At 40.4% G+C, this 57,671-nt stretch carries 50 protein-coding genes (1 of these 50 running past the window's edge); 41 read left to right on the forward strand and 9 right to left on the reverse strand.

Translation table 11 applies throughout. From position 1 onward, the window contains the following. Nucleotides 1–341: ISL3 family transposase (locus HMPREF0848_RS07385; protein ID WP_008535682.1), on the reverse strand; the 341-nt coding region annotated here is incomplete at its 3' end. A 461-nt stretch (nucleotides 342–802) separates the two neighbouring features. On the opposite strand from HMPREF0848_RS07385, the gene HMPREF0848_RS07390 reads away from it, so the two are divergent. Further along, nucleotides 803–1,300, forward strand: a complete 498-nt coding sequence (locus HMPREF0848_RS07390) for a sigma factor (RefSeq protein ID WP_008535683.1) — start codon at nucleotides 803–805, stop codon at nucleotides 1,298–1,300. A gap of 245 nt (nucleotides 1,301–1,545) precedes the next feature. Here HMPREF0848_RS07390 and HMPREF0848_RS07395 read toward each other — a convergent pair whose 3' ends face one another. Further along, nucleotides 1,546–2,388 (reverse strand): mechanosensitive ion channel family protein, encoded by an 843-nt coding sequence (locus tag HMPREF0848_RS07395; RefSeq protein WP_008535684.1) that lies wholly within the window; start codon nucleotides 2,386–2,388, stop codon nucleotides 1,546–1,548. A gap of 140 nt (nucleotides 2,389–2,528) precedes the next feature. On the opposite strand from HMPREF0848_RS07395, the gene tig reads away from it, so the two are divergent. The 8 genes from tig to HMPREF0848_RS07435 all read left to right on the forward strand — a co-directional run bounded on the left by tig (nucleotide 2,529) and on the right by HMPREF0848_RS07435 (nucleotide 11,831). Then, entirely contained in the window at nucleotides 2,529–3,812 is a 1,284-nt protein-coding gene (tig, locus tag HMPREF0848_RS07400; RefSeq protein WP_008535685.1) for a trigger factor, read from the forward strand. 158 nt (nucleotides 3,813–3,970) lie between these two features. Further along, the gene (rpoE, locus tag HMPREF0848_RS07405; RefSeq protein ID WP_008535687.1) at nucleotides 3,971–4,546 is read left to right on the forward strand and encodes a DNA-directed RNA polymerase subunit delta; all 576 of its coding nucleotides are present in this window, start codon (nucleotides 3,971–3,973) and stop codon (nucleotides 4,544–4,546) included. A 249-nt stretch (nucleotides 4,547–4,795) separates the two neighbouring features. After that, complete coding sequence (locus HMPREF0848_RS07410) at nucleotides 4,796–6,400, forward strand: CTP synthase (RefSeq protein WP_008535689.1); 1,605 nt, start codon at nucleotides 4,796–4,798, stop codon at nucleotides 6,398–6,400. 94 nt (nucleotides 6,401–6,494) lie between these two features. Then, nucleotides 6,495–6,965, forward strand: a complete 471-nt coding sequence (locus tag HMPREF0848_RS07415) for a DUF3013 family protein (RefSeq protein ID WP_008535690.1) — start codon at nucleotides 6,495–6,497, stop codon at nucleotides 6,963–6,965. A gap of 15 nt (nucleotides 6,966–6,980) precedes the next feature. Beyond that, nucleotides 6,981–7,448: an NUDIX domain-containing protein gene (locus HMPREF0848_RS07420; RefSeq protein WP_008535691.1), complete on the forward strand. Its 468-nt coding sequence runs from the start codon at nucleotides 6,981–6,983 to the stop codon at nucleotides 7,446–7,448. After that, nucleotides 7,427–8,380, forward strand: coding sequence for a 50S ribosomal protein L11 methyltransferase (prmA, locus tag HMPREF0848_RS07425; protein ID WP_008535692.1), 954 nt, complete (start codon nucleotides 7,427–7,429; stop codon nucleotides 8,378–8,380). The genes HMPREF0848_RS07420 and prmA overlap by 22 nt, the downstream gene beginning before the upstream one ends. Next, a complete protein-coding gene (locus tag HMPREF0848_RS07430; RefSeq protein WP_008535693.1) occupies nucleotides 8,381–9,124 on the forward strand; it encodes a 16S rRNA (uracil(1498)-N(3))-methyltransferase in 744 nt (247 codons plus the stop codon). 166 nt (nucleotides 9,125–9,290) lie between these two features. Beyond that, the gene (locus tag HMPREF0848_RS07435) at nucleotides 9,291–11,831 is read left to right on the forward strand and encodes a bifunctional 2',3'-cyclic-nucleotide 2'-phosphodiesterase/3'-nucleotidase (protein WP_008535694.1); all 2,541 of its coding nucleotides are present in this window, start codon (nucleotides 9,291–9,293) and stop codon (nucleotides 11,829–11,831) included. 35 nt (nucleotides 11,832–11,866) lie between these two features. Here the strand turns inward: HMPREF0848_RS07435 and nrdI are convergent, their stop codons facing one another. Continuing rightward, a complete protein-coding gene (nrdI, locus tag HMPREF0848_RS07440; RefSeq protein WP_037609373.1) occupies nucleotides 11,867–12,331 on the reverse strand; it encodes a class Ib ribonucleoside-diphosphate reductase assembly flavoprotein NrdI in 465 nt (154 codons plus the stop codon). 169 nt (nucleotides 12,332–12,500) lie between these two features. On the opposite strand from nrdI, the gene HMPREF0848_RS07445 reads away from it, so the two are divergent. The 8 genes from HMPREF0848_RS07445 to HMPREF0848_RS07480 all read left to right on the forward strand — a co-directional run bounded on the left by HMPREF0848_RS07445 (nucleotide 12,501) and on the right by HMPREF0848_RS07480 (nucleotide 25,622). Continuing rightward, nucleotides 12,501–14,720: a RelA/SpoT family protein gene (locus HMPREF0848_RS07445; protein ID WP_008535695.1), complete on the forward strand. Its 2,220-nt coding sequence runs from the start codon at nucleotides 12,501–12,503 to the stop codon at nucleotides 14,718–14,720. 12 nt (nucleotides 14,721–14,732) lie between these two features. Further along, nucleotides 14,733–15,176, forward strand: a complete 444-nt coding sequence (dtd, locus tag HMPREF0848_RS07450; protein WP_008535696.1) for a D-aminoacyl-tRNA deacylase — start codon at nucleotides 14,733–14,735, stop codon at nucleotides 15,174–15,176. Between the two features lie 392 nt (nucleotides 15,177–15,568). Beyond that, the gene (locus tag HMPREF0848_RS07455) at nucleotides 15,569–19,129 is read left to right on the forward strand and encodes a glycoside hydrolase family 66 protein (RefSeq protein ID WP_037609328.1); all 3,561 of its coding nucleotides are present in this window, start codon (nucleotides 15,569–15,571) and stop codon (nucleotides 19,127–19,129) included. 109 nt (nucleotides 19,130–19,238) lie between these two features. Beyond that, nucleotides 19,239–20,489: a threonine ammonia-lyase IlvA gene (gene ilvA, locus HMPREF0848_RS07460; RefSeq protein WP_008535698.1), complete on the forward strand. Its 1,251-nt coding sequence runs from the start codon at nucleotides 19,239–19,241 to the stop codon at nucleotides 20,487–20,489. 385 nt (nucleotides 20,490–20,874) lie between these two features. After that, on the forward strand, nucleotides 20,875–23,433 hold the full coding sequence (locus tag HMPREF0848_RS07465; RefSeq protein WP_037609330.1) for an SEC10/PgrA surface exclusion domain-containing protein: 2,559 nt from the start codon (nucleotides 20,875–20,877) through the stop codon (nucleotides 23,431–23,433). A gap of 59 nt (nucleotides 23,434–23,492) precedes the next feature. Beyond that, entirely contained in the window at nucleotides 23,493–23,804 is a 312-nt protein-coding gene (locus HMPREF0848_RS07470) for a hypothetical protein (RefSeq protein WP_008535702.1), read from the forward strand. Between the two features lie 52 nt (nucleotides 23,805–23,856). Beyond that, the gene (locus tag HMPREF0848_RS07475) at nucleotides 23,857–25,011 is read left to right on the forward strand and encodes a DUF6287 domain-containing protein (RefSeq protein WP_037609333.1); all 1,155 of its coding nucleotides are present in this window, start codon (nucleotides 23,857–23,859) and stop codon (nucleotides 25,009–25,011) included. Between the two features lie 29 nt (nucleotides 25,012–25,040). Further along, nucleotides 25,041–25,622, forward strand: a complete 582-nt coding sequence (locus HMPREF0848_RS07480) for a hypothetical protein (RefSeq protein WP_008535706.1) — start codon at nucleotides 25,041–25,043, stop codon at nucleotides 25,620–25,622. Nucleotides 25,623–25,820: 198 nt separating this feature from the next. Here HMPREF0848_RS07480 and def read toward each other — a convergent pair whose 3' ends face one another. Continuing rightward, on the reverse strand, nucleotides 25,821–26,435 hold the full coding sequence (gene def / locus HMPREF0848_RS07485) for a peptide deformylase (protein ID WP_008535708.1): 615 nt from the start codon (nucleotides 26,433–26,435) through the stop codon (nucleotides 25,821–25,823). A gap of 93 nt (nucleotides 26,436–26,528) precedes the next feature. Beyond that, nucleotides 26,529–27,167 (reverse strand): Crp/Fnr family transcriptional regulator, encoded by a 639-nt coding sequence (locus HMPREF0848_RS07490; RefSeq protein ID WP_008535710.1) that lies wholly within the window; start codon nucleotides 27,165–27,167, stop codon nucleotides 26,529–26,531. Between the two features lie 106 nt (nucleotides 27,168–27,273). Here HMPREF0848_RS07490 and HMPREF0848_RS07495 point away from each other — a divergent pair, with 106 nt between their 5' ends. Next, a complete protein-coding gene (locus HMPREF0848_RS07495) occupies nucleotides 27,274–28,431 on the forward strand; it encodes an MFS transporter (RefSeq protein WP_008535713.1) in 1,158 nt (385 codons plus the stop codon). Between the two features lie 149 nt (nucleotides 28,432–28,580). Next, a complete protein-coding gene (gene rpsO, locus HMPREF0848_RS07500; protein ID WP_008535715.1) occupies nucleotides 28,581–28,850 on the forward strand; it encodes a 30S ribosomal protein S15 in 270 nt (89 codons plus the stop codon). A 632-nt stretch (nucleotides 28,851–29,482) separates the two neighbouring features. Here rpsO and HMPREF0848_RS07505 read toward each other — a convergent pair. Further along, on the reverse strand, nucleotides 29,483–30,073 hold the full coding sequence (locus tag HMPREF0848_RS07505) for a VanZ family protein (protein WP_008535717.1): 591 nt from the start codon (nucleotides 30,071–30,073) through the stop codon (nucleotides 29,483–29,485). Between the two features lie 298 nt (nucleotides 30,074–30,371). Here HMPREF0848_RS07505 and HMPREF0848_RS07510 point away from each other — a divergent pair, with 298 nt between their 5' ends. Further along, the gene (locus tag HMPREF0848_RS07510; protein ID WP_008535719.1) at nucleotides 30,372–32,939 is read left to right on the forward strand and encodes an SEC10/PgrA surface exclusion domain-containing protein; all 2,568 of its coding nucleotides are present in this window, start codon (nucleotides 30,372–30,374) and stop codon (nucleotides 32,937–32,939) included. Between the two features lie 87 nt (nucleotides 32,940–33,026). On the opposite strand, the gene HMPREF0848_RS07515 is transcribed toward HMPREF0848_RS07510, so the two are convergent. Beyond that, nucleotides 33,027–33,767: an amino acid ABC transporter ATP-binding protein gene (locus HMPREF0848_RS07515; protein ID WP_008535720.1), complete on the reverse strand. Its 741-nt coding sequence runs from the start codon at nucleotides 33,765–33,767 to the stop codon at nucleotides 33,027–33,029. Next, nucleotides 33,767–35,317, reverse strand: coding sequence for an ABC transporter substrate-binding protein/permease (locus HMPREF0848_RS07520; RefSeq protein WP_008535721.1), 1,551 nt, complete (start codon nucleotides 35,315–35,317; stop codon nucleotides 33,767–33,769). Before HMPREF0848_RS07520 ends, HMPREF0848_RS07515 begins: the two co-directional genes overlap by 1 nt. A gap of 203 nt (nucleotides 35,318–35,520) precedes the next feature. Between HMPREF0848_RS07520 and HMPREF0848_RS07525 the strand changes: the two genes are divergently transcribed. After that, nucleotides 35,521–36,375, forward strand: coding sequence for an undecaprenyl-diphosphate phosphatase (locus HMPREF0848_RS07525; protein ID WP_008535722.1), 855 nt, complete (start codon nucleotides 35,521–35,523; stop codon nucleotides 36,373–36,375). 59 nt (nucleotides 36,376–36,434) lie between these two features. Here HMPREF0848_RS07525 and HMPREF0848_RS07530 read toward each other — a convergent pair whose 3' ends face one another. Next, nucleotides 36,435–36,806: a DUF3021 family protein gene (locus HMPREF0848_RS07530; RefSeq protein ID WP_037609335.1), complete on the reverse strand. Its 372-nt coding sequence runs from the start codon at nucleotides 36,804–36,806 to the stop codon at nucleotides 36,435–36,437. Between the two features lie 206 nt (nucleotides 36,807–37,012). Here HMPREF0848_RS07530 and mecA point away from each other — a divergent pair, with 206 nt between their 5' ends. The 20 genes from mecA to HMPREF0848_RS07630 form a co-directional block, all read left to right on the forward strand. Then, on the forward strand, nucleotides 37,013–37,762 hold the full coding sequence (mecA, locus tag HMPREF0848_RS07535) for an adaptor protein MecA (RefSeq protein WP_008535724.1): 750 nt from the start codon (nucleotides 37,013–37,015) through the stop codon (nucleotides 37,760–37,762). 3 nt (nucleotides 37,763–37,765) lie between these two features. Next, on the forward strand, nucleotides 37,766–38,923 hold the full coding sequence (locus HMPREF0848_RS07540; RefSeq protein WP_008535725.1) for a glycosyltransferase family 4 protein: 1,158 nt from the start codon (nucleotides 37,766–37,768) through the stop codon (nucleotides 38,921–38,923). A 159-nt stretch (nucleotides 38,924–39,082) separates the two neighbouring features. Continuing rightward, nucleotides 39,083–39,853, forward strand: a complete 771-nt coding sequence (gene sufC, locus HMPREF0848_RS07545; protein WP_021144922.1) for a Fe-S cluster assembly ATPase SufC — start codon at nucleotides 39,083–39,085, stop codon at nucleotides 39,851–39,853. A 36-nt stretch (nucleotides 39,854–39,889) separates the two neighbouring features. Next, nucleotides 39,890–41,152, forward strand: coding sequence for a Fe-S cluster assembly protein SufD (gene sufD, locus HMPREF0848_RS07550; RefSeq protein WP_008535727.1), 1,263 nt, complete (start codon nucleotides 39,890–39,892; stop codon nucleotides 41,150–41,152). A gap of 53 nt (nucleotides 41,153–41,205) precedes the next feature. Then, nucleotides 41,206–42,438, forward strand: coding sequence for a cysteine desulfurase (locus HMPREF0848_RS07555; RefSeq protein WP_008535728.1), 1,233 nt, complete (start codon nucleotides 41,206–41,208; stop codon nucleotides 42,436–42,438). Continuing rightward, nucleotides 42,425–42,859 (forward strand): Fe-S cluster assembly sulfur transfer protein SufU, encoded by a 435-nt coding sequence (sufU, locus tag HMPREF0848_RS07560; RefSeq protein ID WP_008535729.1) that lies wholly within the window; start codon nucleotides 42,425–42,427, stop codon nucleotides 42,857–42,859. Before HMPREF0848_RS07555 ends, sufU begins: the two co-directional genes overlap by 14 nt. Nucleotides 42,860–42,899: 40 nt before the next feature. After that, nucleotides 42,900–44,318 (forward strand): Fe-S cluster assembly protein SufB, encoded by a 1,419-nt coding sequence (gene sufB, locus HMPREF0848_RS07565; RefSeq protein WP_004183836.1) that lies wholly within the window; start codon nucleotides 42,900–42,902, stop codon nucleotides 44,316–44,318. A 285-nt stretch (nucleotides 44,319–44,603) separates the two neighbouring features. After that, entirely contained in the window at nucleotides 44,604–46,250 is a 1,647-nt protein-coding gene (locus HMPREF0848_RS07570; RefSeq protein WP_004183835.1) for a peptide ABC transporter substrate-binding protein, read from the forward strand. Nucleotides 46,251–46,380: 130 nt separating this feature from the next. Then, nucleotides 46,381–47,295: an ABC transporter permease gene (locus HMPREF0848_RS07575; protein WP_008535730.1), complete on the forward strand. Its 915-nt coding sequence runs from the start codon at nucleotides 46,381–46,383 to the stop codon at nucleotides 47,293–47,295. A gap of 10 nt (nucleotides 47,296–47,305) precedes the next feature. Then, complete coding sequence (locus tag HMPREF0848_RS07580; RefSeq protein ID WP_004183833.1) at nucleotides 47,306–48,337, forward strand: ABC transporter permease; 1,032 nt, start codon at nucleotides 47,306–47,308, stop codon at nucleotides 48,335–48,337. Between the two features lie 13 nt (nucleotides 48,338–48,350). Continuing rightward, entirely contained in the window at nucleotides 48,351–49,391 is a 1,041-nt protein-coding gene (locus HMPREF0848_RS07585; RefSeq protein WP_008535733.1) for an ABC transporter ATP-binding protein, read from the forward strand. Between the two features lies 1 nt (nucleotide 49,392). Then, entirely contained in the window at nucleotides 49,393–50,331 is a 939-nt protein-coding gene (locus HMPREF0848_RS07590) for an ABC transporter ATP-binding protein (RefSeq protein WP_008535734.1), read from the forward strand. 122 nt (nucleotides 50,332–50,453) lie between these two features. Then, on the forward strand, nucleotides 50,454–50,813 hold the full coding sequence (locus HMPREF0848_RS07595; RefSeq protein ID WP_037609340.1) for a hypothetical protein: 360 nt from the start codon (nucleotides 50,454–50,456) through the stop codon (nucleotides 50,811–50,813). Nucleotides 50,814–50,893: 80 nt separating this feature from the next. After that, the gene (hslO, locus tag HMPREF0848_RS07600) at nucleotides 50,894–51,760 is read left to right on the forward strand and encodes an Hsp33 family molecular chaperone HslO (RefSeq protein WP_008535736.1); all 867 of its coding nucleotides are present in this window, start codon (nucleotides 50,894–50,896) and stop codon (nucleotides 51,758–51,760) included. Next, complete coding sequence (gene dusB, locus HMPREF0848_RS07605) at nucleotides 51,753–52,730, forward strand: tRNA dihydrouridine synthase DusB (protein WP_002883588.1); 978 nt, start codon at nucleotides 51,753–51,755, stop codon at nucleotides 52,728–52,730. Before hslO ends, dusB begins: the two co-directional genes overlap by 8 nt. Before the next feature lie 163 nt (nucleotides 52,731–52,893). After that, nucleotides 52,894–53,337, forward strand: coding sequence for a zinc-dependent MarR family transcriptional regulator (locus HMPREF0848_RS07610; RefSeq protein WP_021144930.1), 444 nt, complete (start codon nucleotides 52,894–52,896; stop codon nucleotides 53,335–53,337). A 1-nt stretch (nucleotide 53,338) separates the two neighbouring features. Continuing rightward, nucleotides 53,339–54,046, forward strand: coding sequence for a metal ABC transporter ATP-binding protein (locus tag HMPREF0848_RS07615; RefSeq protein WP_004183815.1), 708 nt, complete (start codon nucleotides 53,339–53,341; stop codon nucleotides 54,044–54,046). Continuing rightward, nucleotides 54,039–54,851, forward strand: coding sequence for a metal ABC transporter permease (locus tag HMPREF0848_RS07620; protein WP_008535738.1), 813 nt, complete (start codon nucleotides 54,039–54,041; stop codon nucleotides 54,849–54,851). The genes HMPREF0848_RS07615 and HMPREF0848_RS07620 overlap by 8 nt, the downstream gene beginning before the upstream one ends. 159 nt (nucleotides 54,852–55,010) lie before the next feature. After that, entirely contained in the window at nucleotides 55,011–55,949 is a 939-nt protein-coding gene (locus HMPREF0848_RS07625) for an AEC family transporter (RefSeq protein ID WP_008535739.1), read from the forward strand. A 151-nt stretch (nucleotides 55,950–56,100) separates the two neighbouring features. Beyond that, a protein-coding gene (locus HMPREF0848_RS07630; protein WP_008535740.1) for a PTS transporter subunit IIBC crosses the window boundary here: on the forward strand, nucleotides 56,101–57,671 show its 5' portion. Its footprint extends 613 nt past the window's final position; only the first 1,571 of its 2,184 coding nucleotides appear in the window; its start codon is at nucleotides 56,101–56,103; the stop codon falls past the right edge of the window.

Genomic DNA, 57,671 nt, shown 5'->3' on the forward strand with positions numbered 1-57,671 from the left:
AGGAGCTGTGCAACTTTTTGCCGGACTAGATTGGAGATTTGGCAGTTTTTCTCAACGATTGATGTCTTAGCTACCGTGACTCTCCTACAACTTTTACACTGGAAACGACGCTTTTTAAGACGTAATAGTGTAGGTGTTCCAGCTTGTTCAAGGAGAGGAATTTTAGAAGGTTTTTGAAAGTCATATTTGATCATCTTTCCTTGGCAGTGAGGACATGGTGGTGCAGGATAATCAAGTGTTGCTTGAACCTCAATGTAGGTATCTTTTTCAAAAACAAGAGAAATAATGATGTTTGGGTCTTTAATTCCGATTAATTCTGTGGTATTCTTAATAAGTCTCATAAGTTCTTCCTAATGATGGTTTGGTTGCTTTTCATTATAGTTCTTATGGGACTTTTTGTCTGCATTCAAAAAGCTCTATAATCTCTATGGTGGTTTTACCCACTACAGAAATTATAGAGTCACAGGATATTAATATCTTAGCGCATACTTTTTAGTAGTTCACTTCAATTTTATTGAGTAGTAAGATTTTTTACGGATGAAATATGAAAATTAGCTCTGCTATATCGGTTGACTTGAATAGGAAAAGGTTTTCAGCTTGGAGCCCAAGTCACTTTTTTACTTGAAAGTAGTTTTTTTAATGTTATCTAAGCTTTGGAAGTTTGAAGTTTTTTTTGATTTTCTTTCGTGTTTTCTCTCAATTTTATAGTGACATTTATGTCGCTATTTTATTTTGCTGACTTCATTTATACTGGATTTGTAATTTAATTAGATTACATTATTTTATTTTTATTGGAGGTTTTATGCAGCAAGAAGTTTTTGTTCACGCATATGAGGTTGTACGACCGATTGTCCTTAAAGCTTTTCGCCAATACTTTATTCAACTTTGGGACCAAGCAGATATGGAGCAAGAAGCTATGATGACTCTTTATCAACTTTTAAACAAATTTCCCGAATTAGAAGGTGATGATGATAAGCTACGTCGTTATTTTAAAACGAAGTTTAGAAATAGACTGAATGACGAAGTTAGACGACAGGAGTCAGTTAAGCGTCAAATCAATAGGCAGTGTTATGTAGAAATTTCAGATATCGCTTTTTGTCTTCCAGATAAGGGATTAGATACAGTAGACCGAATCGTTTATGATCAGCAAATTAAGGCTTTTCGTAATCAACTTTCTGCTGAAGATTCTGCTAAGTTAGATCGATTGTTGGCTGGTGAATGTTTTAGGGGAAGAAAGAAGATGATTAGAGAGTTAAGATTTTGGATGGTTGATTTCGATCCTTACAATGAGGAGGATTAATTTTCGATTTTATTACGTTTTTTATCTTGTTCTATGGTATCTATTCACTTTTAGTAATGATCAAAGTTTGAGATGATTGCTTTTAACCACTAGCTTATAACGATAAATACTATCTTAATAAGCTGATTTCATAACTAAACACCCCCTATGTTAGATAGAATAAAATCTAACATAGGGAGTGCAGTGCATTCATTTTTGGGTGTTTTTTCAGTTGATGATTATTGTGATGAGTAATTGAATCTTAATTATTTTACAGCTATGGAATTTCCGGAAAATTTTGGAAGTTCAATCTTTTCTTTTATCAAAGCTTCTTGGTAAAGTTTTAGGAAGTCTGAGTAGATATGGGTCTGTTGTCCATTTTGTGTAAAAATGTCAACTCGAAAAACTAATTGGCTTGACGGTGTTGTGATTAATCCAATAACATTTGGTGTTCCACAGATTTCGGGATATTTTTCAATGTTATCTTGATTAACTTGTTTTATGATACTCATAACTTTATTGATATCAGTCGATATATAAACTGGGATGTCAATTTGTGCTCTCATGTCTCCTCGAGATTTGTTGGATACGATTGTAATATTTCGATTGGGTATGAAATGGAGCGTTCCATCAAATCCTCGAATTTGTGTTGTTCGGATACCAACAGTTGAAATCCGACCCGTAACAGTTCCTACTTCTACTGAATCTCCCACTTCAAATTGATTTTCCAATAATATGAAAAATCCGTTAACAACATCTGATAAAAAGCCTTGTGCGCCTAAACCAAGTGCAACTCCAGCAAGTCCTGCTCCTGCAAGGAGGCTAGATACAGGGACACCAAGGATACTGAGGAGCCAGTAAACAAGGAAAAAGTAAAGCACGTAGTTCATACTATTGTGTAGCAGGCGCTCAATTGTTTTTTGTCGGGCAGGGGTTTGAATAGTCCAGGATAGAGATCGTCCCACAGTATGTTTAAAAAGAAAGTCAATGATTTTTTTACTGAGAAGGAATATAGTGAGGAGAATAAGGAGTTTGATTCCTTTGGTAATAAGTACCATTAAGATTTCTTCGAAATTAAATTGTTGGATATACTTTTGTAAAATATTCATAGCACTAGTTTATCAAAATTTGAGAAAAGAAGCAGTTTGTAACGATGTTCTTGTGATTAAATTGGAGAAAAAAACTTTTAAAAGGCTTTGAAATATGGTAAACTAAACTGTATCTATAAAATTTTAAGGAGAATGACTACATGTCTGTATCATTTGAAAACACAGCCACTAACCGTGGTGTGGTGACATTTACTATCGGTCAAGATAAAATTCAACCAGCTTTGGATCAAGCGTTTAACAAGGTTAAAAAGAATTTGAACGCACCAGGTTTCCGTAAAGGACACATGCCTCGTGCCGTATTTAACCAAAAATTTGGTGAAGAAGCACTTTACGATGATGCTTTGAATGCGATTCTTCCAGCGGCTTATGAAGCAGCGATTACTGAACTTGGTCTTGATGTTGTTGCACAACCAAAAATTGATGTCAAATCAATTGAAAAAGGTCAAGATTGGACACTTACTGCAGAAGTTGTTACAAAACCAGAAGTAAAACTTGGTGCATATAAAGATCTTGAAGTTTCAGTTGAAGTTTCTAAAGAAGTTACTGATGAAGATGTTGATGCTAAGCTTGAAAACGAACGTAAAAACTTGGCTGAATTGGTCGTTAAAGAAGGTGCAGCTGAAAATGGCGACACTGTTGTTATCGACTTTGTTGGTTCAGTAGATGGCGTTGAATTTGATGGTGGTAAAGGTGAAAATCACTCTCTTGAACTTGGTTCAGGTCAATTTATCCCAGGTTTCGAAGACCAATTGGTTGGTTCAAAAGCTGGTGATGAAGTAGAAGTTAAAGTAACTTTCCCAGAAGACTATCAAGCTACTGATCTTGCAGGTAAAGATGCTGTATTTGTTACTAAAGTTAACGAAGTTAAAGCTAAAGAAGTTCCTGCTCTTGATGATGAGTTGGCTAAAGACCTTGATGACGAAGTTGAAACTCTTGATGAGTTGAAAGCTAAATATCGTAAAGAACTTGAAGCAGCTAAAGAAATCGCATTTGACGATGCTGTTGAAGGTGCTGCACTTGATTTGGCTGTTGAAAATGCTGAAATCGTCGAATTGCCAGCTGAAATGGTTGAAGACGAAGTTCACCGTGCTATGAACGAATTCATGGGTAACATGCAACGTCAAGGTATTTCTCCTGAAATGTACTTCCAAATCACTGGTACAACTCAAGAAGATCTTCACAAGCAATATGAAGCTGATGCTGACAAACGTGTGAAAACTAACCTTGTTATTGAAGCTGTTGCTGCTGCTGAAGGATTCGACGCTACAGAAGAAGAAATCCAAAAAGAAATTAACGATCTTGCAGCTGAATACAACATGGAAGTATCACAAGTTTCTTCACTTCTTTCACCTGAGATGCTTAAACATGATATTACGATGAAAAAAGCTGTTGAACTTATCACAAGCTCAGCAAAAGTTAAATAATAGAACTAAAATCAAGTTTCTGTTGAGACTTGATTTTTTCTTCTATAAATGCTTTGACTATTGACTCTTTTTAGCGTAAAATAGAGGGTAGCGAAAAATTGATTGCCGAGCTATTTTTGTTTCGACATTAGCTTGAGTAAGAATGAAGGAGAACCACTTTGGAACTAGACGTATTTGCTGGACAAGAAAAAAGTGAATTATCAATGATTGAAGTGGCCCGTGCTATCTTAGAAACACGTGGTCGTGATAATGAAATGTATTTCAATGATTTGGTCAATGAAATTCAAAATTACTTAGAAAAATCGGATGCTGATATCCGTAAAGCTTTGCCATTCTTTTATTCAGATTTGAATACGGATGGGAGCTTCATTCCTCTAGGAGATAACAAATGGGGCTTACGTTCATGGTACGCTATTGATGAAATTGATGAAGAAGTCATCACATTGGAAGATACTGATGAAAATGCGCCAAAACGTAAGAATAAAAAAGTTAATGCCTTCATGGATGGTGATGAAGATGCCATTGACTACAATGACGATGACCCAGAAGATGAAAACTTTACACCTAATTCTGATAGTCTTGAATACGATGATGATAACGATGATGATGAGAAAGCCGAAGTGGAATCTTATGACTCTGAGTTGAATGAAATTATTCCAGATGATGATTTAGATGATGTTGAGCTGTCTGAAGAAGATGACGATGATGACTATGAAGATGAGTCAAATGATTAATTTTTCATTGACAAATAGTCTTGGATAGTTTAGACTATGTATCGGGCACCTCTTTTGAAGAGGTCATGATCAAGACTCCCAGAGTAAAACTCTTGGGGGTCATTTTTGTTTTATGTCATTTACTGGTTTTGTTGATATTGAGTTACTAAATAGTACTCATGTTGGACACTGGTAAAGGACTATCTCGATTATCGAATACGGTAATCATCTGCTATTTTTATGGTTTTACATTATATTAAAGGAGTTAACATGACAAAATATATTTTCGTCACTGGTGGTGTAGTATCTTCAATTGGTAAAGGGATTGTAGCTGCGAGTCTTGGACGTTTGCTTAAGAATCGTGGACTTAAGGTTACCATTCAAAAATTTGACCCTTATATCAATATTGACCCAGGAACGATGAGTCCTTACCAACATGGTGAAGTTTATGTCACTGATGATGGTGCTGAAACTGACCTTGACCTTGGTCACTACGAACGTTTTATCGACATTAACCTTAATAAATACTCTAATGTGACTACTGGTAAGATTTATAGTGAAGTTTTACGTAAAGAACGTAAAGGAGAGTATCTTGGTGCGACTGTTCAGGTGATTCCGCATATTACAGATGCTTTGAAAGACAAGATTAAGCGTGCGGCGACAACGACTGATTCTGATGTTATTATCACTGAAGTTGGTGGTACGGTTGGTGATATTGAAAGTCTTCCATTCCTTGAAGCTCTTCGTCAAATGAAGGCTGATGTGGGTTCTGATAATGTTATGTATATCCACACAACACTTCTTCCTTATTTGAAAGCTGCTGGTGAAATGAAGACAAAACCAACGCAACACTCTGTTAAGGAATTGCGTGGTTTGGGTATTCAACCAAATATGTTGGTTATCCGTACAGAACAACCCGTTGGTCAAGGAATCAAAAATAAGTTGGCTCAGTTCTGTGATGTTGCACCTGAGGCTGTTATTGAATCGTTAGATGTGGAACATATTTATCAAGTACCACTTAATATGCAAGCTCAAGGTATGGATCAAATTGTTTGTGATCATTTGAAACTGGATGCTCCAGCTGCAGATATGACAGAATGGTCTGCTATGGTTGATAAGGTGCTTAATCTTAAGAAGACAACGAAAATTGCTCTTGTTGGTAAGTATGTAGAGCTTCACGATGCTTACTTGTCAGTGGTTGAGGCACTTAAACACTCAGGCTTGGCAAATGATACTGCTATTGATATTGACTGGGTTAATGCGAATGACTTGACTGCGGAAAATGTTGCTTCTCGTTTGGCTGATGCTGATGGTATCATCGTTCCTGGTGGTTTTGGCCAACGTGGTACTGAGGGCAAAATTCAAGCTATTCGTTATGCTCGTGAGAACGATGTACCGATGTTGGGCATCTGTCTCGGTATGCAATTGACATGTATTGAGTTTGCTCGTCACGTTCTTCACTTGGATGGGGCTAACTCGGCTGAACTTGACCCAGAAACTAAATACCCAATTATTGATATTATGCGTGATCAAATTGATATTGAAGATATGGGTGGAACTCTTCGTCTTGGTCTTTACCCATGTAAGTTGAAACCAGGTTCTAAGGCAGCTACTGCTTACGGAAACCAAGAGGTAGTGCAACGTCGTCACCGTCACCGTTATGAATTTAATACTAAGTTCCGTGAACAGTTTGAGGCTGAAGGCTTTGTCTTCTCAGGTGTGTCACCAGATAATCGTTTGATGGAAGTGGTAGAGCTCCCAGACAAGAAATTCTTTGTGGCAGCACAATACCACCCAGAATACCATAGCCGTCCAAACCATGCTGAAGAGCTTTACAGTGCCTTTGTAACAGCAGCGGTTGAAAATGCGAAATAACGAACTAGAACAGAGTGGGACAGCCTACTCTGTTTTTTATTGGCTCCTTTTATGCTAAAATAAGGAGGATACTAAGAAAGAACGAGGAAAACAAATGGCTAAGTTTGGCTTTTTGTCAGTATTAGAAGAAGAATTAGATAAGCATTTGGATTATGATTTTGCGATAGACTGGGATAAAAAGAATCACGCTGTAGAAGTAACCTTCATCCTAGAAGCGCAAAACAGTGGTAATGTGGAGACTATTGATGACAAGGGTGAAGTGTCTGATGAGGATGTTATTTTTGAAGACTACGTGCTCTTTTACAATCCAGCAAAATCACGTTTTGATGAAGAGGACTACCTAGTGACAATTCCATATGAGCCTAAGAAAGGTCTATCTCGTGAGTTTTTAGCTTATTTTGCAGAAACCTTGAATGAGGTGGCAACAGAAGGGTTGAGTGACTTGATGGATTTCCTATCTGATGATGGACCTGAGGAATTCGGTTTGGTTTGGGACAAAGATGCTTTCGAAAAAGGAAAAGCCCAACTTAATGAGAAGGAGTTTTTTGCTTATCCAAGGTATTAAAGGGAGCGAAAAGGGATGGATGCTTATTTAAAAGATCAGTTCGATTTTACAGGTGTTAAGGCTGCCTTACTCGTAGAACAAAGTATTTTGGTTATTCTCAGAGATAATAAACCAGCTATTCCTTGGCCCAATATGTGGGAATTGACTGGTGGTGGAAGAGAAGGCCTGGAAACGCCTCTTGAGTGTCTTCGACGTGAAGTCTGGGAGGAACTTGGATTGATTTTGGAAGAGAAATCAATTATTTGGTCGAGAATCTATCCTAGTATGTTGGATAAAGACAGGTCAGCTGTTTTTGTGGTTGTTCAAATTAGTCAGGAGCAGTATCAGGAGATTGATTTTGGAGATGAAGGCCAAGAATTTAAATTGATGCTTATAGAGGACTTTATAAAAGCAGAAGGAATCATTCCACAGTTGCAAGAACGCTTTAAAGATTATTTATCAGAAAAGGAAGAAAATAATATATGGACAAATGGCAGGAATTAACGATTGAAGTTAATCGTGAGGTCGAAGATGCGGCTTCTAATATTCTAATTGAATCTGGGAGCCAGGGTGTAGCTATTGATGATAGTGCAGATTATTTGGAAAATGCGGACCGTTTTGGGGAACTTTATCCTGAGGTTGAGCAGGTAGAGACAGTTAAAATTACGGCTTATTATCCAGAATCAGCAGATATCAAGGCCATTACCAAGCAAGTTAATGAGCGTTTGGCTGAGTTGACGGATTTTGGTCTTGAAACGGGAGATATTCACTTGGCTACTCAAGAGTTGATTGAAGAGGATTGGGCTGAGAATTGGAAAAAATATTATGAACCAGCTCGCATTACCCATGACCTGACTATCGTGCCGTCATGGACAGATTATGAGGCATCAGTTGGTGAGAAGATTATCAAGCTGGATCCTGGCATGGCCTTTGGGACAGGAACACACCCAACGACTAAGATGAGTCTTTTTGCACTTGAACAGGTGCTCCGTGGTGGTGAGACGGTGATTGATGTGGGAACTGGATCGGGTGTCCTCTCGATTGCTAGCTCTCTTCTTGGTGCTAAGGAGATCTACGCCTATGACCTTGACGACGTAGCGGTTCGAGTGGCACAGGAAAATATCGACATGAATCCTGGTATGGAAAATATTCATGTTGCTGCGGGAGATCTTTTAAAGGGTGTGACGCAAGAAGCTGATGTTATCGTGGCTAATATTTTAGCGGATATTCTCATCCACCTGACGGAAGATGCCTACCGTTTGGTTAAGGATGAAGGTTACTTGATTATGTCAGGAATTATCTCTGAAAAATGGGATATGGTACGTGAATCGGCCGAGAAAGCTGGTTTCTTCCTAGAAACTCACATGGTTCAGGGAGAGTGGAATGCCTGTGTCTTCAAGAAGACAGATGATATTTCAGGTGTGATTGGAGGCTAAATGCAACAGTATTTTATAAGGGGGCAGGTTGAAAATCCAGTAATCATCAAAGACAAGGATACTGTGAAGCATATGTTTAACGTTATGCGTTTAACAGAGGATGATCAGGTGGTTTTGGTTTTTGAAGACGGTATCAAGCGTCTTGCACGTGTGACTGACCGTGAGAATCATGTCTTTGAAGTGATTGAAGACTTAACTGATAATGTCGAGATGCCTGTTTCAGTGACCATTGCCTCTGGTTTTCCAAAGGGAGATAAGCTAGAGCTGGTGACACAAAAGGCAACGGAGCTTGGAGCACAGGCTATCTGGGCTTTCCCTGCGGACTGGTCTGTGGTTAAGTGGGATGGTAAGAAGCTTGCCAAGAAGGAAGATAAGCTTGCCAAGATTGCTCTAGGAGCTGCAGAACAATCCAAGCGTAATCATGTCCCTGAGGTCAGGTTGTTCGAGGAAAAGGGGGAATTTCTATCAGAATTAGCTAATTTTGATAAGATTTTTATCGCCTATGAGGAAACAGCCAAAGCTGGCGAGTTGGCTACTCTAGCGCGTGAATTGGCTCAGGTGGAACATGGACAGAAGCTCCTCTTTATCTTTGGACCAGAAGGTGGTATTTCTCCGTCTGAGATTGACGCCTTTGAAGAGGCTGGTGGCGTTAAGATTGGCCTTGGACCACGTATTATGCGGACGGAAACAGCTCCTCTCTATGCTTTGAGCAGTGTGAGTTACGCTTTAGAATTGAATCAATAAGAGAAAGTTGGGCTTGTTCCAACTTTTTTTAGTCTTGGACACTTTTAAGCTGAGACTTACTCCCGGCTGTTTATTTTGACATAGACTTTGTAATTTCTAAAAAAGTTGATAATCTTATTTGGTTTTAATATAATTGTATTATCTTTATAAAAGGGGAAGATTTTTAATGAAAACGAATCGCTATGTGACTCAATCCGCTGTGGTTTTGGGCCTTTTTGCCCTCTTGACTGTGCCACAAGTCCTAGGGCATGCTGATGAAGCAACGGCACCAGTACCAACTGCTTCTACCGAAAGTGTGACAGATAGCGGGACTTCTGTTGTATCAGGACAAGGAACTTCGGAGACAGCTGTTCAAGGAGGAGCAGAGACTGTATCTGCTACCCCAACACCAGTAGCGGCAAATGCGTCTGCAGAGCCATCATCTAATACTTCAACGTCCCAAGCAAGTCAAGAAGCCAGTGCTGTTTTGACCAATGCTAACCAGGTGACACCAGCAGTACCAGTACAGGCTGAACCTGTTACAGAGCCTGCTCATGAGGGGCAAACTGTTGATATGCAGATTTTGTCAACAACAGACCTTCATACCAACTTGGTTAACTATGATTATTATCAAGATAAGCCGTCTCAAACAGTTGGTCTGTCTAAAACTGCTGTTCTTATCAAAAAAGCCCGTGAAACCAAACCCAATACGGTCTTGGTGGACAGTGGGGATACGATTCAGGGAACTCCTTTTGGAACTTATAAGGCTTTGATTGATCCTGTTGCCCAAGGTGAGACTCACCCTATGTATAAGGCTTTTGAGATGCTTGGATATGATGCCGAAACGCTTGGAAATCACGAGTTTAACTATGGCCTCGAATTTTTGAACCGTATGGTTAAGACTGCTAAGATTAATATTATCAATGCCAATGTGCGTGATGCTAAGACAGGTGACTACTATTACAATCCTTATAAGATTGTTAACAAGACCTTTACTGATACAGACGGTAAACAGGTAACACTAAAAATCGGTATTACGGGTGTCCTTCCAACACAGATTTTGGTTTGGGATAAGGCCAATCTTGAAGGTAAGGTAACCGTTGACGATCCAATGGAGGCTGTTAAGACAATTGTTCCTCAAATGAAAGCTGCAGGAGCTGACTATATTCTGGTCGCAGCTCACTCTGGTATTGGTGACAATGAATACACTAAGAACGAGGAAAATGAAGGTTACCAAATTGCTGGTATTGAAGGCGTTGATGCTGTTGCGACAGGGCATTCTCATGCAGATTTTCCAAATGGAGATGGCACAAGTTTTTATGCTAAATATCCTGGTGTAGATGATGTTAATGGTCTCATCAATGGAAAACCTGTGGTTATGGCTGGTAAGTTCGGAGACCATCTCGGAATCATGGATGTCAAGTTGACTTATACGAATGGTAAATGGAAAGTTGTCAACAGTAAGGCCAAGCTTGAAAAGATTGATACTAAGTCAGATGTTGCGGACAAGGACTTAATTGACATGGCTGCTCATGACCATAATGGAACAATCAACTATGTTCGTAAGGAAGTTGGTGAGACCACTGCACCAATTACTAGCTATTTTGCTCAGGTTCAGGATGATCCATCTATTCAGATCGTTAATAATGCACAACTATGGTATGCTAAAAAACAAGTAGCGGGAACAGCAGATGAAAATCTTCCACTTCTATCAGCAGCGGCACCTTTCAAGGCGGGGACTCGTGGGGATGCGACCTACTATACTGATATTCCAGCGGGGCCATTGGCCATTAAGAATGTCGCAGACCTCTACCTCTACGATAATGTTACAGCCCTACTCAAAGTGACTGGAGCACAAATTAAAGAATGGTTGGAAATGTCTGCAGGACAGTTCAATCAAATTGATCCTAACAGCAAAGAACCACAACAACTTATTAACAGTAGTTATCGCTCATATAATTACGATGTGATTGATGGGTTGACTTACAAGTTTGATTTGACACAACCTAACAAATATGATCGTGAAGGTAAGTTGGTTAACCCAGACGCTAGTCGTGTTCGTGACTTGGCTTATCAAGGTAAACCCATTGATTTGAATCAGACTTTCCTTGTGGTGACTAATAACTACCGTGCGACTGGTAATTTCCCTGGTGTTAAGGATGCTGCAGAAAAACGTCTCCTCAATCTTGAAAATCGTCAGGCCATCATTGACTATATCGTCAGCGAGAAAACAATCAATCCAAGTGCCGATGGAAATTGGAGTTTCGTTCCTAATATTACCAATGCAGACATCCGTTTTGCCTCTTCTGACAATGCGCGTGCTCATCTTGCTGGTCAGGATGACATTAGTTATGTAGGACCATCAACACAGGCAGGATTTGCAGAGTACCGTTTGGTTGTTAAGGAAAAGGCAAATCAAGTTGAGGATACGACTAAGAAAGAATCTGAGAAGTCACCAAAAGATGCAGTGACAGTGGACCAAACGAAGGGTATGACACCAAATGCTAATGCAGTTGCTAGCGTGGCTAAACCTGCTTCAGCTATCCAGTTATCAAACGCTCAAGTCGTTATCTTACCTCAAGCTCAAGTGCAAGAAACTCAACCTTCAAGCTCAGCCAAGAGCTTGCCAAACACGAATTCAGACGAATCTGTGTCAGCAACTTTAGCTGGAATGGTTCTTTTGACCTTGGCTGGATTCTTTGGAATCAAAAAGCAAGAGAAAAATTAAGCAAGATAAAAAGCCCCTATCAGGGCTTTTTGGCTTTAGTTTGATAGTTGTTTAAAGTTCTTTTGTGCTTCTAGGATAATGGGTGCCAGACGTTCGATATCAGACTGTGTACCACGAAGCTCGAAGTCCCCTAACATAGGGAAACCAAAACGTTTACTATATTGCTTAGCAGTTAGGCAGTATTGATTGTTGAAGTTGCGGTTACCAGAACCGATGATACCAAAGCAACGTTTGTAGTTATCATGGGCTGCGATAAAGTCTCCCAGTGGATTAGTTAGGATTTCGACATCTCCATTGTCGATACCATTGCCTCCTTCAAGGTAGGTTGGCAATAGAGCAACAAAGGGTTCGTCCACTTGGAAGGTTTCATGATTGAGTTCTTTAATATTGATTTGGCGACAGGTAATTCCGTGTTTTAGGGATAAATAATCAGACATCCGTTTGACAAAGCTTTGGGTATTGCCACTAAGACTAATATACACGAGGGTAAGTTGAGACATAAGTGTCCTCTTTCTATCTATATCTTGTGTTTGCTCAATCATTCTAACACAAGATATTGTGTTTTTCAAGTTGCCTCCTTCTGACTAAGAATTGCCTATCTAGCTCTTTTTCTTTACTTGTAAAAGTGATAAAATAAAGGATAATTAAAAAGTAGCGAAGGAAGAAATCATGGCTAAAGATAAAAATATAACAGGCGAAGAAATTTTAGACATTTGCTCGGCTTACATGTCAGCAGATGATTTAAAATTAGTGGAAAAAGCCTGGCATTATGCGACGGAGGCTCATAATGGGCAATTTCGTCAGTCAGGAGAACCTTATATTATCCACCCTATTCAAGTGGCAGGTATCTTGGCAGATCTCCACCTTGATGCAGTGACAGTGGCCTGTGGTTTCTTGCATGATGTCGTTGAAGACACCGAAAAGACGCTAGATGATTTGGAAGCAGATTTTGGCCTTGATGTACGAAATATCGTAGATGGTGTGACCAAGCTTGGTAAGGTCGAGTACAAGTCACACGAGGAGCAACTAGCTGAAAATCACCGTAAGATGCTTATGGCCATGTCTAAGGATATTCGTGTTATCTTGGTTAAATTGGCAGACCGTTTGCATAATATGCGTACCCTCAAGCATCTTCGTAAGGACAAGCAAGAGCGTATTTCTCGTGAAACAATGGAAATCTATGCTCCCTTGGCTCACCGTTTGGGTATCAGTCGTATCAAATGGGAACTGGAAGATATGGCCTTCCGTTACCTTAACGAGGTGGAATTCTACAAAATTTCCCATATGATGAAGGAAAAACGCCGTGAACGTGAGGAACTTGTGGATGATATTGTCGCTAAAATCAAGACCTATACTTCTGAACAGGGACTTGTCGGAGACATTTATGGCCGCCCCAAACACATCTACTCAATTTATCGTAAGATGCGTGATAAGAAGAAGCGCTTCGATCAAATTTATGATTTGATTGCCATTCGCTGTGTCATGGAGACGCACAGTGATGTTTATGCCATGTTGGGCTACATCCACGAGCTTTGGCGCCCCATGCCTGGTCGCTTCAAAGACTATATTGCCAATCCTAAATCCAACGGTTACCAGTCTATCCATACAACGGTTTATGGGCCAAAAGGGCCTATTGAAATTCAAATCCGTACTAAGGAAATGCACCAAGTTGCCGAATACGGGGTTGCAGCTCACTGGGCTTACAAGAAAGGTATCAAGGGCAAGGTAGATTCGAAAGAGTCTGCTTTGGGAATGAACTGGATTAAAGATCTCGTGGAACTCCAAGATGCTTCAAATGGCGATGCTATGGGTTTTGTGGACTCTGTTAAGGAGGATATTTTCTCAGAACGTATCTACGTCTTTACACCAAATGGTGCTGTTCAGGAATTGCCTAAAGATTCGGGGCCTATTGACTTCGCCTATGCCATTCATACCCAAGTCGGTGAAAAGGCTACAGGTGCTAAAGTCAATGGTCGTATGGTTCCTTTGACTGCTAAGCTCAAGACAGGTGATGTGGTTGAGATTGTCACCAATGCTAATTCTTTTGGTCCTAGCCGTGACTGGATTAAGATGGTTAAGACCACCAAGGCCAGAAATAAGATTCGTCAATTCTTTAAAAATCAAGACAAAGAAGCTTCTATCACCAAGGGGCGTGAGCTTTTGGTTGGCTACTTCCAAGAGCAGGGCTACATTGCCAATAAATATCTGGACAAGAAGCATATAGAGGAAATTCTTCCTCGTATGAGCGTACGCAGTGAGGAGGCTCTCTATGCGGCTGTTGGTTTTGGTGAAATCAGTGCCGCTGCTGTCTTCAATCGTTTGACGGAAAAAGAACGTCGTGAAGAAGAGCGTGCTAAGGCTAAGGCTGAAGCTGAAGAGCTAATGAAGGGTGGCGAAGTCAAGACTGAGAAGAAAGAGGTTCTTAAGGTCAAGAGTGAAAATGGGGTTATCATCCAAGGTGCCTCAGGTCTCCTCATGCGTATTGCCAAGTGCTGTAACCCAGTGCCTGGAGACGAAATTGAAGGTTACATCACTAAAGGACGTGGTATCGCCATTCACCGATCAGACTGTCATAATATCAAGAGTCAGGAAGGTTATGAACAACGGTTAATTGAAGTAGAGTGGGATGAGCGTAATGCTAATAAATCTTATTTGGCTGAGATTGACATCTATGGTCTTAACCGTTCAGGTCTGTTGAATGATGTTCTTCAAATCTTGTCAAATACGACTAAGAGTATTGCGACGGTCAATGCGCAACCAACTAAGGACATGAAGTTTGCCAATATTCATGTTAGTTTTGAAATTGCCAACCTCATTGAATTGACTGGTCTTGTGGATAAAATTAAAATTATTCCAGATGTTTACAGTGTTAAACGTACCAATGGTTAAGGAGCTCTTGCTATGAAGATTGTGATTCAGCGTGTGCAAAAGGCCTCCGTAGCTATTGAGGATCATACGGTTGGTGCTATTAATCAGGGTCTCTTACTCTTGGTCGGAGTGGGTCCAGAGGACACCAGAGAGGATTTGGATTATGCGGTGCGTAAGATTGTCAATATGCGCATTTTTTCAGACGAAGCTGGCAAGATGAATCTCTCTATTAAGGATGTTAGTGGCCAGATTTTGTCGATTTCTCAGTTTACGCTTTTTGCGGATACGAAAAAAGGGAACCGACCAGCCTTTACAGGAGCTGCAAAGCCAGATATGGCTAGCCAACTCTATGACGATTTCAATCAGTCCTTGTCAACACATGTTCCTGTAGAACGAGGGCGTTTTGGTGCAGATATGCAGGTTAGTCTAGTTAATGATGGGCCTGTGACCATCATTTTAGATACCAAAAATAGATAAGCAAACCATTTCCCACCTTATATGGGAAGTGTTTTTTTGCTAGTCTAGATGACCTTCAAGACATTATAAGTTGCTAGACTGAATCTTCACAGCATTTATGAATTATCTTTGTCATTTTGGAAAGATAAAAATAAAGAATATTTAATGATATTAAAAATGTTGCTCTAGAATTTCTAAAAAAATCTGACCATTCATGATGAAAAAGTTACCGTTTACGAGGATTACCGGAAATTCCCTTGTTTTACAAAAAAGATTAAGTTAACATTAATTTCATAAGAAACACCAAGCGGTTTTTATGAAACTAAAAACGACTCGAGTTTACTGCATGCAAATAAAATAGTGATAATTTGAAACGCCGAGGTGATAAAGATTTTGTAGAAGGATAGAGATGGATGTCAAAGAAAGTATCGTCAACTAAATTATTATCAGGTTTGTTTGTAGCTGGTGGTGTCTTGGGAATTAGTCAAGTAGCCAAGGCAGATAACGTTGTCAGTTCCGAAGCAACCAACCCCGCCATTACCAGCAAGGCAGATAACTTGGTCGTGGTACCAACTGAGGTGGTTGCTCCAGTTGCAACAACAGAAATAGGTCCATCGTCTGCAGCTGTTACGACAGATACGGCAACAACTGCGACTGCTACCACAGTATTTTCCCAAGCGGTACCAACAGAGAGCGCTAGCTCAGAAACTCTTGTAGCTAGTGAAGCGCTAGCTCCTGAGTCAGCTGCTGTGGAAACCATCACATCATCATCTGATAATGCTACGGAAGCAGGACGTCATTCAACAGCCCAAGTAACACCAGTTACTGGAGTGACAGAACAAAACTTGAATGGCGATGCTTACTTGACAGATCCAGAAACAACAAAAGCAGCCTATAGTAAGGCTGATGGTGATGTTAACTACTCTGTTGTTGTATCTAACCCAACAGCAGAAACTCAAACTTTGACTGTCAACTTGACCCTTCAACAGGCTTCAGAAATCATCGGTCAAGATAATGTCGATGTGAGACTGGCAGCGGGGGCTTCGGTTAAGGTTTCAAATTTGACTGTTGCGTCAGAATGGTTGACAAACAATACAGGTTACTTGGTGACAATCAGTGTCAACGACAAATTGGGTAAAGCCTTGACAAGTAAACGTGTTGGCTTATCTGTTGAAAATGATTGGACAGTCTTCCCACGTTACGGTATTGTAGCAGGTTCACCGACTGATCAAAATAGTATCCTTGTCAAAAATTTTAAGGCCTACCGTAAAGAGCTTGAGCTTATGAAGTCTATGAATATTAACTCATATTTCTTCTACGATGCTTATAGTGAAGCTACCAATCCTTTCCCAAAGGGTGTTGATAGCTTTGTTCAAAAATGGAATACCTGGAGTCACACCCAGGTTGACACTAAGGCGGTTAAAGAATTGGTGAATCAAGTGCATAAGTCTGGCGCTGTTGCCATGCTCTATAACATGATTTCAGCAGATTCAAATCCAAAGAATCCAGCCCTTCCGCTCGCTGCTTTGGTTTATAATTTCTATGACAGCTTTGGTAAGAAGGGTGAGCCGATGACTTATACTATCGGTGACAACCCAACTCAAGTTTACTATGATCCAGCTAATCCTGATTGGCAAAAATACATTGCAGGTGTCATGAAATCAGCCATGGACCGTATGGGATTTGATGGTTGGCAAGGTGATACAATTGGTGACAACCGTGTGACAGATTATGAGCACCGTCACAGCACAGACGAAGCTGACTCACACATGATGTCTGATTCATATGCATCATTTATTAATGCCATGAAAGACCTTATTGGTGAGAACTATTACATCACAATCAATGATGTCAATGGCGGTAATGATGATAAATTAGCCAAGGCACGTCAAGATGTTGTTTATAATGAGCTTTGGACAAACGGTGGTTCAGTGCTTCCAGGACGTATGCAAGTTGCCTATGGGGATCTGAAAGCACGCATTGATATGGTCCGCAATAAAACTGGTAAATCACTTATCGTCGGTGCCTACATGGAAGAACCAGGTATTGACTATACTGTTCCTGGCGGAAAAGCAACTAACGGTGCTGGTAAAGATGCCTTGGCTGGTAAGCCATTGCAGACCGATGCGACCCTTCTGGTAGATGCGACAGTAGCTGCAGCTGGTGGTTACCACATGTCCATTGCAGCCCTTGCCAATGCTAATGCAGCCCTAAACGTCCTTCAAAGTGCTTATTACCCAACTCAATACCTCAGTGTGGCTAAGGATGCTATTCGTAAGCTTTACAATTACCAACAGTTTATCACTGCTTATGAAAACCTTCTTCGTGGCGAGGGTGTGACTAACAGCATTCAAGCTGTGTCTATCAAGAATGCTGCTGGTGAAATCCTTTCTAAAGATGCGCTAGGTGTGACGGGAAATCAAGTTTGGACATTTGCTAAATCAGGAAAAGGTTTCTCAACTGTTCAAATGATTAACATGATGGGTATCAATGCGGGCTGGCATAATGAAGAGGGGTATGCGGATAATAAAACACCGGATGCACAAGAAAATCTCACAGTTCGTCTTAGCATAGCAGGTAAAACAGCTCAAGAAGCCGCTAAGATTGCCAATCAAGTCTATGTGACATCACCAGATGATTGGGCAACTTCAAGCATGAAGAAGGCACAAGCAAGCCTTGAAACAGATGACAATGGTCAACCGGTCCTTGTTATTTCAGTTCCTAAGTTGACTCTCTGGAACATGCTTTACATCAAGGAAGATACAAGAGCAACACCGGTAGCACCGGTTATCTTAAAATCAGTTACTAACCAAGCTGGTAAGAAAGCAGATAATACCGTAACAGCTGAAGCAAGCTCAGAAACAGCTCATTCAGAAAACATATCAGTAACTAAAGATTCAGAAGTTTCTACAGATGTGAAACCGATTGTTGAACATGTTCAACCAGATGAAACAATGCAACCAGCACCATTAGTTGATACACTCATAAAATCAGCAGCTATCCCAGTATCTATGGAATCAGAAACACCATTTGATGAGAAAGATGGAGACCTGGTATCTAACTCTGGTCAAGGAGCGCCAGAATCAGCTTCAGTAAATACACTAGCTTCGGAGGCCATAAGCTTAGCGACTTCAGAAGCATTATCAGACATTTTAGAAAGTGCAACGGTATCATCAGCAACCTCAGTCAACACAAGGGCTTCAGCATCTTCAATGTCTGAATCAGAGCCTGCAAGCAGTGCCATGGTCTCAGAGTCGGCCATTGCAACGACAACAGTCGTTTCAGAATCACATGTAGTGGCTGAACCAGTCCTTTCATTGACAGAATCAGAAAGTCAAGTGAGTCCTTCAGAAGTGGCTTCGGCGACTTCTGAAACAGTAGGCACATCAGAAGAGGTCATCCTTGGTGGACTATCAGAAAACATCAATAGTTGGAATAGATTCCCTGATTCTCCACGTGTATCAGAATCCTTGCCAAGTACTTCAGAAACAATCACAGAAGCAGCGTCACTCTTTAGCAATTATGCAAGATATTCAGAAACAGCAAGCTCAGAAGTTCATTCTATGGTAGCAGCATCTTCAGAAGCTTCTATTGAAAAATTAGCAGTATCTATTTTAAAGGATACTGAGGGTGGTTTATATGATGCAAGGACAATTAGAAATATTGTTGAGATGATTGATAGCATCACGACAAATGTTCGTTACACTCATGGGACCCTTCAAGAAGTTGCTAACACAGCCTCATCAGATAACACCTACAGTGGTAGTCAAAATCTTAATATTGCCAATAAAACCACAACACAAAAAGGTGATAAAGGAACGACAGAAGGTCTCAAAGAGACAATTGTCAAAACAGCAAAATCTCATAAGTGGGGGGAACATGCTGTGGCTATCCTTACAGCCATTGTTTTAGCAGGTGCAGCCGCACTGGCAGCCCTTCGTAATTTCTTGATGTCAAAAAAAGATAACAAATAATAGGTAAAACTCTTTGTGCCAACAAGGAGTTTTCTTTGGGTAAACTGCTATTTCTCTGAAAATTGTGATACAATAGAAATAGTTTGAATATTGTGTCAAAGGAGAGCCAATGATTACTGCAAATGATATCGTAAAGGCTAACGAAGTCTTAAAAAACGTAGTGGAACGTACACCACTAGATTTTGATCGCTATTTGTCTGAAAAATACGGAGCAACCATCTATATTAAAAAAGAAAACATGCAAAAGGTGCGCTCTTTCAAATTGCGTGGAGCCTACTATGCCATCCATCAGTTAAGCGATGAGGATAAGGCACGTGGAGTGGTTTGTGCATCAGCCGGCAACCATGCTCAAGGGGTTGCCTACACTTGTAACGAGATGAAGATTCCGGCAACCATCTTTATGCCAGTAACAACGCCTCACCAAAAAATTGGTCAAGTCCGTTTCTTTGGTGGCAAGTTTGTAACAATCAAATTGGTGGGAGATACCTTTGATGCTTCTGCTCAAGCAGCACAGGAATATACCAAGTCTGAAGGCATGACTTTCATTGCTCCATTCGACGATTATAATGTCCAAGCGGGTCAAGGAACAGTTGCTTATGAAATTTATGAGCAGGCTCAAGAGGAGGGTGTTTCCTTTGATAGTATCTTGGTTCCAGTAGGTGGTGGTGGTCTCATCTCTGGTGTTTCTACTTATATCAAAGATGTGGCACCATCTATGGAGGTTATCGGTGTTGAAGCTAGTGGCGCTCGTAGCATGAGAGCAGCTTTTGACCGTGGCTATCCTGTAAAACTCGAAGAAATCGATAAATTTGCGGATGGGATTGCTGTCCAAAAGGTGGGAACCAAAACTTACGAAGTAGCTCGTAAACATGTGGATCGCCTCTTGGGTGTTGATGAAGGGCTGATTTCAGAAACCTTAATTGATATGTACTCTAAAGTTGGTACCATCGCAGAACCTGCAGGTGCAGCTTCTGTAGCGGCCCTTGAAGTGATTAAAGATGAGATTAAGGGAAAAACCATCGTTTGTATCATCTCAGGAGGTAACAATGACATCAACCGTATGCCAGAGATGGAAGAACGTGCCCTTATTTATAATGGCATCAAGCATTACTTTGTGGTTAACTTCCCACAACGTCCTGGTGCCCTTCGTGAATTTGTAAATGATATCTTGGGACCAAATGACGACATCACTCGTTTTGAGTACATCAAACGTGCCAATAAAGGCAAAGGTCCAGTTCTTATTGGCGTGGCTCTTAGTGATAAGAATGATTATGATGGCCTGCTTGAACGTCTTTCGGACTTTGACCCAAGTTACATTAATCTTCACGGTAATGAAACACTTTACAATATGCTTGTCTGAGGACAGGTTTACCTAAGGAGAAAAGAACCGACGAAAGTTGGTTTTTTGTTTTTATTAAGAATAAAAACAAAAAGTTAAAAAAGATTTTAACAAAATAAGTTTGTTAAGCCTTATAATTTCATTATTTATACACTTTAAGAGTCCGAATTTATTTGCAAATATAAATATTAGATTAGAAAGAAAGAGCGTGATTATTTTCTGAAAATATATAACGACTAGTAAAAGTGTTGTAATACCAATGTTTTTATCTTTTAAGGAATACTAAAAAAGCTATTAAATTTTTTAAAAAAATATCCAAAAAAGTCTTGACAAATTTTCGGGGGGGGGATAATTAGTGAGGCATTTTAATTAATGGGGTGTGTTTAAAAGTCAAAAGGAGTTTATGATGAATTCTAAGAAAATCATTTCATCAGTTTCCTTGGCGACAGCTGTCCTTGCGACAGGTATCATTAGCCAAGAAGCACATGCTGATAGTGTTGATACTACTACGACAACAGCCAGTCAGGCACAGCCCCAGTTAGTTACCGCAGAACAAGTTGCATCCGCAAAAGCAACATTTGAAAACAATCAAGAAGCTCAAGCACAAGCTCAGTCAGTGGCTGACAGTAAAAAGCAGGCTTTAGATACTGCTAAAGCAAATACCACAATAGCACAAGATGCTGTTGCAAAAGCAGAAACGGCCGCAGCCTCAGCGACAGATACTAATATTCAGGTGGCTAAAGAGGCTATCCCAACAGCTGAAACTAAGGTACAGTCTGCTAAAGAAGCTGTTGAAACTGCGAAAACGGATGTTACCACAAAAGAGGCTAGTCAGTCGCAAGCACAAGAAGCCGTTAATAAAGCACAAGGTAATGTGAACCAATCTCAGGAAGCGGTTGATGAAGCGACACAAATTCAGTCTGAAAAACAAGCAGTAGTTGATAAAAGTGCTAAGGAAGTTGAAGTAGCTAAACAAGGTGTTACCAATGCACAGGCTACACTGGCTGAGAAGACTAGTAAAGTATCACAAGCTAAACAGAGCGTTGAAACAGCTAAACAAAATGATGCAAAACTTGATGCTGATATAAAGGCTGCAGATATCAATGCTGAAAAAGCATACCAAACCGCTCAAGTTGCTAAAAGTGATGTTGATGCTGCAAAAGCAAAAGCTGATGAAACAGCACAAGTGCTTAAAGATGCGAATCGCCCGACTCATGTCGTAATGAGTGATGAATTCAAACAAAATCTTAAATACTTCTTATTTGAAGCACCAAAAGATAACATGCCAGCTCTACGTGAAGCTGTTCATAAAATCGTTGAATCAGAAGCTGCATCAATCAAATTGAATAAAGCTTATTTTGATACATTTACACCTGATACAACGGGTGTTAAATATGATGTTGAACATCTTCCACTTGAAGTGCAAACCGAATTGAGTCAATATATGGCTTATTTGGTTAACGATATTCGTGCACAACTTGGTCAACCAAAACTTGTTGTTAACACAGATACTATTAAATTTGCTAGCTTGGTAGCTGAAAAATATGAAAAGAACCATGACCCATTTAGTGGACATGATAAGAAAGCTATCAATGATGCTGCAAAAGAAATGGGTTATTGGTATGACAACGGCTATTATACGAATCCCTATGAAAATATGGCTGGTGGATATATCAAATCATCATTCAACTTAGATGATGATAGTAATAGTCTTTATAAAGTTGGCGATAAAGTTGAAGCAACAAAATCAGAATTGTATAACTTAATTGCCGATAATGTTGCAGGTTTCCTTTATGAAGGTGAAGCAAATGGTTCATATACACATGCAGCTTCATTAATCACAGACCCATCATTGGGTCTTGCTCTTACTTTGACTCATACGAATCAAGGCTTCGGTGAACTTCCAATGATTGAAACACATGTACTTTGCACAGATGATAAATCGTTACTAGATTCAAGCAAGAACGTACCTGATTTGGTAATTCCAGATAAGCAAGCCGCAGAAGTTGCCGACCGAGCAGCTCAAGCAGCCTTGGTAACAGCCACAGCGCAAGCACAAGCAGCCCAAACACATTTTGAACAAGCAAAAGCTGCCTATGATGCCTTGGTAGCAACACCACGTCAAACAGCAGATGCAGAAGCAAAATTGGCAACAGCTAAAGCTGAATTAGTAAATGCCCAAACAGCGCTTGAAACAGCTGAAAACACATTGGCAACAGTGACCGCATCACATGCAGATAAAGTAGCTGCATTAGACATGGCAAAAACAGCCCGTGATGAAGCGGTAAATGCTTTGACTGCAGAACAAAACAAGTTGGCAACAGCTAATGCTGAATTAGCTCAACGTGAAACTGCAACAACAGTAGCAAAAGCTAAACTTCGTGAAGTTGAACAAGCTGTGAAAGATGCTGAGCAAGCAGTAATAGATGCAAAAGCTACTTATGAGCAACTTGTGAAAGCTAAAGCTAATCTTGAAACTGCTCGACAAGCTTACGCCAAAGCAGTAGCAGCACAAGACGTTGCTCAAGTTGCCTATGACAAAGCAATGGTAGCATTAACAAATGCGAAAGCTCAAACGGCATTGAGTGGCACCAAGTATACTAACTTAAAAGCTGCCTATGATGCTCGTATTGCTTATGAAGCGGCTCAACGAAAGGCAAAAGAAGAAGCGCTACGCCGACAAGCTGAGCGTGATGCTAAAGCTAAACAAGTAAGACAGGATGTGAATGGTACCCAGTCTAATCGTGTGAACTCAAATACATATGCTGGAGTTCATACGACATCATTTTCTGCTGTTCAAGTAGCAACAGCAGAGGCGACGCAAGCAGTCGTAAACCGTCGTGGAGCGACGGGCTATCAAGCACCACTCCCACAAACTGGTGAAGCTGATACAGCAGTTTATCTTTTAGCAGGACTAGGCGTCCTTGGACTTGCAGGTGTGACAGCTCGTAAACGTCGTGGATAAAGATGACTTTACACCATATTTATTGAAAAGGGATATTGTAAAATGAAAAATATGAAAAAATGTTATTAGGTGTTTCTCTTCTAGCTATGAGTCTTGTTTTGGTAGCCTGTAGTTCAGGCCCTAAGGGAACTTATAAGGGAAAAACTATGGGAGTTGAAGTGACACTTAAGTCTGATGGTAAAAAAGCAACCATGACTTCAGAGTCAAACTTTTTAGGAATGAGTTCTTCTCAAGATGAAGAACTTACCATAGATAAGAAGAATAAGACTATGAAATCAGATAAAGGAATCACCTATGACTATACCTTGGACGGCGATAAGTTGACCTTGACTGCTAAAGGTTTGAAAGCTGAATTAACCAAAGAAAAATAATAAAAGTGGAACTATCTAGATTGTGCTAGGTAGTTCCTTTTGAAAGGGTATTATGAAAAAACAATTATTAAGTCTTGTATTGTTGTCTAGTCTGTTGCCACTTGTCGCTTGCCAGAAGCTACCGACATCACAATCGAAAATAAAAAATTCGACTTCAACACCTTCTCAAGTGAAAGAGTCACAAAATGAGGCTCCTTCAACCTCAAGTAGTTCTAGTAAAAAAGAAGATAACGAAAAACTCTATGCATCTGTTCTAGACATTTATCGTCCAATTATTGTGAATAAAAGTGTATCTTCTGTTCCTAGTGGTTTATCCACTGATGAAGCTTATGCAACTAATATTATTTTTGATGCGGTCAATGCGGGTGAAACTATTCAATATAGTTTTGCTGATATTAATAAGGATGGTAAGGATGAACTTCTAATTGGATCTCCTGAAAAGGTACACGCTATTTATTATCTTAATAATACGGATCAGCCTGTGTTTGCTATTAGTGCTGGGACTTCTGCCAAGGGTGGTTATTTGACTGATATGAAGATTTACAGTGATGGTACCATCTACTGTCAACAATTCCAGAGAATGAGACCTGAAGCTAAGGCAGAAACTTATGAAATTAAGAATGGAGCTTTCAATCAGACACAGTCTGTTGACTTTAGTATGGCAGATACAAAAGATGGCACAAGTCTAGTTGGTCTTAGTGGTACTAGTTTATTTGAACTAGGTCAAGAGTCATGGAAAGATTTTAGTGATTCCAATGACAGTCAGACTAGTACAAATGAAGCTAAGAATGACTCTAGTAGTAAAGAAAGTAGTTCAAGCAAGTTTGATGCTAAACAGTCTGGCATGGATATTAATGCTATTCAAAAAGGTGATTTCTCTAGTATTGCTGGGACTTGGAAAAATGGTAGAGGTGACATCTTGACCTTTGATAATAACGGTTTAGTTAGTGATAAAGAGAAGGTAGCGACTGAATATGCGAAATTTACAGATGGCTACCTTACTGCAAGTACTGGTCCAAAATCAGGCGTAGGACCTGGTGGCGAAGCGATGGCATTTCTTCCTAAAGGTGCATCCTTAACAAATGCTATTACTTCATCGAATGACAACGTAGATGACCAATCAGACAAAAATAAGGACCGTATATGGGCCGGTCAATCGCTAATTGGAACAACTGATGATAGTTATTTTTATTATAAAGTAAACTAATCTTGTTAATGTATGTTAGAGGTTAAAATATGAAGCAATTTGGTAAATGGCTGTTGGTTGGTGTAGTGACTATTATAGCTTTGAAATATACTTATGGTCTTCTTTACAATGTTTTTCAACCATTTAGTGATTTTTTGATTACACATTTATCTTTTCCTGATTGGTTAGCAAATTTCCTAGGCGGAACCTTTCATACTAGTGTCTATGTACTTGCTGTTTGGTGGTTTTCTGGCATCCTTGGTCTGGTTCCTCGTCTTGGTCAGTTCATTGAAAAGTATGGTTGGGTAGTTTTTATTCTTTCGTGGTTAGGTATTAGTGCAACTATAATTATTGCCCTCTTAGTTCTTGCAGCTATAGCTATTTGTTATTTATTCTCAGAAACAATGAATGAGCCAAGCGAAAGTAACACGATATCGGGTGGTGGTATGGATACCTCTGTTCAGAATAATATTCGCCGTCAAGATGACAGAAACAAGGCTTTGGATGAACGTGACCGTATTGAAAGAGGTTTAATGCATCAAAAACGTTGTGAAGAACGTGCGGGAAATCAAGCAAATGCACGATATTATCAGGATGCAATTGATGCTAATCGGAGGAATTCTCCTCGTTGAGTAGGAACGTCTTTCGGAATTTGATCCAAGTTACATCAATCTTCACGGTAATGAAACACTTTACAATATGCTTGTCTGAGGACAGGTTTACCTAAGGAGAAAAGAACCGACGAAAGTCGATTTTTTTCTATTTGTAAATAGAAAAAAGTCTTGTCTTCAATCAAAAACCCTCAGTATTTCTACTGAGGGCTATTGTCGTTATTCGATAATTAAGAGTCCATCTTTGATGGCAAATGGATTGTCTTTGTTAATATGGTCGTAGAACATGATACCGTTAGTATGGTCAATTTCGTGTTGGACAACGATTGAATTGTAGCCACGGAATTTGATGCGTTTCTTTTCACCTTCTTTGTTGAAGTATTCAACGGTTACACGTGCGTGGCGAACAACATAGCCAGGGACATCACGGTCTACTGAAAGGCATCCTTCTCCCTCACCTAGGGCAGCATCCTGAACAGAATGGGCAACGACTTTAGGGTTATACATAATCTCTTGAAGGCTGTAGGCTTCTTTTGGTGGATTGCCTTCAGCGTCTTCAGGATTTGGGACAAGAACGGCGATAATACGTTTTGAAATATCTAATTGTGGGGCTGCTAGACCGACTCCCCCACGAAGCCCCATTTTTTCAGCAATGATAGGATCCTGTGAATTACGAAGAAATTGCATCATTTTTTCACCCAGGATAATATCTTCATCTGAAAGTGGAAGGGTTACGTCTTCAGCGACAGCACGTAAGGTTGGGTTACCTTCACGAATGATATCATTCATATCAATCATATGGTTGGCGCGGATAATTTTAGTTTGAGCGTCCATTTATTTACCTCTATTTTCTTTGATTTACTTGTTTATAACTATAGCACAAAAGGGGTGAAAATTAAACCATCAAGGGTTCAGCGAAAGCTTTTTCTAATCAATAAAAGCTAGTGTTTCCAAGGTCTGTCGCTGTAAGATACCATAGGTCTTAAAGGCTACCTTTTCAATGATTCCTTGGTCGATAAACTGTTTGATGACTCTTTGGACATGGCGGTAGCTGGTCCCAAAACTGGCTGCTAAAATAGATGGCGACAGTTGGAAGTTACCCTCTTCCTCAATACTCAAGATGTGGGTAGCCAAACGCTCCCTGACAGGGTAGCTAACATTTCTTGAGGCAGTAATACCTTGCTTATGTAGTGCCATTGCTAGGTTACGCCCAATTTGATAGAGAAAAACTGGGTCTTCAAGGAGAGATTCTTTATTATTTAATGGCAGTTGAACTGCCTGAACGTCTTCGAGGGCAATGACTGAGGAACCCGCTAATTGATTAGTCATGAGTTCAACGTCTCCCAATAGCTGTGGTTGGTGAAGCATTTCTAGGATATGTTCTTTACCATTGGATAGGGAGCGAACAATTTTTACTCTACCTGATAAAATGTAGGTTAGCTCAGTGATAGCTTGCCCTTGTGTGCATATGTAGTCGCCTTTCTGAAAGGTGACCTTTTGTAATTGATTAAGGTAGGCTGCAGGAAAGACCTGGTCAAGCTGAGGTCTTGTAGTGGGATTAGGCATATGTCTCCTTTTTAGGACCTAGGTCCTATTTTTTTAGCTCTTCTTAGATTATAATGAAAAAATAACTATCAGACAAGTAAAGAAAGGATGCTCTTATCCCGATACTATGACAAAAATTTTAGAAAAAATAAGCCTGCTTGGGCTATCCTTGCTTTTGATTTCGGCCTTCTCGATTTCAACCGCTCTACCACCTATGTTGGACTACTATAGTCCAACATATACTGCTTCTCAAGTCGAGCTTTTAGTGTCTGTTCCTTCATTTTCTGTAGTGGCTATGCTCTTACTTAACCCTTTGGTTGACAGATGGTTAAATGACAGACAATTGATTATGACAGGTTTAATTTTACTAAGTAGTGCTGGAATCTTCCCCTTCTTTGTTCAATTGTATCCACTTGTTTTACTGTCACGTCTTGTTTTTGGAATGGGAATTGGTCTCATCAATGCTAAGGCTATTTCCATTATCAGTCAGCGTTATCAGGGCAAAGAGAGGGTTCAAATGCTTGGGATTCGAGGTTCCATAGAATTGATTGGTGGAGCGTCGTGTTCCCTTTTGGTTGGACAATTACTGAAAATTCATTGGACACTTGCTTTTCTTATCTATGGTTTTGGTTTTATCATCCTAACCATGTACCTCCTCTTTGTACCACCAATGGAGCAGACAGAGAAGAAAGAGGCACAAAAAAGTAAACAAGGTCTGGATAAAAAAGATTTGGCTATGATTTTAGGTATGGCCCTCTTAGCAGGCTTTGTGATTTGCGTTAATTCATCGATTAGTTTGCGCGTGCCTCTGTTTCAAGTTGATGGTAAGACCATTGCAAGTGGTCAATCAGCTCTGGTCCTTAGTTTGGAGCAGGGAATTGGTATTGTAGCTGGACTTAGCTTTGCTTCATTGATAGGTCACATTAAGAACCGTCTCTTGCCGCTGGCGCTGTTTTGCCTATCTACTTGCCTACTTGGAATATCCCTAGCTAACAACTTGCTGATATTGATTTTGTCTTCTGTTGGTGTTGGTTTCTTTTACAATATTGTTTTGACCATTATCTTTAACCGTCTTTCTGAACGTATTACTAGAAATTTGCTGAATAAGGCGACAGCTTATGTTCTCCTAGGATGCAACTTAGGCTCAGCCGTATCTCCTTATGTTTTAAAATTGTTGGCACTGGTCTCTCCAAGTTTTAGTTGGATTTTCCTAGCTTATGCTGTGGTCAGTTTTCTACTTTTCCTAGGATTCCTTCTAAATTCAAAAATGGTCAAAAAAGCCTAGGCCATGAAAGTCTTAAACAGGGAATCTTACGATTGACAAAGATTAGTAGATAAGCTAAAATAGAGAGGTCGTAAAGACAAACCAACTCTTTCTTGGTTTTAGGAGAGCCAATCCTAAGACTCGGATGGAGCAAAAAAAGGAGAAAAAACATGGCAATCTCAAAAGAGAAAAAAAATGAAATCATTGCACAATACGCACGTCACGAAGGTGACACTGGTTCAGTAGAGGTTCAAGTTGCTGTCCTTACTTGGGAAATCAACCACCTTAACGACCACATCAAACAACACAAAAAAGACCACGCTACTTACCGTGGTTTGATGAAAAAAATCGGTCACCGTCGTAACTTGTTGGCATACCTTCGTCGCACAGACGTTAACCGTTACCGTGAGTTGATTAGCTCACTCGGACTCCGTCGTTAATTCAAGATACAAAGGCCGTCAAAAGCACAAAGCAAAAATAGGAAAATTGACGAAGAAACCTCAGTTTCTAGGAAATTTTATCTTTTTTGCCAAGTGCTTAGGCCGTGTTCGATTGAATACAAAAAAGTTAAGTTACTCTGTTATAGGGTAGCTTTTCTTTTTTACTAGAATTTCAGTATTATCTTCGGCTTCGGTTCCTAGCATCGTAAGGTAAAATAAACCAGATTCATCTCCCTTCGGGGAGATTTTTATTTTCACTAGGAGTTTAGCTCGAGTTCAAAACAGCTCTCTAGACTCAGAGGGCTGTTATTTTTGTCTTTTGGTTTATGTTTAATTCAAGATACGAAGACCGTTAAAAGCACAAAGCAAAAATAGGAAAATTGACGAAGAAACTTCAGTTTCTAGGAGATTTTATCTTTTTTGCCAAGTGCTTAGGTCATGTTCAATTGAATACATGAAGATAGAACTGCTCTATGAAGGAGCGGTTTTTCTTTTTCACTAGGATTTTAGCCCGAGTTCAGGGGCACCGTCTTTGGAGGTTGTATTCCTCTCAAAATGTCGTTTACAATTAGTAACAATAACTTAAACATAAAACAAAAATGACCTCCAGATTTTAGGTCTGGAGGCATCTTCTATGTTAAGATTTTTTTGATGAATGTTTGAAATTGAGGAAGTTGATGAATGGCATTTCCAATAAGAATACCTAACATATTTAAGACAATATCTCCTAAATCAAATATTCCCATATGCCCAAAGTATTGAATGGATTCGATAGAAAATAGGGCAATAAGGCAAAGCAGTAGGTTACTTAACCGTGAAGGGAAGAGGAGACCTAGAGGAATAAACATTAGTAGGTTCATGATGGGAACAAAGTGGCTTCCCCAGTACAGTTCTCGGGCGAAAGAAAGGGGGTTAAGCGAGAGGCCTTGTAGGCCGATATTTTTCAAAAAAAGCAGATAAAAGAGGGCTATAAAGTAAATCAGATAGAGTAAGAGTAGTGTCTGCTTTTTAAGTTTTCTAGTCAGGAGGAGTTTCAAGAAGGCGTAGATGACATAACTAAGCAAAACGATGATTACAATGTTAAGTAGGACTTGAAAATAGAAGCCATAATGGGCGATGTAATGAACGTACTGTTCGAGATGGCCTCTGTAAAACCAGTAAGATAAGCCGAATGAAACGATTCCGAGTAAGATGTCACCCAATGATTTTAATCCTTTTGCCATCGTAAGCCTCCTTTTGCATGTGATGAGTACACATTATATCAAAAAATCTTTTAAAGAAAGTTAAGAAACTGTAACGAAAATTTGGTAAAATGAACAGATAAGGCAAATTCAAAGACTAAAAAGGGCCTTTGAAACAGCATTTCTACTTTTGACTAACAATTTAATATTTTTTGTAAACAAGCTGTGAAAGCTTATAAAACAATTAAATTTTAAAAATTAGGAGTCAACATCTTGTTTCAATATTATTAAAATGTTATTATATAGTAGTGAATTTTTAACATAAAAAGGAGTTCGTCTTATGAATAAAAAGGTTTTGGCGACAGCCGGAATTGCAGCTCTTGCGGTTTCTGCCACAGTTGCTAAAGCTGATGAGGTGACGACAAACGATCAAGCCTCAACAACAGCATCAGTATCATCAACAGCTACACAAGCTGTCCCAACTCAAGCCCAAGTCGAAACGGCTAGAGAACAAGCCAACGCTGCTAATCAAGCAGTATCACAACAAGCATCAGTAGTTGCTAATAACGAAGCGACTGTTAACCAGGCGCAAGCAAACCTAGCGACAGCAGATGCCAACTTGCAACAGGCGCAAACAGCAGCCAATGAGGCAAGTCCAGAAGCTATTGCAGCTGCTCAAGGTCAAGTAACTACAGCTGAAAAAGCAGCCAATGACGCTAAGTCAGCAGTTTCTAGTGCTCAATCAGCAGAAAAATCTGCTAAAGCTGCAGCAGACAAGCAACAAGCTGCGGTAAATGCAGACCAAGCTAAGGTCAATGCCAAAGCAACAGAAGTTGCCAATGCTCAAAAATCAGTTGATGCCGCTAAAGCTGCTCTTAATGGTTCTAGTGCTGCTGATGCAGCCTCTAATCAGGCTAAAGCACAGACTGTATTTGATGCAGCAACGGTAGCTGAGAAGAAAGCCCAAGAAGAATTGGCAGCCGCTCAGGCAGCTGATAAAGAAAAGGCAACTGCTATTGCAGCTAAAGAAGGGCAATTGACTGCAGATCAAAATGCAGCTAACCAAGCTAAAGCAGCTTATGAAAATGCCCAAACAGTAGCCAATGAAAAAGCAGCCGCTCTTGCAGCTGCCGAAGCAGCTAAGAAAAAAGCAGAAGCTTCAACAGCTACTACAGCCAATGCTCGCCAAAGATTCACAGTATCGTCAGAGTATGTCAATGCTCTTAAGACATATGAGTCAAAAACAGCTACAGCAGCAGAAAAAGCACAAGCTGAACAGACTTTGAAGAACGTTAACAAACGTGATCGTAGTAACAATAGCTACCAAGATAATGAAGCAGATAAAAATGTGACAATCAGTGATTTGAACAATCTTAGTGAAGCTCAAATTACAGATCTGTCATTGTATGCTTCAAGTTTGGTTAACCAAATCCGTACAGCCTTTGGTACAACTCAAACATCTGTATCTAAAGGTAGTGTATTGGCAGCAGACCGTGTTACAGATGGTTATGTTGCTGACAACTGGGGTTGGGAATCTATCCGTAATAACCAACATGATGGTGCAGCTCTTGACCGTGCTGGTAAGTCTTTCCATAGTGTAAGTATTGGTGAAAACCTCAACACATGGCAAGGTTTGACAGGTCCATTCACTCTTAATGACCTTAAGAAATATGTATTTGAAGCTATGCTTGACTTCATGTTTAATGGTAGAGAGTGGAACCACGCTCGTTCTATTGCAGGGCTTCTAGCAGATGGAGGCGAAACTTACCTTGGTACAGATGTCAGTGTCGTTGCAGGTGCCTTTAACGTTCACGTTAACAATGTGAATAAAAACTCTACTGGTCCTGATAGTGACTTTGATACGACTAAGATTCCTAATCCATATGAGACTAACCAATCTCAACCAGCTCCAAGCTCAAACCAAACAGCTGCTAAGCAAGCATATGAAGCTGCTAAACAAGCTAACGATCAAGCACAAAGTGATTTAGCAAGCAAGAAAGCAGCCTCTGAGTCTGCAACTCTTAAACTTAATAATACACAATCAGAACTTTCTGCTCTTAAAGCTTCAGCAAGCAAGTTGGCAACAGCTCAGACTAACCTCTCTGAAAAACAAGCAGCCCTTGCTACAGCCAAATCAGAATTGGAAAAGGCTAACGCTACTGTTGCCAACCTTAATGATAATGCACAAGAAAAAGCAGCAGCTCTCAGCAAAGCTCAAGCAGCTCTTGATGAAAAACAAGCTGAGCTTCAAACAGCTAAAGCTAATCTTGCAACAAGCTCTGCGGCCTTGCAACGTTTGACAAATGCTTATAACGCTGCTAAACAAGATACTGCTAAGAAACAAGCAGCCTTGACACAAGCAAACCAAGCTTTGACAGCTGCTAGGAACCGTGTAGCAGCCCTTACGAATGCTTCAGGTAATCTAGCTAAGGCTAAGGCAGAACGTGCAACAGTCTTTGATAAATTGACTGCGGCGAAAGGTGTTCTCTCAGCTGAGCGTGCGAAACTTGTTGAATTGTCCGCTAAACGTGATAAATTAACAAGCGACTATACGACTCTTCAAACTGTCTTTGATAACTATATGAAAGCTAAGGCGGACAAAGAACGTCAAACAGAATTGGCTAAAGAGTTTGCGGACATCACATCTAAAGGTCTTACACCAGTACCTGTTTATGATGCAGATGGTAAGGTTGTTGCTTTCACAACACCAGAAAAGGCAGCTCAAACAGTAGATCAAATTCCTGTAAGTTATGTTCAAACCAAAGCTGAGAAACAAGCTCCTGTACAAGAAGCAGATAGCTTGCCAGCAACAGGTGAGTCAGCTGCAGCAGGACTTAGCCTTGTAGGTTTCTTTATGACCATCTTGGCCTTCCTTGGTTTTGTTGACAGACGTACACGTCGTAACTAATTATAGACAAAAAAACGGCAGATGCCGTTTTTTTATATATTTGAGAATCTAAAAAAAGTTAAGGTCGAAACCTTAACTTTTTCGTTTTTAACCCAAGAAACGTTTGAGGAATTCCTTGGTACGTTCTTCTTTAGGATTTTCAAAGAGTTGTTCTGGACTACCTTGTTCAGCGATAACACCCTGATCCATGAAGATGACACGGTCTGAAACGTCACGTGCGAACTCCATTTCATGGGTTACGATAATCATGGTTAAACCAGTTTGAGATAGTTCCTGCATGGTCTTGAGAACTTCCCCAACCATTTCTGGGTCTAGGGCTGAGGTAGGTTCGTCAAATAGGATGGCTTCTGGATTTACAGAGAGGGCGCGAGCGATAGCAACACGCTGTTTTTGTCCCCCTGAAAGTTGTTTTGGTTTAGCTTTCCAATATTGTTCACCCATGCCAACTTTCTCCAAGTTTGCCTTGGCGATACTCTCAGCTTCTTTGCGATCACGTTTGAGAACAGTTGTTTGAGCCACGATGGCATTTTCTAAAACGTTGAGGTTTTCAAAGAGGTTGAAGGATTGGAACACCATTCCTAGTTTTTCACGATAAGCAGTAAGATTATAGCCCTTTTCAAGAACATTTTCTCCATGGAAGAGAATCTCACCGCCTGAAGGTGATTCAAGCAAGTTAATGGAGCGAAGGAAGGTTGATTTACCTGAACCTGACGAACCAATAATTGAGATAACTTCCCCTTCTTTAACACTGAGGGAGATATCTTTGAGGACTTCATTTTGTCCGTATGATTTTTTGAGGTTTTTGATTTCTAAAATCGTCTCAGTCATTAGTGAGCCCCTCCTTGTGTGTATGTATCTTGGTCAAAGCGGCGTTCTACGTAACGTAAGATACGTGTCACTGTAAAGGTAAGGACAAAGTAGATGGCTGCGATAACAAAGAATGTTTGGAAGTATTGGTAAGTTTGTGTTGCCACAGTATTACCAGCGAAGTAAAGTTCGACAACAGAGATAACGTTCAAAACAGAAGTATCCTTGATGTTGATAACGAATTCATTACCAGTGGCTGGCAAGATGTTACGGATAACCTGTGGAAGAACAATCTTACGCATGGTTTGACCGTGAGAGAAACCAAGAGCAGTTGCGGCTTCGAATTGTCCCTTGTCTACTGCGAAGATACCACCACGAACGATTTCACTCATGTAGGCACCGGTATTAATAGACACAATAATAACAGCGGCTAGGGTACGGTCAATATTGATACCAAAGGCTTGGGCAGTACCGTAGTAGATAACCATAGATTGTACAATCATAGGAGTGCCACGGAAGACTTCAATATAAACATTGAGAATCCAACCGAAGACTTTTTGGAGCAAGGCCACCAATTTATTCGCAGCCTTTGGAGCTGTGCGGTAAACACCGATCATAAGACCAATGAAGGTTCCAACAACAGTACCGACAATTGAGATAAGAAGGGTAATTCCTGTACCACGTAAGAATTGTGGCCAGTTTTTACTTAGAATAGTTGCCATTTGGCTAAAGAAGCCAGTCTTCTTTGTTTCATCATGTTTTTCAGCAGGCTGAATACTAATGATGTGGTTCATGAGTTTAGCTCGGTCATCTTGACTAATAGTGGCAAGGACCTTATTAACTTGAGTGAGTGTTTCTGTATCGTCCTTACGAAGACCAACGGCAATCGAAATGTCGTCGTTAGAGACCTTGAATCCGTCACCTTTTTTGAGAGCTATCATCTTGTAAGTTGAGCTAGCTGCCTCAGCTGTAAGTGCTTCAGGTCTCTCAGAGATATAACCATCGATAATGCCAGAAGATAGCGCTTGACGCATGGCACCAAAGTCACTCATGGGTGTTTGTTTATCAACATTTGGAATTTGTGTGATTAGGTCTACCAAGTAGTTTCCCTGTTGGGCAGTAATCTTGGCCCCCTTGAAATCGTCAATCGTTTTTGCATTGGCATACTTACCTTTTGCATCGACCACAACTACAGGTTCACTCGTATAGTAGCTATCTGAGAAGTTGATTTCTTTACGGCGTTCAGCAGTTGTACTCATACCTGCAACAATCATATCAATCTTACTAGATGTGAGGGCAGGGATGAGACCGGTCCAGGCCGTTTTGACGACTAAAGGTTTCTTACCTTGAGCTTCAGCGATTTTTTTAGCGATTTGCACGTCATAACCGTTGGCATACTGTTTTGTTCCTTCGATTGGAACAGCTCCATTTGAGTTATCGTCCTGTGTCCAGTTAAAAGGTGCGTAGGCAGCCTCCATCCCGACACGGAGATACTCGTCTGCTTGAGCGCTTGATACCCCACCAAAAACGAGGAGAAGCGCTGCAAAGCAGGCTACAATAATTTTTTTCATTGAAACAATGTCTCCTATAAAAATGTCATTCCTTACTATTTTACAGGAAATTAGGACTGATGACAATAAGTTAAGACTAGAAAAAAACTGTATATCAGGATTGTCTTTAAATACAGTTGCTAATTTGATATAATGGGAAGGACAATTTAGAGCCTTACTCACTATTAGTGTGATAAGACTAACATTTTAAAACGGAGTGAATTATGCAAACGGCACAGTATATTATTGAATTACTAAAAGCGGTTTTTCTAGGGGTTGTTGAAGGAGTCACTGAGTGGTTGCCTATTTCGTCAACAGGTCACTTGATTTTGGTTAATGAATTCTTGAACTTAAGACAAAGTAAAGCCTTCATCGATATGTTTAATATCGTTATTCAGCTTGGAGCTATTCTGGCGGTTATGGTCATCTACTTTAAACGTTTGAATCCCTTCCAACCTGGTAAGACAGCACGTGAAGTGCAATTGACTTGGCAACTTTGGCTTAAGGTAGTCATTGCTTGTATCCCTTCAGCTTTCATTGGACTCTTTTTGGATGATTGGATGGAAGCTCACCTCAGTAATTTCCTTGTTGTAGCCATCATGTTGGTGGTCTACGGGATTGCCTTTATTTGGATTGAGGACCGTAATCGACGTGTTGAACCTAAGGTAACCGATTTGGCACGAATGTCTTACAAGACAGCTTTCTATATCGGTCTTTTCCAAGTTTTGAGTATCATCCCAGGGACAAGCCGTTCAGGTGCTACTATTCTTGGGGGTATCATCGTTGGTACTAGCCGTAGCGTAGCCGCTGATTTCACTTTCTTCCTTGGTATTCCAACCATGTTTGGTTACAGTGGTCTTAAGGCAGTTAAGTACTTTATTGATGGGAATACATTGACTGGAGGACAAGTAGCCATTCTCCTGGTAGCTAGTGTAACAGCCTTTGTTGTCAGCTTGTTTGTCATTCGCTTCTTGATGAACTATATTAAGAAACATGACTTCACGGTTTTCGGAAAATACCGTATTGTACTTGGTATTATCGTGCTTCTCTATGGAGCAATCAAACTTATTTTTGGATAATTACTTTTAAGTAAACTGAAAAGGACTTCAATTGGAGTCCTTTTTATCTGGTTTTGAAATCATTTGTGGATAAGTTTTCCAAAGATAAGATAAGCTAGTGTCCAAAGGACCAGTCCGCAAGTTAAGAAGCTCGCTAGGATTTTCAAGAAGTCCACGACATTATGCAAGGGATACCATCCAGATAAACATAGAATTGGAAGGATGGTAACACACATGATTGAGAAGTGGAGCAGTGATTGCTGTTTGAGCGATAAACGGTTATCGTCGTAAATGGGAGCAGTTGCTAGTATGATGGCGACAATTAGCCCCGTAAGAAAGGTAGATTTATTTACTTGATGAGGTTGCCCGGATAAGTAGAGAAGGAGCGTCAATAAACTCGTTATTCCCCCAGCAATGCTAGCTCGTAGCCACCCTTTTTTGTAGGCAGTCATGGTCATCACCTCCACGTATAGGTTCACTTTTATTATACAACTTTCTGGGGGAGATGATAGGTATTAATGGGGGAATACAAGGTTTTATTAGCATTAGATAATTTTTAGAAAAGCTTCTTAAAATAAGATCTAAACTTGCTCAGAAATTGCTATCTCTTGGCTTTTCTAGTATAATGAAATAACTACTCGTGCGAGGTTTTTTACATATGGAAATGAAACAAATAAGCGAGACAACTCTAAAAATCATGATTACCATGGAAGATCTTGAAGAGCATGGTATGGAGTTGAAAGATTTCTTGATTCCCCAGGAAAAAACAGAGGAATTTTTCTACACTGTTATGGATGAGTTGGACTTGCCAGATAACTTTAAAAATAGCGGAATGCTGAGCTTTCGTGTCACGCCACGCAAGGACCGTGTGGATGTTTTCGTAACCAAATCAGATATTAAGGAAGAGCTTGACTTCAACGATTTGTCTGACATGGATGAGTACTCTGGCCTTTCTCCAGAAGAGTTCCTCAAGGCTCTTGAAGGAAACTTCATGGATAAGGGAGATATTGAGGCTCACCATAAGCTTGAAGAACTCGAAAAGACTTTGGAAGAAGTTGATAAGTCAATGACAGAACCTAGCAAAGAAGAAGCTGAGGAAAACATTCGTGAAGATTATACCCACTACGTCTTGGCTTTCTCTGATTTTGATCAAGTGGTGACCTTTACGCAAGGCTTGAAGGATGTGCCTGTAGAAGGTTCTGAGCTGTATAAACTTGGCGATGCCTACTATATGACAATCCTTCTTTACTTGGCCGATGAGCCTGATTACTACGCGAACAATATGTATGCGCGTTTCCTTGAATATGCAAATGTGGCAGATCGCACACGTGCCTACCTACAAGAGCATGCAATAATCTTGATGGAAGAGGACGCCTTACCGGTATTACAAGCAACGAAATGGAGCTAAGATATGCCTTGGACAATTAACTATATTTTTGTCTTGATTGGGGCTTTTTTAATCGCTGTTGTGACGACCCCTATAGTTCGCTCTTTGGCCTTTCGTGTCGGAGCTGTTGACAATCCAAATGCTAGACGTATTAATAAAAAACCAATGCCTAGTGCAGGTGGTTTAGCTATTTTGTTGTCTTTTGTATTATCAACCTTGGTGTTCATGCCCATGGTCATCCATAAGGAAATCTGGCATATTTCATATATTAGGTACATTCTACCCGTTGTCGTGGGGGGAGCTATCGTCGCATTGACAGGCTTTATTGATGATATTCTAGAATTAAAGCCTCTGCCTAAGATGATTGGTATTATGACTGGAGCAATCGTCGTGTGGGCTTTTACGGACTTCCGATTTGATAGCTTTAAGATTCCTTTTGGTGGTCCTATGATTTATTTTGGGCCAGTATTGACCTTGATTTTAACGGTATTATGGATTACTGCCATCACCAATGCTATTAATCTGATTGATGGTTTGGACGGTTTGGTCGGAGGAGTTTCCATCATTTCCCTTATGACGATGGGGGTAATTTCTTATTTCTTCCTCTATGATACTGATATTTTCTTGACCATGACCATCTTTGTCTTGGTGGCGGCTATTGTTGGCTTTTTCCCTTATAACTATCACCCTGCTATTATTTATCTCGGTGATACGGGGGCTCTCTTTATTGGTTTTATGATTGGTGTCTTATCGCTTCAGGGTTTGAAAAATGCAACGGCTGTAGCGATTTTATCGCCAGTTATTATCCTTGGGGTACCGATTGTAGATACGGTGGTGGCCATTGTCCGTCGTAAGTTGTCTGGGCGTCCAGCTATGGAAGCTGACAAGATGCACTTACACCACCGACTTTTAGCTATGGGGTTCACTCATCGAGGAGCTGTTTTAGTAGTCTATGCTATCGCTATCCTATTTTCATTGATTGCCCTCTTGCTTAATGTTTCTAGTCGTCTAGGTGGTATTCTCTTACTGTTAAGCTTGATGTTGGGAATGGAAATTCTGATTGAAGGGCTTGAGATTTGGGGCGTTGGTCGGACACCACTCTTTAATCTCTTGAAATTTATCGGGAATAGCGACTATCGTCAAGCGACCATGTTGAAATGGAAGCAAGAACGAAAAAAATAAACATTTGAAAAGCCAAGTAATGGCTTTTTTGTTATAATGATTCTAATTAAGGAAGATGGAATTTGTTTCCTGTTTTCCAGAAAATAGCAATGCTGTTTTCAAAAAATAATGATATTTTGCGAGCTGAGTCTCGCTGTATATATGAAAAAGGAGTATACAATGTCTGTACTTGAAATCAAAAATCTTCATGTTTCTGTTGAAGATAAGGAAATCTTGAAGGGTCTCAATTTGACCCTTAAAACGGGTGAGATTGCTGCCATCATGGGACCTAACGGAACAGGTAAATCTACCCTCTCAGCTGCTATCATGGGTAATCCAAACTATGAGGTCACAGAAGGTGACATCCTTTTTGATGGTGAAAGCATCCTTGACTTGGAAGTTGACGAACGTGCACGTCTCGGTCTTTTCCTTGCCATGCAATACCCAGCTGAAATCCCAGGGATTACGAATGCTGAGTTCATCCGTGCGGCTATGAACGCTGGTAAAGAAGATGAGGATAAGATTTCTGTCCTTGATTTCATCACTAAATTGGATGAGAAAATGGAATTACTTGGTATGCGTGAAGAAATGGCTGAGCGTTACCTTAATGAAGGTTTCTCAGGTGGTGAGAAGAAACGTAACGAAATTCTTCAATTGCTCATGTTGGAACCTAAATTTGCCCTTCTTGATGAAATTGACTCAGGTCTTGATATCGATGCCCTTAAAGTAGTTTCAAAAGGGGTTAATGCCATGCGTGGTGAAGGTTTTGGTGCCATGATTATCACTCACTACCAACGTCTCTTGAACTACATCACTCCAGATGTGGTACACGTGATGATGGAAGGAAAAGTGGTTCTTTCAGGCGGTCCTGAGTTGGCTGCTCGTCTTGAGCAAGAAGGGTATGCGAAAATCGCTGAAGAGCTCGGCTACGAGTACCACGAAGAAGCTTAAGTCAGTTACTCGAAATAACTAGAAAAGGAGTAACCTATGTCAAAAGAATCTATTATCGCTTTTTCTCAAGCAAAGGCAGAGCCACTCTGGTTGCAAGACCTTCGTCAATCAGCCTTTGATAAGCTTGAAAGCTTGGGTCTTCCAAGAATTGAGCGTGTAAAATTCCATCGTTGGAATCTCGGTGATGGCACGCTTACTGAAAATGAACCATCAGCCAATGTGCCTGATTTTACAGCGCTCGGAAACAACCCTAAATTGGTTCAAGTAGGAACCAATACTGTTCTTGAACAATTGCCAGCTGACTTGATTAGCCAAGGTGTGGTCTTCACAGACCTTACAACTGCTCTTGAGGAAATCCCAGAAGTCGTTGAAGCCTTCTTTGGTAAGGCTGTAGCCTATGATGAGGACAAATTGGCAGCTTATAACTATGCCTACTTCAATAGTGCAGCGGTCCTTTACGTGCCAGATAATGTCGAAGTTGATTTGCCAGTTGAGGGCTATTTCTACCAAGATGGGACTTCAAATGTTCCGTTTAACAAACACATTTTAATTATAGCTGGTAAAAACAGTAAATTGACTTACCTTGAACGTTTTGAAACCCTAGGTGAAGCGACTGAAAAAGCCAGTGCTAATATTTCTGTAGAAGTTATTGCTCAAGACGGTGCCCAAGTTAAGTTTGCGGCCATTGACCGTTTGGGTGAAAATGTGACAACCTATATCAGTCGTCGAGGACGTATCGGTCGTGATGCGAGTCTTGATTGGGCTCTTGGTATTATGAACGAGGGTAATGTCATTGCAGACTTTGATAGTGACTTGATTGGTGATGGTAGCCATGCTAATCTTAAGGTTATCGGACTTTCATCTGGCCGTCAGGTTCAAGGAATTGATACTCGTGTGACTAATTATGGTAACAACTCTGTGGGTCATATCCTACAACATGGGGTTATCTTAGAACGTGGTACCTTGACTTTCAATGGTATTGGTCACATTGTCAAAGGTGCTAAGGGTGCTGATGCGCAACAAGAAAGCCGTGTGCTCATGCTTTCAGACAAGGCCCGTTCAGACGCTAACCCAATCCTTTTGATTGATGAAAATGAAGTTACAGCAGGACATGCAGCTTCAATCGGTCAGGTGGATCCAGAGGATATGTACTACCTCATGAGTCGTGGACTTGATCAAGACACAGCAGAACGTTTGGTTATCCGTGGCTTCTTGGGAGCAGTTATCACTGAAATCCCAGTTAAAGAAGTGCGTGACGAGATGATTTCTGTAACAGATACAAAACTAAACAAACGTTAGGAACTATCGACACAGATAGTCTAACTTATGATATATCTAGATAGGGAGATAAGATGTCAACTTTAGATGCCTATAAGATTCGACAAGATTTTGCCATTTTAGATCAAGTAGTTAATGATGAGCCCTTGGTGTACTTGGATAATGCAGCGACGACTCAGAAACCTCAAGTGGTTTTAGACGCCCTTATGGCCTATTATCATGAGGATAATGCCAATGTTCACCGTGGCGTGCATACCTTGGCAGAGCGTGCAACAGCTGCTTACGAAGCTAGTCGTGAAAAGTTACGTCAGTTTATCAATGCGAAAACAACTAAAGAAGTGCTCTTTACACGTGGAACGACAACCGGTCTTAACTGGGTTGGTCGTTTTGCGGAGCAGGTTCTTGAACCAGGAGACGAAGTGCTTATTTCCATTATGGAGCACCACTCTAATGTCATTCCTTGGCAAGAAGCTTGTAAGAAGACGGGTGCTAAGCTTGTCTATGCCTACTTAAAAGACGGTCAGTTGGATATGGAAGACTTGACCAATAAGATTACAGAAAAGACAAAATTTGTAAGTCTGGCTCAGGTTTCTAACGTTCTAGGTTGTATCAATCCTGTTAAGGAGATTGCCCAGCTAGCCCATCAAGTTGGGGCTTATATGGTTGTGGATGGTGCCCAATCTGCCCCTCACATGACCATTGATGTTCAAGATTTGGATTGTGATTTCTTTGCCCTTTCTGGGCACAAGATGTTAGGTCCAACAGGAATTGGTGTGCTTTATGGCAAGGAAGAAATTCTCAACCAGATGAATCCTATTGAATTTGGTGGTGAGATGATTGATTTCGTCTACGAACAAGAAGCTACTTGGAAGGAACTGCCTTGGAAATTCGAGGCTGGGACACCTAATATTGCAGGAGCTATTGCTCTTGGTGCTGCTGTGGACTACCTCACTAACCTGGGTATGGAAAATGTTCATGCTTATGAGCAAGAGTTAGTAGACTATGTTTTGCCTAAGCTTCAAGCAATTGAAGGTTTGACGGTTTATGGCCCAGAAGATCCTAATCAACATACTGGTGTTATTGCCTTTAATATTGATGGACTACATCCCCATGATGTGGCGACTGCCCTTGATTATGAAGGGGTGGCCGTGCGTGCAGGTCACCACTGTGCCCAGCCGTTGATCACTCATTTAGGTATTTCATCAGCTGCCCGTGCGAGCTTCTATGTTTACAATACCAAAGAGGATTGTGACAAGCTTGTGGAGGCAATTCTTGCGACGAAGGAGTTTTTCAATGGCACTCTCTAGACTAGATAGTTTATATATGGCTGTTGTGGCCGACCACTCTAAGAGCCCTCACCATCATGGTGTTTTGCCTGATGTGGAGCAACTTCAACTGAATAATCCGACTTGTGGAGATGTTATCAATCTGTCAGTCAAATTTGATGGGGATGTGATTGAAGACATTGCCTTTGCTGGCGATGGTTGTACCATTTCGACAGCCTCATCAAGTATGATGACGGATGCTGTTATTGGGAAGACTAAGGCAGAAGCTTTAGAACTGGCGGAAATTTTCTCGCTCATGATTCAAGGAGAACATGACATCAATACAGATAAATTAGGTGAAGCTAAGCTCTTGGCAGGAGTTTCCAAATTTCCACAACGTATCAAATGTGCAACCCTCTCTTGGAATGCTCTCAAAAAGGCTATAGAGAGAAGCGAGCTTTAAAATAAGAAAACTAATCAACCCTTTAAAAAAGGAAAATACTATGACTGAAACAAATGAAAAAGTAGAACCAAAACCCATTGATCTTGGGGAATATAAATACGGTTTCCATGATGATGTGACACCAGTCTTTTCAACAGGAAAAGGAATCAGTGAAGACGTGGTTCGTGCCATGTCTGCTGAAAAAGGGGAACCTGAGTGGATGCTTGAATTCCGCTTGAAATCATTGGAAACCTTTAACAAAATGCCTATGCAAGAGTGGGGACCAGACCTTTCTGAAATCGACTTTGATGACTTGACCTATTTCCAAAAAGCGTCAGACAGACCTGCTCGTGACTGGGAAGATGTTCCTGAAAAAATCAAGGAAACCTTTGAACGTATTGGTATCCCCGAAGCTGAGCGTGCTTACCTGGCAGGAGCTTCGGCTCAGTATGAATCAGAAGTGGTTTACCACAATATGAAAGAAGAGTACGATAAGTTGGGAATCATCTTTACGGATACAGACTCAGCTCTTAAAGAGTACCCAGAACTCTTCAAGAAGTACTTCTCAAAACTGGTTCCTCCAACAGATAACAAATTTGCGGCCCTTAACTCAGCCTTCTGGTCAGGCGGTACCTTTATTTATGTGCCAAAAGGTGTTAAGGTAGATATCCCACTTCAAACCTACTTCCGTATCAATAATGAAGCTACGGCTCAGTTTGAACGCACACTCATCATCGTTGATGAAGGGGCCAGCGTTCACTATGTGGAAGGCTGTACGGCACCAACCTATACTTCAGCCAGCCTTCATGCGGCTATCGTTGAAATCTTTGCGCTTGAAGGAGCCTATATGCGTTATTCAACCATTCAAAACTGGTCAGATAGCGTCTATAATTTGGTAACCAAACGTGCTACTGCTAAGAAAAATGCGACTGTTGAGTGGATTGACGGTAATCTTGGTGCTAAGAAAACAATGAAGTACCCATCAGTTTACCTAGATGGTGAAGGTGCGCGTGGGACTATGCTTTCTATCGCCTTTGCCAATGCTGGTCAGCACCAGGACACAGGAGCTAAGATGATCCATAATGCACCACATACATCATCATCTATTGTCTCTAAATCAATCGCCCGTAATGGTGGTAAGGTTGACTATCGTGGTCAAGTAACTTTCAATAAGGACTCTAAAAAGTCTGGTTCTCACATTGAATGTGACACGATCTTGATGGATGATTTATCTAAGTCAGATACGATTCCATTTAATGAAATTCACAATTCTCAAGTGGCCCTAGAACACGAAGCCAAAGTTTCTAAGATTTCTGAAGAGCAACTCTACTACCTCATGAGTCGTGGTCTTTCCGAACAAGAAGCAACTGAAATGATTGTCATGGGATTTGTAGAACCATTTACCAAAGAACTTCCAATGGAATATGCTGTTGAGCTTAACCGCTTGATTAGTTATGAAATGGAAGGATCAGTTGGGTAAGAAGTAAGCTCGTGTATAAATACAGAGTAAACTGAGAATTTAGTTCAAAACAAAAAAGGTTAAGATAGGCATCTTAGCCTTTTTTTGTTGGCATTGATTGTAAATCGCCTATGTATAGCGAAGCAAGAGCTATAAATGCATCATTTTTGGGATATTTCGAGTCTTTTTAAAGACAAAAATAACTGAATTGTCGAATTATTAAGAATTACGTCTTTACTTTAGATAATTTTAAGGTATAATTATACACGAAAGTAAATTTTTTATTGGAGGAGGTTTCTTATAATTATGATTAAGAAACGTAACTTTAAGAGTATTGTAGCCGTTGGAGTAATTACTTTAGCTTCTGCAACACTTCTTGCTGCTTGTGGCTCAAAATCAACCTCAAGTAAAGATGAAATTAACTGGTACACCCCTACTGAAATATTGACCCTTGATATTTCTAAAAATACAGATCACTATTCAGCCTTGGCGCTTGGGAACTCAGAAAGTAACTTACTTCGTGTTGATAAAGATGGGAAGTTGCAACCTGATTTGGCTAAAAAGGTTGATGTATCAGCTGATGGTTTGACTTATACAGCGACTCTTAGAGATGACTTGAAGTATTCAGATGGTACTAAGCTTACTGCTGAGGACTTTGTCTATACTTGGCAACGTATGGTTGATCCTGCTACAGCTTCTGAGTATGCTTACCTTGCTTCAGATTCTCACCTTGTTAATGCTGCAGACATTATTGCTGGTAAGAAGAGCGTTGATGAATTGGGTGTTAAGGCTGAAGGAAATAAAGTTATCTTTACTTTGTCAAATCCTTCTCCACAATTCAAGAGTCTTTTGTCATTCTCAAACTTTGTCCCACAACATAAGGAATTTGTAGAAAAGACTGGAAAACAATACGGAACGAAGTCTGATAAACAAATTTATTCTGGACCTTTTAAAGTTGAAAATTGGAATGGTACAAGTGGTAGCTTCAAACTTGTCAAAAATGACAATTACTGGGATGCTAAGCACGTTAAAACAAAGACAATCAATATTCAAACGGTTAAAAAACCTGATACAGCCGTCCAAATGTATAAACAAGGTCAACTTGACTTTGCAAATATTTCAAATACGTCTGCTATTTTTAATGCCAATAAGAAAAACAAAGATGTTGTTACAGTTCCAGAAGCAACAACAAGTTATATGACCTATAATGAAACTGGTAAAGTTAAAGGTCTAGATAATCTTAAAATCCGTCAAGCTCTCAACCTTGCTACTGACCGTAAAGGTATTGTCGAAGCTGCGGTTGATACAGGTTCAGTCCCAGCAACTAGTTTTGCACCTACTGGATTGGAAAAATTACCTGATGGTACTGATTTATCTAAATATGTGGCACCTGGCTATAGCTATAACAAGGAAGAAGCAGCTAAGCTCTTCAAAGAAGGTCTTGCTGAAGCTGGTTTAAGTGACTTGAAATTGACAATTACAGCAGATTCAGATTCACCTGTTTCTAAAGCTGCAGTTGATTACATTAAAGAAACTTGGGAAAAAGCTCTTCCTGGTTTGACTGTTGAAGAAAAATTTGTGACATTTAAACAACGTCTTGAAGATACTAAGAATCAAAACTTTGATGTTGCTCTTGTTCTTTGGGGTGGTGACTATCCAGAAGGATCAACATTCTATAGCTTGTTCACTTCAAATTCCGCTTATAACTATGGTAAGGCAAATAGCTCTACATACGATGCAGCCTATGAAAAAGCTATTTCGACTGATGCATTAGATCCAACAGCCGCTGCAAATGATTATAAAGCTGCTGAAAAAGCACTTTATGATGAAGCGATGTATAATCCGATTTACTTCCGATTTACAAAAGGCTTGCAAAATCCTTCAATCAAAGGACTTGTACGTAACTCAACTGGTCTTGATGTTGACTTCACCTATGCTTATAAAGATAAATAGTTGCTATCATTATAATGACAGAGTAAAGTAGAACATTCATCAGCTACTGTATGTACGTTTATCGCAAAATGAACTAAGAAGCTGGCGGCTTTAGTCCCAGCTTCTTTCGTTGTTACATAAAGGAAATTTTATGACGAAATATTTATTGAAAAGGATAGCTATTTTGCTAGTTACCCTATGGGTGGTTGTCACTCTATCTTTCTTCCTAATGCAAGTTATGCCAGGGTCACCATTCAATAATCCCAAATTAACGAATGATATGATTGCGGTTATGAATAAGCAATATGGCTTAGATAAGCCTGTATGGCAACAGTATTTGCAATATCTTTGGAATGTCCTGCACGGTGATTTAGGAACAAGTTATCAGTCTGCAAATCAGCCTGTTAGCATGATGATTAGTCAGCGTTTGGCAGTTTCAGCGCAACTGGGTATTCAAGCCCTTGTCGTTGGGGTATTGTCTGGTCTTTTTGTAGGAGCAGTGTCAGCACGTAATAAAAATAACTGGATTGATAATATCTTGAGCGTGTTATCAACACTCGGTATTTCAGTGCCTTCATTCATTATTGGTCTTTTGCTTTTGGATTACCTTGGATTTAAGTGGGGAGTTCTTCCTTTATCTGGATGGGGTTCATTTAGCCAAACGATTTTACCTACTTTATCTCTTGCTATTCCAGTATTTGCTCAAGTTACTCGTTTTTTCCGTAGTGAAATGATTGAAACCATGAATACTGATTATATTCAACTAGCTAGGGCTAAAGGGTTAACAGCACGTCAAATTAGTAATCGACATGCTTATCGCAATTCAATGATTCCTGTTCTTACCTTAATCGGTCCAATGGCTGCTAATATTTTAACAGGTTCAGCACTCATAGAGCAGATTTTCTCAATTCCTGGAATTGGCCAACAGTTTGTTACCTCTATTCCGACAAAAGATTATCCTGTCATTATGGGAACCACTATCGTTTATGCCGTTATGCTTATGGTAGCTATCCTATTGACAGATATCATTACTAGTTTTGTGGATCCACGTGTCCGTCTGAAGTAAGGAGAGTATCATGGAAGAAAAACAACTATTTAAACTTGTTGGTGCTGGAAATACTGAATCACAAGAAAAAATTGAAAAACCGACTCTCTCTTTTACACAAGATGCTTGGAGACGTCTGAAAAAAAATAAATTGGCGACCATATCCCTTTGGTTTTTAGCCATTCTACTGGTCTTTTCAATTGGCTCAAATTTCTTTGTTAATGCCAAGGATGCTAATAGTTTTAATGGTGATGAAGTTAAGACATATCGTAATTTACCACCTAAACTATCAGATAGCTTACCATTCTGGAATGGTAGTATTGTATTTTCAGGTAATACGGAGCCTAATGATGTGTACTCTGATCAATCAGTTCCAAAAGACGATAAATTTATTTTGGGAACTGACAATCTGGGACGTAGCTTAGCGAAACGTGTGATTGTTGGTATACGTATCTCTCTCTTAATTGCCATTGTTGCTACTTTAATTGATTTGATTATTGGAGTGACCTATGGTCTGGTGTCAGGTTTCTTAGGTGGGAAGATTGACCTCTTCATGCAACGTGTTATTGAGGTCATCTCATCTATCCCTAACTTGGTCATAGTAACGATGTTAGGGCTTCTTTTGGGTAGTGGTGTGTTGTCAATCATTATCTCAATTGCCATAGTCGGATGGACGTCCATGGCGCGTCAAGTACGTAATTTGACCCTATCTTACCGAGAACGTGAATTTGTTTTAGCCTCACGTGCTTTGGGTGAAAATAAATTCAAGATAGCTTTTAAACATGTTTTACCAAATATTTCAGGTATCATTATTGTTCAAATTATGATGACAGTTCCAAGTGCTATTATGTACGAAGCGGTTCTGTCAGCTATCAATTTGGGGGTTAAGCCACCAACAGCTTCTTTAGGTTCGTTGATTACAGATGCTTCTGAAAATCTCCAATACTACCCTTATCAGGTGGTTATTCCTGCCTTGGCTCTTGTTTTTATCTCTCTTGCCTTTATTCTTTTAGGGGACGGCTTGCGTGATGCGTTTGACCCTAAATCTAACAAAGAAAACTAATAGGAGCGTAATAATGATGAAAGAAACGATTTTAAGTGTAAAAAATCTCCATGTTAATTTTCATACTTACGCTGGAGAAGTAAAAGCGATTCGTGATGTCAATTTTGACTTGAAAAAAGGTGAGACACTAGCGATTGTTGGTGAATCTGGTTCAGGAAAGTCTGTAACGACAAGGACGCTAATGGGTCTATCAGACAAAAACGCTAAGGTAACTGGAGACATTACCTTTAATGGGCGTGATATGCAAACCTTGAAGGAGGAAGATTGGGTTAAGGTTCGTGGAAATGATATTGCTATGATTTTTCAGGATCCTATGACCAGTCTTGACCCTACTATGAAAATTGGGCGCCAAATTGCTGAGCCTATCATGCTTCATACCAAGGTATCTCAGAAAGAAGCCTTAGATATGGCTTTACAATTAATGAAAGATGTTGGTATACCTAATGCCGAAGAACATATAAATGACTACCCTCACCAATGGTCAGGGGGAATGCGTCAAAGAGCAGTAATTGCCATTGCTCTAGCTGCAGATCCTGAAATTTTGATTGCTGATGAGCCTACTACTGCCTTAGATGTTACGATTCAAGCACAAATTCTTCATCTGATGAAAAAAATCCAAGAAAAGCGTGATTCATCCATTATTTTTATTACACATGACTTGGGTGTTGTTGCTGGGATGGCTGATCGTGTGGCGGTAATGTATGCTGGTAAAATAGTGGAATATGGGACTGTGGATGAGGTTTTCTACAATCCGCAACACCCATACACATGGGGTCTTCTTAACTCTATGCCTACAACAGAAACAGAATCTGGTAGCCTAGAAGCTATTCCAGGGACTCCTCCAGATTTGCTTTATCCTCCTAAAGGTGATGCCTTTGCTGCTCGAAATGCCTTTGCTTTAGATATTGATTATCAGGAAGAACCGCCAATGTTTAAGGTATCAGATACGCACTTTGCAGCAACATGGCTCTTGGATGAACGAGCTCCTAAAGTAACCCCTCCTTCACCAATATTGAAACGATGGGAAAAATGGTCAAAGATGAAGGAGAAATAAGATGACACAAGAACGTAAGAAGTTAGTAGAACTAAAAAATGTGTCTCTAACTTTTAATAAAGGAAAATCAAACGAAGTTAAAGCCATTGATGACGTTAGCTTTGATATCTATGAGGGTGAAATTTTTGGCCTAGTTGGTGAATCTGGTTCAGGTAAAACAACCATTGGTCGTTCTATTTTAAAGCTTTATGATATTGATTCGGGTACTGTTACCTTTGCAGGTAATGACATATCAAGCTTAAAAGGGAAAGACCTTCATGAATTCCGTAAGACAGCTCAGATGATTTTTCAAGATCCTCAAGCTAGTCTTAATGGACGCATGAAAATCCGTGATATTATTGCTGAAGGTATTGATATTCATAAATTGGCTAAAACCAAAGAAGAACGTGAAGCCAAGGTTAAAGAGCTCATTGATTTGGTAGGATTAAATGAAGATCACTTATCAAGATATCCTCATGAGTTTTCTGGTGGTCAACGCCAAAGGATTGGTATTGCGCGTGCTTTAGCGGTTAATCCTCATTTTATCGTAGCAGACGAACCGATTTCTGCTTTGGATGTCTCTATTCAAGCACAGGTGGTTAATTTGATGCAGAAGTTGCAACATGAACAGGGATTAACATATTTGTTTATTGCCCATGACCTATCAATGGTTAAATATATATCCGATCGTATTGGTGTAATGCATTGGGGTAAACTCCTTGAAGTAGGACCTGCAGATGAGATTTATCATAACCCGATTCATCCTTATACGAAGAGTCTATTATCTGCAATTCCAGAACCAGATCCAGAAAGAGAGCGTAAGCGTCAACATTTGATTTACGATTCCTCTATTGAAAATGATGGGGAAAGTAGACAAATGTATGAAATCCGACCAGGACATTTTGTTTATGCTACAGAAGCAGAGGCTAAAAATTACAAAGAAGAAGCCAAGGCAAATTAAACCGTAAAAAGGTGGTGATTCCTTAGTCGCCTCCTTTTTATTTTTTAGGTGAGCAAACGTTTACAATACCTAGGCAAAACAGTATAATAAAGGTGATACAGCAATAGTGAAAGGGGACTAACATGGGAGTGTATAATAACGACTGGTTGCTCAATCAGATTCGTGGGACAGCCAACGTCGTCAATAAGGTTTTTAAGTTTGAGAGTCTGGATATTGATTTGGGTCAGGTCGAAGATGAAAATGGTCAAATGGTAAGTGGGAATGACTATATTGATGATTTGGTGCTTCGTTCCAAATACCGTCAAGCAACTGAATTTGTCCATGGTCAACTCAAACGTTTGACACCTAATGATTATAAGCTTTTGGTGAGTGTTTATATTGATTATTTGGAGAATTTACCGCCATTAATAAGGGAAAAACATCAACTGGATAATCGCCAAATAATGGACTGGAAAGCTAAACTTTCAGAATTTTCATGGTAATTTGCTAGAGAGTGTGGGAGAGGAGACGCCAAGCGTTTACGACTTTTCCACCCTCTTTTTTGTGTTATAATAGAGTCACTATGGATAAATTAATAAAAACAATTTCAGAATCAGGTTCTTTCCGTGCTTACGTTCTTGATAGCACTGAAACAGTTAGAGCCGCACAAGAAAAACACAATACATTATCATCATCAACAGTCGCTTTGGGGCGTACCCTTATTGCCAATCAAATCTTGGCTGCTAACCAAAAAGGTGATAGCAAGATTACGGTAAAGGTTATCGGAAACAGCTCTTTTGGACATATCATTTCTGTAGCCGATACCAAGGGGCATGTTAAGGGCTACATCCAAAATCCAGGTGTAGACATCAAGAAAACAGCGACCGGTGAAGTCTTAGTCGGTCCTTTCATGGGACAAGGTCAGTTTGTTTCAATCATCGATTATGGAACTGGTAATCCTTACACGTCATCAACACCACTTATTTCTGGTGAAATTGGTGAAGATTTTGCCTATTATTTAACAGAATCTGAGCAAACCCCATCTGCTGTTGGTCTTAATGTTCTTCTCGACGAGGAGGACAAGGTCAAGGTTGCTGGTGGCTTTATGCTTCAGGTCTTGCCTGGTGCCAGCGAGGAAGAAATCGCTCGTTATGAAAAACGCATCCAAGAGATGCCTGCCATTTCAACACTATTGGAATCTGATGACCATATTGAAGCGCTTCTGCATGCTATCTATGGGGATGAGCCTTTCAAACGTTTGTCTGAAGAGGAGCTTAGCTTTGAGTGCGATTGCTCACGTGAACGCTTTGAAAATGCTCTCTTGAGTCTAGGTAAGGATGAACTTCAAGCTATTAAAGATGAAGATCACGGTGCTGAAATCGTCTGCCAATTCTGCCAAAACAAGTATGAATTTTCAGAAGCTGACCTGGAGGAACTCATCAATGACTAAACTTAATTCATCCTTCATGATTGGGAATGTGGAGATTCCTCATCGTACAGTGCTAGCTCCGATGGCAGGTGTGACCAACTCGGCCTTCCGTACTATTGCAAAGGAGTTTGGTGCTGGTCTTGTGGTGATGGAGATGATTTCTGAAAAAGGGCTCCTCTACAATAATGAGAAGACCCTCCACATGCTTCATATTGATGAGAATGAACATCCAATGTCTATCCAGCTTTTCGGTGGTGATGCTGAAGGTTTGAAGCGTGCAGCCGACTTTATCCAGACCAATACCAAGGCTGATATTGTTGATATCAACATGGGTTGTCCGGTCAATAAGGTCGTCAAAAATGAAGCTGGTGCCAAGTGGCTCAAAGATCCAGATAAGATTTACCACATTGTCAAGGAAGTAACGTCAGTACTTGATATTCCTTTGACTGTTAAGATGCGTACGGGTTGGTCAGACAGTGATTTGGCTGTAGAAAACGCTCTTGCAGCGGAGTCTGCAGGTGTTTCTGCCCTTGCTATGCACGGTCGTACTCGTGAGCAGATGTACACAGGTCACTGTGACCACGAGACTTTGGCCCGAGTTGCTAAGGCTATCACTAAGATTCCATTTATCGGAAATGGCGATGTTCGTAGCGTTCAAGATGCTAAGCTCATGATTGAAGAACTTGGTGTCGATGCCGTTATGGTGGGTCGTGCAGCTATGAACAATCCATACATCTTCACACAAATCAATCACTTCTTCGAAACAGGAGAGGAGTTGCCAGAGCTTCCATTTGATAAGAAGCTGGACATCGCTGAAGACCACCTCAAACGTTTGGTGGACCTTAAAGGTGAAAAGATTGCTGTCCGTGAATTCCGTGGTCTGGCACCACACTATCTTCGTGGAACAGCAGGAGCAGCTAAGGTTCGTGGCGAAGTCTCACGTGCCGAGTCTGTTGCTCAGGTTGAAGAAATCTTTGCGACTTTGCGATAACTCTATATCTGATAAAAACTTAACCAGCTTGGTTAGGTTTTTATTTTACTCTTATTCTTCCTTGATATTGATGACAGTGCACTGCCAATCTTTTTCTTGCTCTTCCCTTGCAAAACCTCTGTATTTTCGATATAATTAACTGGTTAAGTAAATGGAGAAAGCAATGCTAGAACTAGAAGAACAAGTCAATCAATTGATTAATCAAATCGTGCTCAAGTCTGAAAATCAGCATGAGCTCCTTATTGGGCAGTGCCGTAGTCAAGTTAAATTGACTAATACTCAGGAACATATTCTGATGCTTTTGGCTGAGGGTCGCAAGACCAATTCGGAGCTGGCAAAGACCTTAAATGTCAGTCAGGCTGCTGTTACTAAGGCTGTTAAGACCTTGGTCAAGGAAGGAATGTTGGAGGCCAAGAAGGATAAGGATGATGGACGGGTGACCTACTTTGTCCTGACACAAGAGGCTCAACCCATTGCCCAGGAGCATGAGGAACACCACCAAGAAACGTTAGGTGTCTATCGCTCTGTATTGGAGCAGTTTGATAGTAAAGAACGTCAGATTATAGGGCGTTTCTTGACGAAATTAGAAGAAAAAATCGAGGAATAAGATGCGTTATATTACAGTTGAAGGACTGAGCTTCCAGTATGATGCGGAGCCCGTTCTGGATAATATTCACTATCACTTGGACTCTGGAGAGTTTGTGACCTTGACTGGGGAAAATGGTGCTGCCAAATCAACGCTTATCAAGGCAACCTTGGGTATTCTCAAACCTAAGAAGGGGACTGTGACGATTTCTGATACTAACAAAGATGGCAAGAAGCTTCGAATGGCCTATCTACCACAACAAATTGCCAGCTTTAATGCAGGATTCCCAAGTACCGTTTATGAGTTTGTCAAGTCAGGTCGTTACCCCCATCAGGGATGGTTCCGTCGTTTGAACAAACATGACTTAGAGCATGTTCAACGTGCTCTAGAATCTGTTGGTATGTGGGAAAATCGTCACAAGCAGATTGGACATCTCTCAGGTGGCCAAAAGCAACGTGCCGTCATTGCTCGTATTTTCGCTTCAGATCCAGATATTTTTGTCTTGGATGAACCAACGACAGGGATGGATGCAGGAACAGCCAATACCTTCTATGAACTTATGCACCACTCAGCTCATAAGCATGGTAAGTCTGTCTTGATGATTACCCATGACCCAGAAGAGGTCAAGGAATACACGGACCGTAATATCCATCTGGTTCGTAATCAGAAATTGCCTTGGCGTTGTTTTAACGTCCATGAAAAAGATGGAGAGGGGCACAAACATGATTAGTGAATTATTAACCTATGATTTTATGCAGCGTGCTATTCTCGCCGTCATCGCTATCAGTATCTTTTCACCTATTTTGGGACTCTTTTTGATTCTTCGTCGTCAGAGCTTGATGAGTGATACCTTGAGTCACGTTTCTTTAGCTGGGGTGGCTGTGGGCATTTTCTTGGGGCAATCAACTACTTGGACCACCTTGCAGGTTGTGGTGATTGCTGCTCTAGTCCTAGAGTATCTAAGGGTTAGTTACAAGCACTATATGGAGATTTCAACGGCTATCCTGATGTCTATGGGCTTGGCTGTAGCCTTGATTATCAGTAGCAAGGCGGGTAGCAGTAGCATGAGCTTAGATAGCTATCTCTTTGGATCTATTATCACAATTAGCTCCGAACAGGTGCGTGCCCTCTTTGTGATTGCGGCGATTGTACTGGTCTTGACCTTATTCTTTATTCGTCCTATGTATCTTTTGACCTTTGACGAGGATACTGCTCATGTCGATGGCTTACCAGTACGTCTTATGTCTCTCCTCTTCAATATCGTAACCGGAGTAGCCATTGCTTTGATGATTCCAGCAGCAGGATCGCTCTTGGTTTCTACCATTATGATTCTTCCAGCAGCGATTGGCATGAAAATCGGTCAAACCTTCAAATCCGTGATTTTTTGGGCCATTGGTATTGGATTGGTCGGTATGCTCTCTGGTATCTTCATTTCCTATTATTGGGAAACGCCAGCAAGTGCGACCATCACATTGATCTTCATTGCTTTCTTTGGACTGGTATCAATCTTTGAACCTCTTTTAAAAGCAGAATAAATAGAAGAAAAGAGCTTGAGAAATCAAGTTCTTTTTGTGATATACTAAAGTAGTTTTTGAGATATTGTTTGAAAAAGGCTTTAAATGTAGTCAAACAAACCCATTGGCTATTTGTTAATGTCTATCATTCCCTCATAAAAATAATAAAAAGGAGAAAACATGGAAATCTTTTTAACAAGTATATCTGGAATCCTAGTCATTTTGGGTATGATTTTAGTGGGCTTCGTCATGGGTGAGAAGGGCTGGTTTGATGACAAGTCGCGTGGTTTAATCGCTAAGTTGGTTACTCAAATTGCTTTGCCCTGCTATATGCTTTATACCATCACGCAACGTTTCACAGCGGCTGACCTCCTAAAAATGTTGCCAGATTTACGTTTTCCAGCGCTATCTATGGTTATCTTACTTGGTATTGCGACAGCCGTGGCTAGGATTTTTGCCGTGAAAAAGGACCGTCGGGGACTCTTTATTTCCATGTTTTTTAATTCCAATACTATTTTCGTGGGGCTTCCCATCAATCAGGCCCTTTTTGGAGATGCTAGTATTCCCTATGTTTTGATCTATTACATGTGTAATACGACCTTTTTCTGGACCTTGGGGACCTATCTCATCCAACGTGATGGTGAAGGAGAAGCTGAGTTTGACCTAAAAACAAGCTTGAAAAAGGTGTTTTCACCTCCTTTGATGGGCTTTATGCTGGGGCTTCTTATCGTTATTCTACATATTAAGCTCCCTGCTTTTCTAGCCAGTGATTTGCAGTATCTAGGCAGTTTGACTACCCCCTTATCTATGATATTTATCGGTTTGTCGGTCTCCAATGCAGGTGTGAAGCAACTGACTCTTAAAAAGGATCAAGTCTTAATTCTGCTTGGTCGCTTTGTGGTTGCCCCACTTTTGATGGCTGCCATCGTTTATTGGTCACCCTTACCAACTTTGATGAAGCAAGTCTTTATCATCCAGTCCGCTATGCCTGTTATGACCAATGCACCTGTGGTTGCCAAACTCTACGGAGCAGATAGTGATTACGCTGCAGTCATGGTGACGGAGACAACACTTGCAACCATGGTGGTGATTCCTATTCTCATGGTTTTGATGGCTTAATACGTATCAAAAGCCCCGGTTTTACTGGGGTTTTAACTTTTTTTAAAAAAATCAAAAAAAGTTAAGGAAAGCGCTTTACAAATCAGTAAAAGATGCTATAATAATTACATAAGGTATGCAAACGTTTGCATCAAAAGTAGGAGGAAATGAAATGAATAAGCTAAAAGAAAAATTTGGCTTTGAGTTCTGGCAGAAATTCGGTAAAGCCCTCATGGTTGTTATCGCGGTTATGCCAGCAGCAGGTCTTATGATCTCTATCGGTAAAACGATTGCCATGATTAATCCAAACGTGGCACCACTCGTTATTACAGGTGGATTTCTTGAGCAGATTGGTTGGGGGGTTATCGGTAACCTTCACATCTTGTTTGCCCTTGCCATTGGTGGTAGTTGGGCTAAGGAACGTGCAGGAGGTGCTTTTGCAGCAGGTCTTGCCTTTATTTTGATTAACCGCTTGACTGGTTCAATCTTTGGTGTTACTTCAGATATTCTTGCTGATAAGAGTGCTATGGTACACACACTTCTTGGCCAATCAATCAAGGTATCTGATTACTTCATCAGTGTTTTGGAAGCTCCAGCCCTTAACATGGGTGTATTCGTAGGTATCATCTCTGGTTTCATCGGAGCTACTGCTTACAATAAATACTATAACTTCCGTAAATTGCCAGAAGCTTTGTCATTCTTCAATGGTAAACGTTTTGTACCATTCGTAGTTATTCTTCGTTCAGCTATTGCAGCTATCGTTCTTGCTATTGTATGGCCAATTATCCAATCTGGAATTAACGGTTTTGGTATGTGGATTGCCAACTCAAAAGAAACTGCTCCAATCTTGGCACCGTTCTTGTTCGGTACTTTGGAACGTCTTCTCTTGCCATTTGGTCTCCACCACATGTTGACTATCCCAATTAACTACACTCAATTGGGTGGTACTTATGAAGTCTTGACTGGTGCTGCAAAAGGTACTAAAGTTTTGGGTCAAGACCCACTCTGGCTCGCATGGGTTACTGACCTTGCTAACCTTAAAGGTGCGCATCCAGATCAATACAAACACCTTCTTGAAGCCTACACACCAGCCCGCTTTAAAGTTGGTCAAATGATTGGTTCATTTGGTATCTTGATGGGTATGGTCGTAGCTATCTACCGTAACGTTGACGAAGACAAGAAACATCAATACAAAGGTATGTTGACTGCCACTGCGCTTGCAACATTCTTGACAGGGGTAACTGAGCCAATCGAATACATGTTCATGTTCGTGGCTACTCCACTTTACATCGTATACGCTTTTGTACAAGGTGCTGCCTTTGCAATGGCTGACATTGTTCACCTCCGTGTTCACTCATTCGGTTCTATCGAATTCTTGACACGTACACCACTCGCTATTAACGCTGGTTTGGCGATGGATATCGTTAACTTCATTTGGGTAACTGTACTCTTTGGTGTTATCATGTTCTTCATCGCTAACTTCATGATTAAGAAATTTGATTACGCAACACCAGGACGTAATGGTAACTACGAACAAAATGATGATTCTTCAGAATCTGGTGAATCAGCTGGTGCTGGAACAAGCAAAGCAAGCTCACAAGTTATCAACATCATCAACCTTCTTGGTGGACGTGCTAACATCGTGGACGTTGACGCATGTATGACACGTCTCCGTGTTACTGTCAAAGACGCTGAAAAAGTCGGAACTGAAGCTCAATGGAAATCCGAAGGAGCTATGGGTCT

The organism is Streptococcus sp. C150 (assembly GCF_000187445.1).
Lineage (GTDB): Bacteria > Bacillota > Bacilli > Lactobacillales > Streptococcaceae > Streptococcus > Streptococcus raffinosi.

Coding starts and splice junctions, on each gene's coding strand:
- hslO (WP_008535736.1), top strand. CDS start 50,894: ATGGATAAATTAATAAAAACAATTTCAGAATCAGGTTCTTTCCGTGCT.
- rpsO (WP_008535715.1), top strand. CDS start 28,581: ATGGCAATCTCAAAAGAGAAAAAAAATGAAATCATTGCACAATACGCA.
- HMPREF0848_RS07505 (WP_008535717.1), bottom strand. CDS start 30,073: ATGGCAAAAGGATTAAAATCATTGGGTGACATCTTACTCGGAATCGTT.
- HMPREF0848_RS07520 (WP_008535721.1), bottom strand. CDS start 35,317: ATGAAAAAAATTATTGTAGCCTGCTTTGCAGCGCTTCTCCTCGTTTTT.
- HMPREF0848_RS07615 (WP_004183815.1), top strand. CDS start 53,339: ATGCGTTATATTACAGTTGAAGGACTGAGCTTCCAGTATGATGCGGAG.
- sufD (WP_008535727.1), top strand. CDS start 39,890: ATGTCAAAAGAATCTATTATCGCTTTTTCTCAAGCAAAGGCAGAGCCA.
- dusB (WP_002883588.1), top strand. CDS start 51,753: ATGACTAAACTTAATTCATCCTTCATGATTGGGAATGTGGAGATTCCT.
- HMPREF0848_RS07495 (WP_008535713.1), top strand. CDS start 27,274: ATGACAAAAATTTTAGAAAAAATAAGCCTGCTTGGGCTATCCTTGCTT.
- HMPREF0848_RS07575 (WP_008535730.1), top strand. CDS start 46,381: ATGACGAAATATTTATTGAAAAGGATAGCTATTTTGCTAGTTACCCTA.
- HMPREF0848_RS07430 (WP_008535693.1), top strand. CDS start 8,381: ATGCAACAGTATTTTATAAGGGGGCAGGTTGAAAATCCAGTAATCATC.
- HMPREF0848_RS07410 (WP_008535689.1), top strand. CDS start 4,796: ATGACAAAATATATTTTCGTCACTGGTGGTGTAGTATCTTCAATTGGT.
- HMPREF0848_RS07465 (WP_037609330.1), top strand. CDS start 20,875: ATGAATTCTAAGAAAATCATTTCATCAGTTTCCTTGGCGACAGCTGTC.
- tig (WP_008535685.1), top strand. CDS start 2,529: ATGTCTGTATCATTTGAAAACACAGCCACTAACCGTGGTGTGGTGACA.
- HMPREF0848_RS07590 (WP_008535734.1), top strand. CDS start 49,393: ATGACACAAGAACGTAAGAAGTTAGTAGAACTAAAAAATGTGTCTCTA.
- HMPREF0848_RS07580 (WP_004183833.1), top strand. CDS start 47,306: ATGGAAGAAAAACAACTATTTAAACTTGTTGGTGCTGGAAATACTGAA.
- HMPREF0848_RS07415 (WP_008535690.1), top strand. CDS start 6,495: ATGGCTAAGTTTGGCTTTTTGTCAGTATTAGAAGAAGAATTAGATAAG.
- HMPREF0848_RS07435 (WP_008535694.1), top strand. CDS start 9,291: ATGAAAACGAATCGCTATGTGACTCAATCCGCTGTGGTTTTGGGCCTT.
- HMPREF0848_RS07510 (WP_008535719.1), top strand. CDS start 30,372: ATGAATAAAAAGGTTTTGGCGACAGCCGGAATTGCAGCTCTTGCGGTT.
- ilvA (WP_008535698.1), top strand. CDS start 19,239: ATGATTACTGCAAATGATATCGTAAAGGCTAACGAAGTCTTAAAAAAC.
- HMPREF0848_RS07470 (WP_008535702.1), top strand. CDS start 23,493: ATGTTATTAGGTGTTTCTCTTCTAGCTATGAGTCTTGTTTTGGTAGCC.
- dtd (WP_008535696.1), top strand. CDS start 14,733: ATGAAGATTGTGATTCAGCGTGTGCAAAAGGCCTCCGTAGCTATTGAG.
- sufC (WP_021144922.1), top strand. CDS start 39,083: ATGTCTGTACTTGAAATCAAAAATCTTCATGTTTCTGTTGAAGATAAG.
- HMPREF0848_RS07395 (WP_008535684.1), bottom strand. CDS start 2,388: ATGAATATTTTACAAAAGTATATCCAACAATTTAATTTCGAAGAAATC.
- HMPREF0848_RS07455 (WP_037609328.1), top strand. CDS start 15,569: ATGTCAAAGAAAGTATCGTCAACTAAATTATTATCAGGTTTGTTTGTA.
- mecA (WP_008535724.1), top strand. CDS start 37,013: ATGGAAATGAAACAAATAAGCGAGACAACTCTAAAAATCATGATTACC.
- HMPREF0848_RS07595 (WP_037609340.1), top strand. CDS start 50,454: ATGGGAGTGTATAATAACGACTGGTTGCTCAATCAGATTCGTGGGACA.
- def (WP_008535708.1), bottom strand. CDS start 26,435: ATGGACGCTCAAACTAAAATTATCCGCGCCAACCATATGATTGATATG.
- HMPREF0848_RS07525 (WP_008535722.1), top strand. CDS start 35,521: ATGCAAACGGCACAGTATATTATTGAATTACTAAAAGCGGTTTTTCTA.
- HMPREF0848_RS07515 (WP_008535720.1), bottom strand. CDS start 33,767: ATGACTGAGACGATTTTAGAAATCAAAAACCTCAAAAAATCATACGGA.
- HMPREF0848_RS07480 (WP_008535706.1), top strand. CDS start 25,041: ATGAAGCAATTTGGTAAATGGCTGTTGGTTGGTGTAGTGACTATTATA.
- HMPREF0848_RS07490 (WP_008535710.1), bottom strand. CDS start 27,167: ATGCCTAATCCCACTACAAGACCTCAGCTTGACCAGGTCTTTCCTGCA.
- HMPREF0848_RS07530 (WP_037609335.1), bottom strand. CDS start 36,806: ATGACTGCCTACAAAAAAGGGTGGCTACGAGCTAGCATTGCTGGGGGA.
- HMPREF0848_RS07625 (WP_008535739.1), top strand. CDS start 55,011: ATGGAAATCTTTTTAACAAGTATATCTGGAATCCTAGTCATTTTGGGT.
- sufU (WP_008535729.1), top strand. CDS start 42,425: ATGGCACTCTCTAGACTAGATAGTTTATATATGGCTGTTGTGGCCGAC.
- HMPREF0848_RS07585 (WP_008535733.1), top strand. CDS start 48,351: ATGATGAAAGAAACGATTTTAAGTGTAAAAAATCTCCATGTTAATTTT.
- HMPREF0848_RS07390 (WP_008535683.1), top strand. CDS start 803: ATGCAGCAAGAAGTTTTTGTTCACGCATATGAGGTTGTACGACCGATT.
- HMPREF0848_RS07475 (WP_037609333.1), top strand. CDS start 23,857: ATGAAAAAACAATTATTAAGTCTTGTATTGTTGTCTAGTCTGTTGCCA.
- prmA (WP_008535692.1), top strand. CDS start 7,427: ATGGACAAATGGCAGGAATTAACGATTGAAGTTAATCGTGAGGTCGAA.
- HMPREF0848_RS07540 (WP_008535725.1), top strand. CDS start 37,766: ATGCCTTGGACAATTAACTATATTTTTGTCTTGATTGGGGCTTTTTTA.
- HMPREF0848_RS07620 (WP_008535738.1), top strand. CDS start 54,039: ATGATTAGTGAATTATTAACCTATGATTTTATGCAGCGTGCTATTCTC.
- HMPREF0848_RS07445 (WP_008535695.1), top strand. CDS start 12,501: ATGGCTAAAGATAAAAATATAACAGGCGAAGAAATTTTAGACATTTGC.
- HMPREF0848_RS07570 (WP_004183835.1), top strand. CDS start 44,604: ATGATTAAGAAACGTAACTTTAAGAGTATTGTAGCCGTTGGAGTAATT.
- sufB (WP_004183836.1), top strand. CDS start 42,900: ATGACTGAAACAAATGAAAAAGTAGAACCAAAACCCATTGATCTTGGG.
- nrdI (WP_037609373.1), bottom strand. CDS start 12,331: ATGTCTCAACTTACCCTCGTGTATATTAGTCTTAGTGGCAATACCCAA.
- HMPREF0848_RS07610 (WP_021144930.1), top strand. CDS start 52,894: ATGCTAGAACTAGAAGAACAAGTCAATCAATTGATTAATCAAATCGTG.
- HMPREF0848_RS07555 (WP_008535728.1), top strand. CDS start 41,206: ATGTCAACTTTAGATGCCTATAAGATTCGACAAGATTTTGCCATTTTA.
- HMPREF0848_RS07420 (WP_008535691.1), top strand. CDS start 6,981: ATGGATGCTTATTTAAAAGATCAGTTCGATTTTACAGGTGTTAAGGCT.